54 protein-coding genes (2 of these 54 cut by a window edge) are annotated in these 55,695 nt (G+C 66.8%); 18 read left to right on the forward strand and 36 right to left on the reverse strand.

Translation table 11 applies throughout. The annotated features are described in order from the left end of the window. From E4487_RS14565 to E4487_RS14585, 5 genes are all read right to left on the reverse strand, one after another. Positions 1-458: the beginning of an FAD-binding oxidoreductase gene (locus tag E4487_RS14565; RefSeq protein ID WP_218952956.1), read on the reverse strand. Its footprint begins 856 nt before the window's first position; the window shows 458 of its 1,314 coding nt (coding positions 1-458); it begins with the start codon at positions 456-458; the stop codon falls past the left edge of the window. Positions 459-583: 125 nt separating this feature from the next. Beyond that, entirely contained in the window at positions 584-1,951 is a 1,368-nt protein-coding gene (locus tag E4487_RS14570) for a glutamine synthetase family protein (RefSeq protein WP_175253722.1), read from the reverse strand. Positions 1,952-2,364: 413 nt separating this feature from the next. After that, complete coding sequence (locus E4487_RS14575) at positions 2,365-3,936, reverse strand: methyl-accepting chemotaxis protein (protein WP_175253723.1); 1,572 nt, start codon at positions 3,934-3,936, stop codon at positions 2,365-2,367. Positions 3,937-4,167: 231 nt separating this feature from the next. Then, positions 4,168-5,244 carry an FAD-dependent oxidoreductase gene (locus tag E4487_RS14580; RefSeq protein ID WP_037051202.1) on the reverse strand — a complete coding sequence of 359 codons (1,077 nt, stop codon included), beginning with the start codon at positions 5,242-5,244 and terminating at the stop codon, positions 4,168-4,170. After that, the gene (locus E4487_RS14585; RefSeq protein ID WP_037051199.1) at positions 5,241-6,254 is read right to left on the reverse strand and encodes an AraC family transcriptional regulator; all 1,014 of its coding nucleotides are present in this window, start codon (positions 6,252-6,254) and stop codon (positions 5,241-5,243) included. The genes E4487_RS14580 and E4487_RS14585 overlap by 4 nt, the downstream gene beginning before the upstream one ends. A 103-nt stretch (positions 6,255-6,357) precedes the next feature. Between E4487_RS14585 and E4487_RS14590 the strand changes: the two genes are divergently transcribed. After that, a complete protein-coding gene (locus E4487_RS14590) occupies positions 6,358-7,416 on the forward strand; it encodes a fatty acid desaturase (protein ID WP_047587179.1) in 1,059 nt (352 codons plus the stop codon). Between the two features lie 181 nt (positions 7,417-7,597). Beyond that, entirely contained in the window at positions 7,598-10,477 is a 2,880-nt protein-coding gene (locus E4487_RS14595) for an EAL domain-containing protein (protein ID WP_175253724.1), read from the forward strand. Here E4487_RS14595 and E4487_RS14600 read toward each other — a convergent pair. The 3 genes from E4487_RS14600 to rpmB form a co-directional block, all read right to left on the reverse strand. After that, complete coding sequence (locus E4487_RS14600; RefSeq protein ID WP_175253725.1) at positions 10,465-11,679, reverse strand: HDOD domain-containing protein; 1,215 nt, start codon at positions 11,677-11,679, stop codon at positions 10,465-10,467. The two genes, E4487_RS14595 and E4487_RS14600, sit on opposite strands and share 13 nt — an antisense overlap. A gap of 216 nt (positions 11,680-11,895) precedes the next feature. Further along, positions 11,896-12,051 carry a 50S ribosomal protein L33 gene (gene rpmG / locus E4487_RS14605; RefSeq protein ID WP_003457707.1) on the reverse strand — a complete coding sequence of 52 codons (156 nt, stop codon included), beginning with the start codon at positions 12,049-12,051 and terminating at the stop codon, positions 11,896-11,898. Positions 12,052-12,061: 10 nt separating this feature from the next. Further along, complete coding sequence (gene rpmB, locus E4487_RS14610; RefSeq protein ID WP_003242523.1) at positions 12,062-12,298, reverse strand: 50S ribosomal protein L28; 237 nt, start codon at positions 12,296-12,298, stop codon at positions 12,062-12,064. A 344-nt stretch (positions 12,299-12,642) separates the two neighbouring features. On the opposite strand from rpmB, the gene E4487_RS14615 reads away from it, so the two are divergent. Beyond that, the gene (locus E4487_RS14615; RefSeq protein WP_150607056.1) at positions 12,643-14,220 is read left to right on the forward strand and encodes an ABC transporter substrate-binding protein; all 1,578 of its coding nucleotides are present in this window, start codon (positions 12,643-12,645) and stop codon (positions 14,218-14,220) included. Between the two features lie 9 nt (positions 14,221-14,229). On the opposite strand, the gene radC is transcribed toward E4487_RS14615, so the two are convergent. Beyond that, complete coding sequence (radC, locus tag E4487_RS14620; RefSeq protein WP_037051173.1) at positions 14,230-14,904, reverse strand: DNA repair protein RadC; 675 nt, start codon at positions 14,902-14,904, stop codon at positions 14,230-14,232. Positions 14,905-15,044: 140 nt separating this feature from the next. On the opposite strand from radC, the gene coaBC reads away from it, so the two are divergent. From coaBC to argB, 4 genes are read left to right on the forward strand one after another with little or no spacing between them, the layout of a single operon-like run. Beyond that, positions 15,045-16,253 (forward strand): bifunctional phosphopantothenoylcysteine decarboxylase/phosphopantothenate--cysteine ligase CoaBC, encoded by a 1,209-nt coding sequence (gene coaBC / locus E4487_RS14625; RefSeq protein ID WP_175253726.1) that lies wholly within the window; start codon positions 15,045-15,047, stop codon positions 16,251-16,253. 2 nt (positions 16,254-16,255) lie between these two features. Beyond that, positions 16,256-16,711, forward strand: a complete 456-nt coding sequence (gene dut / locus E4487_RS14630; protein ID WP_037051166.1) for a dUTP diphosphatase — start codon at positions 16,256-16,258, stop codon at positions 16,709-16,711. Between the two features lie 37 nt (positions 16,712-16,748). Then, positions 16,749-19,337, forward strand: coding sequence for a phosphomannomutase/phosphoglucomutase (locus E4487_RS24900; protein WP_175253727.1), 2,589 nt, complete (start codon positions 16,749-16,751; stop codon positions 19,335-19,337). Between the two features lie 24 nt (positions 19,338-19,361). After that, a complete protein-coding gene (gene argB / locus E4487_RS14640; protein ID WP_037051158.1) occupies positions 19,362-20,267 on the forward strand; it encodes an acetylglutamate kinase in 906 nt (301 codons plus the stop codon). A gap of 160 nt (positions 20,268-20,427) precedes the next feature. Here the strand turns inward: argB and E4487_RS14645 are convergent, their stop codons facing one another. Both E4487_RS14645 and pyrE read right to left on the reverse strand, forming a co-directional pair. After that, entirely contained in the window at positions 20,428-21,030 is a 603-nt protein-coding gene (locus E4487_RS14645; protein ID WP_037051155.1) for a DUF4124 domain-containing protein, read from the reverse strand. A 20-nt stretch (positions 21,031-21,050) separates the two neighbouring features. Continuing rightward, on the reverse strand, positions 21,051-21,692 hold the full coding sequence (gene pyrE, locus E4487_RS14650) for an orotate phosphoribosyltransferase (protein ID WP_037051153.1): 642 nt from the start codon (positions 21,690-21,692) through the stop codon (positions 21,051-21,053). 80 nt (positions 21,693-21,772) lie between these two features. Here pyrE and E4487_RS14655 point away from each other — a divergent pair, with 80 nt between their 5' ends. Further along, positions 21,773-22,552, forward strand: a complete 780-nt coding sequence (locus tag E4487_RS14655) for an exodeoxyribonuclease III (protein ID WP_037051151.1) — start codon at positions 21,773-21,775, stop codon at positions 22,550-22,552. A gap of 52 nt (positions 22,553-22,604) precedes the next feature. Here the strand turns inward: E4487_RS14655 and E4487_RS14660 are convergent, their stop codons facing one another. Together E4487_RS14660 and rph are read right to left on the reverse strand one after the other, a co-directional pair. Beyond that, positions 22,605-22,976, reverse strand: coding sequence for a DUF4870 domain-containing protein (locus E4487_RS14660; RefSeq protein ID WP_037051149.1), 372 nt, complete (start codon positions 22,974-22,976; stop codon positions 22,605-22,607). 24 nt (positions 22,977-23,000) lie between these two features. Further along, positions 23,001-23,720, reverse strand: a complete 720-nt coding sequence (gene rph, locus E4487_RS14665) for a ribonuclease PH (protein ID WP_037051147.1) — start codon at positions 23,718-23,720, stop codon at positions 23,001-23,003. Positions 23,721-23,905: 185 nt separating this feature from the next. Here rph and E4487_RS14670 point away from each other — a divergent pair, with 185 nt between their 5' ends. From E4487_RS14670 to E4487_RS14695, 6 genes are all read left to right on the forward strand, one after another. Next, positions 23,906-24,769, forward strand: a complete 864-nt coding sequence (locus E4487_RS14670; RefSeq protein WP_175253728.1) for a YicC/YloC family endoribonuclease — start codon at positions 23,906-23,908, stop codon at positions 24,767-24,769. 54 nt (positions 24,770-24,823) lie between these two features. Then, entirely contained in the window at positions 24,824-25,441 is a 618-nt protein-coding gene (gmk, locus tag E4487_RS14675; RefSeq protein ID WP_037051141.1) for a guanylate kinase, read from the forward strand. Positions 25,442-25,591: 150 nt separating this feature from the next. Further along, complete coding sequence (gene rpoZ, locus E4487_RS14680; RefSeq protein WP_037051139.1) at positions 25,592-25,855, forward strand: DNA-directed RNA polymerase subunit omega; 264 nt, start codon at positions 25,592-25,594, stop codon at positions 25,853-25,855. Between the two features lie 60 nt (positions 25,856-25,915). After that, positions 25,916-28,027, forward strand: a complete 2,112-nt coding sequence (spoT, locus tag E4487_RS14685; protein WP_037051137.1) for a bifunctional GTP diphosphokinase/guanosine-3',5'-bis pyrophosphate 3'-pyrophosphohydrolase — start codon at positions 25,916-25,918, stop codon at positions 28,025-28,027. Between the two features lie 68 nt (positions 28,028-28,095). Beyond that, complete coding sequence (locus E4487_RS14690) at positions 28,096-28,476, forward strand: RidA family protein (RefSeq protein ID WP_037051135.1); 381 nt, start codon at positions 28,096-28,098, stop codon at positions 28,474-28,476. Positions 28,477-28,530: 54 nt separating this feature from the next. Continuing rightward, positions 28,531-29,268, forward strand: coding sequence for a hypothetical protein (locus E4487_RS14695; RefSeq protein ID WP_175253729.1), 738 nt, complete (start codon positions 28,531-28,533; stop codon positions 29,266-29,268). A gap of 13 nt (positions 29,269-29,281) precedes the next feature. Here E4487_RS14695 and E4487_RS14700 read toward each other — a convergent pair whose 3' ends face one another. From E4487_RS14700 to E4487_RS14710, 3 genes are all read right to left on the reverse strand, one after another. Further along, positions 29,282-29,905: a LysE family translocator gene (locus tag E4487_RS14700; RefSeq protein WP_175253730.1), complete on the reverse strand. Its 624-nt coding sequence runs from the start codon at positions 29,903-29,905 to the stop codon at positions 29,282-29,284. A gap of 68 nt (positions 29,906-29,973) precedes the next feature. Then, complete coding sequence (locus tag E4487_RS14705; RefSeq protein ID WP_134677627.1) at positions 29,974-30,774, reverse strand: AraC family transcriptional regulator; 801 nt, start codon at positions 30,772-30,774, stop codon at positions 29,974-29,976. Between the two features lie 2 nt (positions 30,775-30,776). Further along, positions 30,777-31,634, reverse strand: a complete 858-nt coding sequence (locus tag E4487_RS14710; RefSeq protein ID WP_175253731.1) for an NAD-dependent epimerase/dehydratase family protein — start codon at positions 31,632-31,634, stop codon at positions 30,777-30,779. Between the two features lie 242 nt (positions 31,635-31,876). On the opposite strand from E4487_RS14710, the gene E4487_RS14715 reads away from it, so the two are divergent. The 3 genes from E4487_RS14715 to E4487_RS14725 all read left to right on the forward strand — a co-directional run bounded on the left by E4487_RS14715 (position 31,877) and on the right by E4487_RS14725 (position 36,388). Beyond that, positions 31,877-32,806 carry a hydrogen peroxide-inducible genes activator gene (locus E4487_RS14715; protein ID WP_037051126.1) on the forward strand — a complete coding sequence of 310 codons (930 nt, stop codon included), beginning with the start codon at positions 31,877-31,879 and terminating at the stop codon, positions 32,804-32,806. 8 nt (positions 32,807-32,814) lie between these two features. Continuing rightward, positions 32,815-34,890, forward strand: coding sequence for an ATP-dependent DNA helicase RecG (recG, locus tag E4487_RS14720; protein WP_373921532.1), 2,076 nt, complete (start codon positions 32,815-32,817; stop codon positions 34,888-34,890). 91 nt (positions 34,891-34,981) lie between these two features. Then, positions 34,982-36,388, forward strand: a complete 1,407-nt coding sequence (locus E4487_RS14725) for an aminoacyl-tRNA deacylase and HDOD domain-containing protein (protein WP_037051115.1) — start codon at positions 34,982-34,984, stop codon at positions 36,386-36,388. 10 nt (positions 36,389-36,398) lie between these two features. Here E4487_RS14725 and E4487_RS14730 read toward each other — a convergent pair whose 3' ends face one another. The 6 genes from E4487_RS14730 to E4487_RS14755 form a co-directional block, all read right to left on the reverse strand. Further along, positions 36,399-37,154 (reverse strand): hypothetical protein, encoded by a 756-nt coding sequence (locus E4487_RS14730; protein ID WP_175253732.1) that lies wholly within the window; start codon positions 37,152-37,154, stop codon positions 36,399-36,401. 83 nt (positions 37,155-37,237) lie between these two features. After that, entirely contained in the window at positions 37,238-37,633 is a 396-nt protein-coding gene (locus E4487_RS14735; protein ID WP_134677625.1) for a helicase, read from the reverse strand. A gap of 149 nt (positions 37,634-37,782) precedes the next feature. Beyond that, on the reverse strand, positions 37,783-38,055 hold the full coding sequence (locus E4487_RS14740) for an HU family DNA-binding protein (RefSeq protein ID WP_003242571.1): 273 nt from the start codon (positions 38,053-38,055) through the stop codon (positions 37,783-37,785). A gap of 188 nt (positions 38,056-38,243) precedes the next feature. Then, entirely contained in the window at positions 38,244-39,392 is a 1,149-nt protein-coding gene (locus E4487_RS14745; protein WP_175253733.1) for an FAD-dependent oxidoreductase, read from the reverse strand. A 140-nt stretch (positions 39,393-39,532) separates the two neighbouring features. After that, on the reverse strand, positions 39,533-39,700 hold the full coding sequence (locus E4487_RS14750; RefSeq protein WP_037051106.1) for a rubredoxin: 168 nt from the start codon (positions 39,698-39,700) through the stop codon (positions 39,533-39,535). A gap of 120 nt (positions 39,701-39,820) precedes the next feature. Further along, on the reverse strand, positions 39,821-41,314 hold the full coding sequence (locus tag E4487_RS14755) for an acetyl-CoA hydrolase/transferase family protein (RefSeq protein WP_047587232.1): 1,494 nt from the start codon (positions 41,312-41,314) through the stop codon (positions 39,821-39,823). 279 nt (positions 41,315-41,593) lie between these two features. Here E4487_RS14755 and E4487_RS14760 point away from each other — a divergent pair, with 279 nt between their 5' ends. Next, positions 41,594-42,748 carry a BCCT family transporter gene (locus tag E4487_RS14760; protein ID WP_175253734.1) on the forward strand — a complete coding sequence of 385 codons (1,155 nt, stop codon included), beginning with the start codon at positions 41,594-41,596 and terminating at the stop codon, positions 42,746-42,748. Here the strand turns inward: E4487_RS14760 and E4487_RS14765 are convergent. From E4487_RS14765 to E4487_RS14830, 14 genes are all read right to left on the reverse strand, one after another. Beyond that, positions 42,735-44,075, reverse strand: a complete 1,341-nt coding sequence (locus tag E4487_RS14765) for a hemolysin family protein (RefSeq protein ID WP_037051098.1) — start codon at positions 44,073-44,075, stop codon at positions 42,735-42,737. The genes E4487_RS14760 and E4487_RS14765 overlap by 14 nt on opposite strands. 62 nt (positions 44,076-44,137) lie before the next feature. Next, positions 44,138-45,457 carry a phosphate regulon sensor histidine kinase PhoR gene (gene phoR, locus E4487_RS14770; protein WP_047587239.1) on the reverse strand — a complete coding sequence of 440 codons (1,320 nt, stop codon included), beginning with the start codon at positions 45,455-45,457 and terminating at the stop codon, positions 44,138-44,140. A gap of 242 nt (positions 45,458-45,699) precedes the next feature. Continuing rightward, entirely contained in the window at positions 45,700-46,389 is a 690-nt protein-coding gene (gene phoB, locus E4487_RS14775) for a phosphate regulon transcriptional regulator PhoB (protein ID WP_175253735.1), read from the reverse strand. 178 nt (positions 46,390-46,567) lie between these two features. Further along, positions 46,568-47,458, reverse strand: coding sequence for a 4-hydroxybenzoate octaprenyltransferase (gene ubiA, locus E4487_RS14780; RefSeq protein ID WP_134677622.1), 891 nt, complete (start codon positions 47,456-47,458; stop codon positions 46,568-46,570). A gap of 149 nt (positions 47,459-47,607) precedes the next feature. Then, positions 47,608-48,159 carry a chorismate lyase gene (locus tag E4487_RS14785; protein ID WP_175253736.1) on the reverse strand — a complete coding sequence of 184 codons (552 nt, stop codon included), beginning with the start codon at positions 48,157-48,159 and terminating at the stop codon, positions 47,608-47,610. A 59-nt stretch (positions 48,160-48,218) separates the two neighbouring features. After that, a complete protein-coding gene (gene flgN, locus E4487_RS14790) occupies positions 48,219-48,665 on the reverse strand; it encodes a flagellar export chaperone FlgN (RefSeq protein ID WP_037051093.1) in 447 nt (148 codons plus the stop codon). Further along, positions 48,662-48,940: a flagellar biosynthesis anti-sigma factor FlgM gene (gene flgM, locus E4487_RS14795; protein ID WP_047587244.1), complete on the reverse strand. Its 279-nt coding sequence runs from the start codon at positions 48,938-48,940 to the stop codon at positions 48,662-48,664. The genes flgN and flgM overlap by 4 nt, the downstream gene beginning before the upstream one ends. A gap of 96 nt (positions 48,941-49,036) precedes the next feature. Then, positions 49,037-49,462 carry a flagellar FliJ family protein gene (locus E4487_RS14800; protein ID WP_175253737.1) on the reverse strand — a complete coding sequence of 142 codons (426 nt, stop codon included), beginning with the start codon at positions 49,460-49,462 and terminating at the stop codon, positions 49,037-49,039. Beyond that, positions 49,459-50,775: a flagellar protein export ATPase FliI gene (gene fliI / locus E4487_RS14805; RefSeq protein WP_037051087.1), complete on the reverse strand. Its 1,317-nt coding sequence runs from the start codon at positions 50,773-50,775 to the stop codon at positions 49,459-49,461. Before fliI ends, E4487_RS14800 begins: the two co-directional genes overlap by 4 nt. Positions 50,776-50,793: 18 nt before the next feature. Beyond that, positions 50,794-51,486: a flagellar assembly protein FliH gene (gene fliH / locus E4487_RS14810; protein ID WP_037051086.1), complete on the reverse strand. Its 693-nt coding sequence runs from the start codon at positions 51,484-51,486 to the stop codon at positions 50,794-50,796. A gap of 1 nt (position 51,487) precedes the next feature. After that, positions 51,488-52,552 carry a FliG C-terminal domain-containing protein gene (locus E4487_RS14815; protein WP_037051085.1) on the reverse strand — a complete coding sequence of 355 codons (1,065 nt, stop codon included), beginning with the start codon at positions 52,550-52,552 and terminating at the stop codon, positions 51,488-51,490. Beyond that, positions 52,527-54,206 carry a flagellar basal-body MS-ring/collar protein FliF gene (gene fliF / locus E4487_RS14820; RefSeq protein WP_175253738.1) on the reverse strand — a complete coding sequence of 560 codons (1,680 nt, stop codon included), beginning with the start codon at positions 54,204-54,206 and terminating at the stop codon, positions 52,527-52,529. Before fliF ends, E4487_RS14815 begins: the two co-directional genes overlap by 26 nt. Positions 54,207-54,226: 20 nt before the next feature. Beyond that, entirely contained in the window at positions 54,227-54,562 is a 336-nt protein-coding gene (locus E4487_RS14825) for a flagellar hook-basal body complex protein FliE (protein WP_037051080.1), read from the reverse strand. Positions 54,563-54,574: 12 nt separating this feature from the next. Further along, positions 54,575-55,695, reverse strand: the 3' portion of a protein-coding gene (locus E4487_RS14830) for a sigma-54-dependent Fis family transcriptional regulator (RefSeq protein ID WP_175253739.1). 289 nt of this gene lie beyond the right edge of the window; the window shows 1,121 of its 1,410 coding nt (coding positions 290-1,410); its start codon lies off the right edge, out of view; it ends in the stop codon at positions 54,575-54,577.

Genomic DNA, 55,695 nt, shown 5'->3' on the forward strand with positions numbered 1-55,695 from the left:
GAGGCCCTGAGCTCGTCCATGTGGCTGGGCTTCATCGCCGCGTGCAGATGGCCGTGCTTGAGGTCGCAGGCGATGCCGTACCTGGCCACACGGCTCTTGATGATCTCGTGGCCACGCCAGCGCAGGTGCCAGATGAAGTCGTCGACCTCGCTGCCGAGGCTGTTGCGCATCTGCTTGCGCATGGCTTCGTCGCCGGACAGGCTGCCGGTGACCTGGCCACCGTTGCGTCCGCTGGCCCCCCAGCCGACCTTGTTGGTTTCCACCACGGCGACCTTGAGGCCGCGCTCGGCCAGCTCCACGGCCGTGGCGATGCCGGTGAAGCCACCGCCGATGATGGCCACGTCCACGCTCACGCTGCCCTGCAGCGTCGGGTAGTCGGACTCGAAGTTGAGCGACGCCGAGTAGTAGGAAGGCGCCCGCTCGGCGGCGGGTTTGACGGCTTGGTTGATCGCGTTCATTGCATATCCTTGGGGTGCGTTGGCACCGGTGAATCTGTGATCGCGGCTGAAGCGGAATGCCGCCCGGCCGCGCCTACATGGGATGCACACTTCGTAGGAGCGGCTGCAGCCGCGATGCTGTTCAGTCAGGCGTTGCTCAGGTACCAGCGCCAGTCCTGCTCGCCGACCTCGCCCATGAACTGGCGATACTCGGCGCGCTTGACCGCCAGGAACACCTTGAGGAAGTCGCCACCGAAGGCGTCGCGGGCCCAGCTCGACTGCTCCAGCGCCTGGATCGCCGCCGACCATTGGCTCGGCAGGCGCTCCTTGGCCTGGGCATAGCCGTTGCCCTCGATCGGTGCCCCAGGGTCGAGGCGGTCGCGGATGCCGCGCTGGATACCGGCGAGAATCGCCGCTGCCGCGAGGTAGGGGTTGGCGTCGGCGCCGCAGATGCGGTGCTCGACGTGTCGGGTCCTGGCCGGGCCGCCCGGCACGCGCAGGCTCACGGTACGGTTATCCACACCCCAGGTCGGCGCCAGCGGCGCGTAGCTGTTGGCCTGGAAACGTCGGTAGGAGTTGGCGTTGGGGCAGAACAGCAGCAACGAGTCGTGCAGGCTGGCGAGCATGCCGCCGACCGCCTGACGCAACAGCGGCGTACCGGCCGGATCTTCGCTGGCGAACAGATTGTCACCCGCCGGGTCGGCCAGGCTGACGTGCATGTGCATGCCGGTGCCGGCGATCTCGGCGAACGGCTTGGCCATGAAGCAGGCCTGCATGCCGTGGGCATGCGCCACCCCCTTGACCAGGCGCTTGTAGCGCACCGCCTGGTCCATCGCCGCCAGTACCGGACCGTGCTCCAGGGTGATCTCGACCTGGCCGGGGGCGTACTCGGAAATCGCCGTGCGTGCCGGAATCCCCTGGGCCTTGCAGGCGGCGTAAAGGTCGCGGAGGAACGGCTCGATCTGCTCCAGTTCGCGCAGGCCGTAGACCTGGGTCTGTCGCGGACGGCCACCGTCGGCATCCAGCGCCGGCTGCGGGCGCCCTTGCGCGTCGCGCTTCTGGTCGAGCAGGTAGAACTCCAGCTCGCAGGCCATCACCGGGTGATAGCCGTCGGCTTCGAGCTGCTCGATCACCCGCACCAGCAACTGGCGCGGGTCGGCGGGGGTTGCCGGCAGGCCTTCGCTGGGGTGCATGGAAACCTGTACCGCAGCAGTGGGAATCTGCCGCCAGGGCAGGCGCACCAGGCTACCGGGCAACGGGTAGGCGCGGCAGTCGATATCGCCGACATCCCAGACCAGGCCGGAGTCCTCGACATCCTCGCCGAGGATGGACAGGCCCAGCATGGTGCTCGGCAACGGCCGGCCACTCTCATACAGCGCCAGCAGTTCCTCGCGATGCAGCAGCTTGCCGCGCGGCACGCCGTTGGCGTCGAGGATGAACAGCTCGATCAGTTCGATGTCGGGGTTGTCGGTCAGGAAAGCCTGGGCTTCCTGCACAGCAGCGAAAGTCGTCATATCGCACTCGCTTGCGCCAGTCAGGCGCTCGGTGTCCGCACGGCCCGTTCGATTCTCGAACAGGTTGCACAGGCAGACAATTGGGCATCAGCGGCTGCGGGCATGGCGCAGCCATCGGAATTCAGCGGGTGGGGACGGCGTCCGGTGGGCGCGCGTGGCGGCAGTGCCACAGCGCCCAGAAGGCGAGGATGATCGTCAGCAGCGGGTTGAGCCGCTCCAACAGGCGCCGCCGCGCAGGCGCGCGGTACAGCGGAACATGGACTTGGCAGGCCGGGGAGATCATGGCTTGGCAGCGTCGCACAGGGTTTGACGTGCGTTAAATCGGGTTTTTCATACGCTTGGTTGTGCGCCGGCTAAACAATCAGGCAGGCATTTTCCTGCCGGCAGTGCCGCCGACGGGGCGCGCGGCGCCCCTATGGCTCGGGTCGATAACCCAGACGCAGGCCACCCCAATGCCGGCCCTGCACCATGATCGGCACCGACAGGTCGTGCATCAGTTCGCCGGTATCGCGCATGTAGGTCTGCAACAGCAGGGTCTGCTTGTGGCTGCCGCAACGGATACCGGTGCGGTCGTTGAACAGGCGCTTGCCACGGCTGCGGGTCGCATCCACCGCCGGGTCGCCGCTGGGCGGATGGTTGAACGCGGCGTTGTGGGTGGGCACGTAGCCTTCCGGCGTGGTGGAGATGGCAAAGACCAGCCCCTCGTGGCGTTCGAGCAAGGGTTCCTGCAGGGCCGGCAGCACCTGGTCGGCGTACTGGTCGAAGCGCGTGCGGTACTTCTGCGGCTGGGTACCGGCAATCGGCTGGTAGCGGCGATCGAACAGGTCGTCGAGGCCGATACGCCCGGCCTGCAGGTCCTGCTCGAACTGCGCGGCGATGGCAGCCGCGCCTTCGCGCGCCAGGTCATAGGCCCGCTGGTGATAGTCGTCCAGGCCCACCTCGGCGAGCTGCTCGCTGACCGTCTCGGCCTGGCCGACCAACTGTTCGGCGGCATCGGCCAGTTGCCGCGTCTGTCCCTCGCTGCCCTGCACGTCATTCTGCAGCTGCAACGCGGCGGCCGACAGGCTGGCCAGGCGCTGGTGATTGTCGGCGGTGCCGGCGCTGATCCGCGCCACCTGCTGCTCGACCTCCTCGGCCTGGTCGGCGATGCCGTGCAACCGACTGCCGGCGGTCTCGATCTGCTGCGCCGCCTGCTCCAGCTCGACGCTCTGGCGCTGGATGTGCTCGACCACTGCCGTGCTCTGCTGGCGGATGTCGGCGACCATCTGGCTGACTTCCTCGGTGGCGCTGGCGGTGCGCGCCGCCAGGTTGCGCACCTCATCGGCGACCACGGCGAAACCACGGCCCATCTCACCGGCGCGGGCCGCCTCGATGGCGGCGTTGAGCGCCAGCAGGTTGGTCTGGCTGGCGATGGACTGGATCACCTGGGTGACCTGCTCGATCTGTTCGGTGCGGCTGCCGAGGCCGTCGATCAGCTCGCGGCTGGCCAGGGTCTGGGCACTGAGTTGCTGCATGCGGCCGATGGCCTGGTTGAGTTCGGCCTGGCCATCGGCACTGGCCTCACGCACATGCCGGGCCGCCGTCAGGGTCTGCTCGGCACGTGCCGCGCTGTCCTGCTCGGTAAGGGTAATGGCCTCGGCGGCCTGGCTGACCTGCTGCACCGCCGCCAGCTGCGATTGCAGGCGTTCGGCCAGGTGCTTGACCGCGTGAGCGACCCTGGCTGCGGACAGCGCGTTGTGACAGGTGTGGCGCGACAGCCCGCGGCTCAGCTCGACGAAGTCACCGGCCGGGGCCTTGCGCACCACGGCGGCGGGTTCGTCGCGGCGCTGCCAGGGCCCCAGCCAGGGCCACAGCGCCAGCAGCAGGAAGGACGGCACGCTGACATAAGCGGGCAGTTGCACCTGCTGATAGACCAGCATCAGGCCCGCAAGCCCGATGGCGTGCAGCAGACAGGCGACAGGTGTGCGGATGAAAGCAGCTTGCATGACCGACCTCAGAGTTCTTGTTCTGGTGCGCGGCGAGGCGCTGTAGGCGGACGAAGTCACGGCGGGTTCTCTCCTGGAATATCCCACGCAACCTGGGCAGCAGGCTACGAGGAAGGCAGGCCCGTCGACAAATCAGACGATGCAGACCGGGCACGATGACCGAATTCGAGCAGGTTGGCAGCGCCAGCACCATCGCACTTTGGTAGCACCATGCCATGAATTTAGCCTGCCCTACCCCACGACGCGATGGCGCTGGACGAAACGCCGGTCGAGCCAGTCCTTGCAACGTCCGTAGAGCTGCCCACCCGCACTCCAGTCGTGCCAGCCGAGCAGCGCGCCGCCATCGCCCGTGGCGAGCAGTGCCAGGCTCTGCCACTGCGCCCGGTACTGGCGCAGGGGCCGCCCCTGCAAGGCCGCCTGCAGGTTGGCAGCCAGCACGGGCGCCTGGCGCACCGCGAAACGCCCGCTGCGGCGCATGCCGTCGAGGCTGGCGCTGTCGCCGACGGCGAACACCTGCGCGTGCGACTCGCACTGCAGGGTCGGCCGGATGGCGATGAAGCCGGCGCTGTCCGTGGCCAGCTGGCTGGCCGTCAGCCAGGGCCAGGGCCGCGCGCCACTGGCCAGCAACAGGCGGCGCCCGCGCCACACGGGCTCGTCGCCACTGAGCAGCCAGTCGTCCTCGATGCGCCCGATCGGACAGTGCTCACGCACCTGCACGCCACGCTGACGCAGATGGCCCAGGGCACGCAGGCGCAGCCCCGGCGACAGCCCGTCGAGCAGCGCGCCGCCGCAGAACAGCGCCAGCGCCGGCACCTTGTCGGCCAGCGCCAGGGACAGCTCCACGCCGCCCGCGCCGCCGCCGAGGATCGCCATGCGCCTGGGCTCGGCCTGCCATTGTTGCCAGCCCACCAGCAGCCGCTCGATGGGCCGCGCGGCCAGCACCTGCATGGCGTCGCCCTGCTGCGGTGGTATGGCCATGCCGGCACCGACGTTGAGTGACAGCCATTCACCCTGCAGGTCACGGCCATCGGTGAGGCGCAGGCAGCGGCTGTCGGCGTCGAGCGAGGCGATCTCGCCCTCGATCAGCTCGACCTTGGCCGCCCGGCACAGCGGTTGCAGCTCCACCCGGCAGTCGGCGGCGCTGAAACGGCCGCTGATCAGCCCCGGCAACATGCCGGCGTACCAGGCCTCGGGGCCGGGGCTGAGCAGGCCGATCCGCCCTGGCGGGCGTTCCACCATGGCCCAACGGCGCAACACACCAAGGTGGGCGTGACCGGCTCCGGCCAATATCAGGTCGTACTGGGTCATGCTTTTTTCAATCCATCGCGGTACTGGCTCGGGGTCTGCCCGGTCCAGCGTTTGAAGGCTCGGCCGAAGCTGCTGCTGTCACTGAAGCCGAGCAGATAGGCAATCTCGCTGATCGAACAGCGCGGGTCACGCATGTGCTGCAGCGCCAGGGCCTGGCGCGTGTCACCGAGCAGCGCCTCGTAGCTGGTGCCCTCCTCGGCCAGGTGGCGCTGCAGGCTGCGCAGGCTCAGGTGCAGGGCCTGGGCGATGCGTTCGGCCGACGGCTCGCCATCTGGCAACTGCGCCTGCAGGAAGTTGCGTACCCGCTCGCTGCAACTGGCCGCCTGCAGTTGTTCCAGGCTGCGCCTGAGCACGGCTTCGTTGTGCTCGGCCAGCTCCGGGTTGCCATCGTCGAGGCGTTGCTCGAAGGCGTCCCGCGGAAAGCGCAGCAGGCTTTCCTCGGCCTCGAACTGCACGGGAGCGCGAAACACCGCCTGCCACGGCTCGGGGTCGAGCGGACGCGGGCGCTGCAGCTGCACCAGCAGCGGGGCGAAGTCGCGGCTCAGGCGATTGCGGCAACTGCGCACGTAGATCGCGGCGAAGGCGTCCAGCGCCTCCGCTGCCGGCGTCGGGCTGCCGGGCGGGACACGGAAACGAAACTCGTAGGCATCGTCCACCTGGCGCAGCTCCAGCTGCAGGGCATCGCTGACCACCCGGTGATAGCGCACGATGCGCTCGAACATCTCGCGCAGGCTGCTGCTGGCGATCAGCGCATAACCCAGGGCATGGAAGGTGGTCGGGCTGACGAACTGCGAGGTCTTCAGGCCCAGCGCCGGATCACCGCTGGCCGCCACCGCCAGTTGCCACAGACGGGTGGTCACCGACAGCGGGCAACGCGCGTTGGGGTCGTCCAGCAGCGCAGGGTCGAGCCCGGCCTCGCGGCACAGCGCGCTGCTGTCCAGGCCAAGGGCATCGAGCTGCTTGCGCAGGGCGCGGGTCCAGCTGGCCAGGGTGGAGGGTTCGGCGGTCATGCAGATTGGCGTATCCGGTAGGCAGGTTGGCGTGCTCGGTCGGGCGCTCTGACGACCGTCACGGCACAGTGAAGTCACAGCCCAATAACAAGAGGATGTCGGCATGTCCCCCTCCCCCGCAAGCCTTAATGATCAGCAACGCGCCGCGCATATCCGCGAGCAGGTGATGGCCCACGGCAACGCACTGCGCCAGCGCTACCCGATCCTGCAGCATCAGGACGCGCTCGGCGCCGCTATTCTCGCCTTCGCCCTGCTCGGCATGCTCGGCTCGGCGGCCCTGTACATCGGTGGCCAGCTGCCCTGGTGGGGGTGCCTGCTGCTCAACGCCTTCTTCGCCTCGCTGACCCACGAGCTGGAGCACGACCTGATCCACTCGATGTACTTCCGCAAGCGCCCCGTGCCGCACAACCTGATGATGGCGCTGGTCTGGCTGGCCCGGCCGAGCACCATCAACCCCTGGGTGCGCCGGCACCTGCACCTGAACCATCACAAGGTGTCCGGCAGCGAGGCGGATACCGAGGAACGCGCCATCACCAACGGCGAACCCTGGGGCATCGCCCGCCTGCTGATGGTCGGCGACAACATGATGAGCTCGCTGATCCGCTGGCTGCGGGCGAAGAATCCGGCGCACCGCCGGCTGATCCTCAGCCGCACGCTGAAGGTCTACGCGCCGCTGGGCCTGCTCAACTGGGCGACCTGGTACCTGTTCCTCGGCTTCCACCTGCTCGACTGGGCCAGCGCCGCCCTCGGCGCCCCCATTGCCTGGTCGGCCACGACCCTGGCGACCATGCAGGTGGTGAACGTCGCCGTGGTGGTACTGGTCGGCCCCAACGTGCTGCGCACCTTCTGCCTGCACTTCGTCAGCTCCAACATGCACTACTACGGCGATGTCGAACCGGGCAACGTGATCCAGCAGACGCAGGTGCTCAACCCCTGGTGGCTGTGGCCGTTGCAGGCATTCTGCTTCAACTTCGGCAGCAGCCATGCGATCCACCACTTCGTGGTCAAGGAGCCCTTCTACATCCGCCAGCTCAGCGTGCCCTTCGCCCACAGGGTGATGCGCGAGATGGGCGTGCGCTTCAACGACTTCGGCACGTTCGCCCGCGCCAATCGCTGGACCCGCCGCGACCAGGCGCAAGCGCAACGCACGCAGGCCGCCTGATTCTCATGCGCGGCGCCCTGTGCGCCGCGACGGGCGGGGGAGTTCTTCCTGGCGGATGAGACTCGCCCCGCAATCATCATCCCGACAGTCGGCTAGAATCCCTCTGCGCCTGATCGTTACCGCACGACAGAACAACGTCCACCGGACTCCGGCGCCCTCGCAGTAGCCATGAGGCGCCCGGATGCTCCGCCCACTTCGTTCATTGATGACCCTGCTCTGCCTGGTCTGCGTCCTGCCGGTCTGGGCGGGCGGTGCGTTGCCGCTGCTCAAGCTCGAGGCGGGCGACCTGGACGAGCCGGTCAGCATCGAACGCAGCCTGCTGCTCGAGGACCCCGGCGCCCAGCTGACCGCAAGCGAGGTGCTGCAACGCATCGCCAGCCAGGGCCGCGAGGTCGAGGGCACACCGCGTATCGGCTACAGCCGCAGCGCCTGGTGGCTCGCCACGCAGGTGCAGGCTCCGGCGGCGGAGCGCCTGCAACTGATAATCGGACAAACCTTCCTCGACGACCTGGAAATCTGGCTGTACGACGGAGAACGGCCACTGGGGCCGCTCTACAGTGGCTCGAGCCGGGCATTCGGCGAACGTGGCGAACCCTATCCGCATTTCCTGCTCAACCTGCCGCGCCTGGACGCCGGTGTGCACACCCTGCTGCTGCGCGTGCAGAGCCATTCGGCGATCAACCTGCCGCTGCAGCTGGTCGGTGCCGCACAGGGGCAACAGCTGATCGCCCACAGCTGGCTGCGCAGCGGCCTGCTGATCGGCGCGCTGCTGGCCCTGGCGCTGTTCTACCTGATCCGCTACAGCACGCTGCGCGAGTGGCCGCTGGCCTGTTTCGGCCTGACCGCGCTGAGTACCGCGCTGTACAACGCCAGTATCTACAACCTCGCCGGGCTGCTCTGGCCGCAGTGGCCGATGCTGCCCAAGCTGCTGGTCAACCTGCCCACCGCCGGCATGATGATCTTCAGCTCGCTGTTCATCGCCAGCGCTCTCGGCCTGCGCCTGAAGCGCCTGCGCTGGCTGCGCGACGCGCTGTTCGCCGCCAGCCTGCTGGTCAGCGTCGGCAGCCTGCTGGTGGATCATCCGCGCGCCTATGAGGTGCTGAACCTGCTGATCCTGGCCACCGGCCTGTACCAGTTGCTGCTCCTGATCATCGGCGTCCGCCAGCGCCGCCCTTACGCGCCCGGCTACCTGTTGTGCTGGAGTGCGGCCCTGATCCTGATGCTACTGGTGCCGCTGGGCCGCGCCGGGCTGGTCCCGCTGCCGGCGGGCTTCTACGCCATGTACGCCTACCTGCCGGCCCTGAGCATGCTGCTGTTCGGCGCCCTGCTGGACAAACAGCTGGAGCGCGTACGCCGCGTGCTGCTGAGCAGCCAGGCCCAGGCCATCGACAACCTGGAGCAGTACCAGGCGCTGTTCCGCCACAGCGGCGAAGGCATCTTCCGCTGCCGCCGCGACGGCAGGCTGCTGGAAGCCAATCCGAGCCTGGCCCGCCTGCTGGGCCGCGAGGCACTGCCGGCCAACCTCGACGCACTCGCCCTGCCGAGCCTGGTGGGCGAGACGCAGTGGCACGAGCTGCTCTCGCAGCTGGACGCGCGAAGCGGCACCGCCAGCTGCGAATGCCAGCTGTACGACCTCGAACAGCGCCCACGCTGGGTGTACCTGTCGCTGCACCTGCGTCCGCATCAGGACTGCATCGAGGGCATCGTGGTCGACCTCAGCGAGCGCCGTGCGCTGGAAGAGCGCCTGCAGCAACTGGCCGCACATGACGCGCTGACCGGCCTGCTCAACCGCCGCGAACTGGAGCGGCTGCTCGCGGAAACCCTCGGTGGCACCGCCAAGCGCCGCTTCAGTCACCTGCTGTTGCTGGGGCTGGACCGCTTCAAGCAGGTCAACGACCTCTGCGGCCATTCCGCCGGCGATCAGTTGCTCAGGCAGCTCGCCAGCCAACTGCTGCATCAGCTGCCACGGCATGCCGAGCTGGCCCGCGTTGGCGGCGACGAGTTCGCCGTCCTGCTGCGCGAGGTGGACGACGAAGCCGCGCTGGAGCAAGCCGAACAGTTGCGCCGCGGCGTCGAGCAGTTCGTCTTCACCTGGCAGGGACGGCCATTCCGCCTGCACGCCAGCATCGGCATGCTGGCACTCGGCTCCGGGGTGAGCGACTGGGAGACGGCGCTGAACTGGGCCACCAGCGCCAGCCAGCTGGCCAAGCACCAGGGGCGTAACCGCGTGCAGCAGTTCAACCCGGCCGATGGCGCCCTGCTCGAACACCAGCGCCAGCTGCAGTGGATAACCCGCCTGCGCGAGGCCACCGAGCGCGGTCATTTCGAGCTGTTCTTCCAGCCGGTCCAGGCGCTGCAGCAGGCCTCCAGCGGCCTGCACTACGAAGTGCTGCTGCGCTACCGCGACCCGCACAACGGCGACTGGATCAGCCCCGCGCAGTTTCTCGACGCCGCGGCGCGCTATGACTTCCTCGGCGCCATCGATCGCTGGGTGATCCAGCACCTGTGCGCCTGGCTGGCAGCCAATCCACGCCATCTGGCGCAGCTGGCCCAGGTCAACGTCAACCTCAGTGCCAGTTCACTGCTCGACAGCGGCTTCCACCGCCTGCTGCAGGACGAGCTGCAGCGCCACGGCCTGCCGCCCAGCAAGCTGTGCATCGAAGTCACGGAAATGGTCGCCCTGGGTGAACTGGGCGTTTCCGCGCAGTGGATCGAACAGCTGCGCGGCAAGGGTCTGAAGGTCGCCCTGGACGATTTCGGCAGCGGCTTCGCCTCCTACGCTTACCTGCGCCACCTGCCGCTGGACATCCTCAAGATCGACGGCAGCTTCATCAGCGGGATCGAGCGCGACCCGATCAACCAGGCCATGGTCGGCTCGATGCGCCAGATCGCCGGCCAGCTCGGCCTGCTCACCGTCGCCGAGTTCGTCGAGACCCAGGCCAGCCTGGACTGCCTGCGCCGCCTCGGCATCGACTACGCACAGGGCTATTTCGTCGGCCGCCCGCAGCCGCTGCGCCTGCTGGCCGACGATGTCCGCCACCACGACACTCAGGACGCCTGATAGAGCTCCACCGGCACCTGTTCCAGCAACGCCACATTCAGGCGCAGCATGCGCACGCAACGGGCCTCGGCCAGGCTGGCCGGCAGGGCGTTGGTCGGCAGTGCCAGCAGCAGGCCGCTGAGGTTGAGCACCAGCGCCTCGCGGGAGAACACGCCGCTGCCCAGGCCATAGAACGCCGCGATCAGCTCGCGCAGGCCGAACGGCAGGCGCCAGCGGATACGCAGGGCGGAGCCGAAACTCGCCGCACGGCGCTGCATGGCATCGTCGATCTGCGCATTGCTCAGCTCGCCACCAGCCTCCTGCCAGTCCTGCAGGCTGCGCAGCAGCGCCAGCTCACCGAGGTTGTGCAGCAGGCCCGCCGTGTAGCACAGCTCGGCGTCCAGCTTCAGCTCGGTCGCCAGCCAGCGCGCCAGCTCGGCGCTGCGCCTGGCCCGTTGCCAGGCCTGCGCGGCCAGTTCGGCCAGGCGCGCATCGCGCAGCTGGGCATTGCGCTGCAGCGCCAGTCCCAGCACGAGGTTGAGCGTGCGCGCCACGCCCAGGCGTTGCAGCGCCTGCGCCAGGGTGTGGCAGGGCATGCCCTGGTGCTGCGCCGCCGTGCTGGCGGCAGCGATCAGCAGAGCGGTGATCTGCGGATCGGCGCCGAACACCGCCGCCAGCTCGCCCAGGTCCTGCTCACCCGCCTGCAGGCCCTGGCTGACGGCATTGCGCACATCGCTGAGCAACGGCGCCCCCTGGCCCTCCTCGCGCACCGTGTCGAGAAAGTCCCGCAGCTCGCTGAGCAGCAGCGGCTGCCGCGACTGCGGCTCGCCGCTGGCGACCGGCAACAACCCGCGCAGGCGCTGGCGCAGGCTTTCGGCATTGAAGGGCTTGGCCAGGTAGGCACTGGGCGCCAGCGGGCGCGCGGCGCGCACGCTGCTGGCATCGAGACGACCGCTGATCAGGACGAAGGGCAGTGCCGGCGTACGCGGATGGCGCCGCAGCTGACGCAGCAGCTCGACACCATCGAGCCCGGGCAATTCGCCGTCGGCGATCACCAGATCGGGCAGCCGCCGCTTGCAGCGGGCCAGAGCGGTCTGGCCGTCGCTGACCTGCAGCACGCGCGCATCGCCCCGGACATCGAGCACCAGTTGCTGCAGCAGGTTGGAAGTCCAGGGGTCGGCCTCGGCGATTAGAACTTCCACGGGATGTGCTGAGGCGGTCATGCGACTCTCTGGACGGGAACGAAGGGAGGTTGCCGGGCCGGAGAAAGCTGCACGATGCGTCAGTTTCAGGCCAGAGGCCGCAGTCTAAACCGCCACCTGGGCTGTCGTCAGCCGGCACGGGCCGGCACCCGCCGGGAATGCCTGAGACGTATTGCCGCACGCAGAAACGAAAAAGCCCGCCGGAAGGGCGGGCTTTTTCGACGGAAGGCCGATCAATTACTTGATCTTGGCTTCCTTGTAGATCACGTGCTTGCGTACGACCGGATCGAATTTCTTGATTTCGATCTTGTCGGGGGTGGTGCGCTTGTTCTTGTCGGTGGTGTAGAAGTGGCCGGTACCGGCGCTGGACACCAAACGGATCAGTTCACGCATGACTCTCTCCTTAAACCTTTTCGCCGCGAGCGCGCAGCTCAGCCAGCACTACGTCGATGCCACGCTTGTCGATGACACGCATGCCCTTGGCAGATACGCGCAGACGCACGAAGCGCTTCTCGGACTCGACCCAGAAGCGATGGTGCTGCAGGTTCGGCAGGAAACGACGACGGGTTTTGTTGTTTGCGTGGGAAATGTTGTTCCCGGTTACCGGACCCTTACCGGTAACTTGACAGACTCTCGACATGCCTCAGCCCTCTAAAACCACATGCCCAACCCGGCATGGGTTGGCCGCTTAAACTCAATGTCATTGGCGCTCAGCGCCGCGTTTCTCGAGGGTCTTACCGGGCGCACTGAATAGCGCAAGAACCGGGCCCCTAGAAAAGAGCGCTGCTTTATACCAGAAAGCCCTGGGGGCAACAAGGGAAAGCGCAGGATAAAAAGTCAGGGCGCACCCTCGAACGGCCCTGGGGCCGAGCCTTCGGGGGCATTATCCACATTTGACCGCTCGTCGCCTCGCCGAGGTATTCAGCACCCGGCAAATCGACTAGGGTTGCAAGCTTGTCATCCACGCCAGGAATGGAGCCAACCATGCGCCTGCTGCTCGCCACTCTGCTGTGCACCCCGATCCTTGCCCAGGCCGCGACCCTCAGCGTGTGCACCGAAGCCAGCCCGGAAGGTTTCGACGTGGTGCAGTACAACTCGCTGACCACCACCAATGCGTCGGCCGACATGCTGATGAATCGCCTGGTGGAGTTCGACGCCGTGCAGGGCAAGCTGCTGCCGAGCCTGGCGCGCAGCTGGTCGATCTCGGCGGACGGCCTGGTCTACGACTTCCAGTTGCGCGATGACGTGCATTTTCACCACAGCGCCGCCTTCACTCCCAGCCGCAACCTCGATGCCCGGGACGTGGTGTTCAGCTTCCAGCGCATGCTCGACGACCAGCATCCCTGGCACGCGGTCGCCGTCAGCGGCTATCCGCATGCGCAATCGATGCAGTGGCCGAGCCTGATCGCCAGGGTCGAGGCGCCGGACGCACACAGCGTGCGCATCACCCTGAGCCGCCGCGACGCCACCTTCCTGGCCACCCTGAGCATGGGCTTCGCCTCCATCTACCCGGCGGAATATGCCGAGCAACTGCTGGCGGCGGGCACACCGGAGAAGCTCAACAGCGCGCCCATCGGCACCGGCCCCTTCGTCTTCGAACGCTTCCAGAAGGACGCCGCCGTGCGCTACCGCGCCAACCCGGAATATTTTGCCGGCAAGCCCGCCATGGACCGGGTGATCTTCGCCATCACCCCGGACAGCAACGTGCGCCTGCAGAAGCTGCGCCGCGGCGAATGCCAGATCGCCCTGTCGCCGAAGCCGCAGGACGTCCAGGCCATCGCCGGCGACGCCAAGCTCAAGAGTGCCCAGACCGCCGCCTTCATGACCGCCTTCGTCGGTATCAACAGCCAGCACCCGCCGCTGGACAAGCCGCAGGTCCGCCAGGCGATCAACCTGGCGTTCGACAAGGCCAGCTACGTCAAGGCCGTGTTCGAAGGCAGCGCCGAGCCGGCCAACGGCCCCTACCCGCCGAACACCTGGAGCTACGCCCGCGAGCTGCCCGGCTACGCCCATGAGCCGGAGCGCGCCCGCGCCCTGCTGGCCGAAGCCGGCCTGGCGAACGGCTTCAAGACCACCATCTGGACCCGCCCCAGCGGCAGCCTGCTCAACCCCAACCCCAGCCTCGGCGCCCAGCTATTGCAGGCGGATCTGGCCAAGGTCGGCATCGACGCCGAGATTCGCGTGATCGAATGGGGCGAGCTGATCCGCCGCGCCAAGGCCGGCGAACACGACCTGCTGTTCATGGGCTGGGCCGGCGACAACGGCGATCCGGACAACTTCCTCACCCCGCAATTCGCCTGCGCCTCGGTCGAGTCCGGCCTCAACTTCGCGCGCTACTGCGACAAGGACCTGGACCAGCTGATCGCCGACGGCAAGACCCACAGCGACCAGGCCGAACGCAGTCGCCTCTATCACCAGGCGCAGGCGATCATCCAGCAGCAGGCGCTGTGGCTGCCGCTGGCCCACCCCACGGCCTTCGCCCTGCTCGACGCCAAGGTCGAGGGCTACCGGGTCAGCCCGTTCGGTCGGCAGGACTTCGCCAGGGTCAGCCTGGCCCGCTGACCGGCCGGGCTACATCCACCCCTGCTCGGCCATCGACAGCGGCTCGCCGTCGCCGACGATGAAGTGGTCGAGCACCCGCACCTCCACCAGCGCCAGCGCGTCCTTGAGGCGCCGGGTCAGCACACGGTCGGCCTGGCTGGGATCGGAAACGCCAGACGGGTGATTGTGGGTGAGGATGACCGCCGCCGCGTTGTTGGCCAGCGCACGCCTGACCACCTGCCGGGGGTGGACGCTGGCACTGTCGATGCCACCACGGAACAGCACCTCGAACGCCAGCACGCGATGTTTGGCATCGAGGAACAGGCAGCCGAACACCTCGTGCAACTCGTGGCGCAATTGCGCCTTGAGGTAGTCGCGCACCACCTGCGGACTCTCCAGCGCCGAATCACGGCGCAGACGCTCGGCCAGATGCCGCCTGGCCATCTCCAGCACCGCCTGCAGCTGCGCGTACTTGGCCGGCCCCAGGCCGAGGTGCTGACTGAAGTCAGGCAACTCCGCCTCCAGCAAGGCCCGCAGGCTGCCGAACTCGGCAAGCAGGCGCCGCGCCAGGTCCACCGCACTGCAGCCGGCAACCCCCGTGCGCAGGAAGATCGCCAGCAGTTCGGCATCGGTCAGCGCAGCAGCGCCCTGCTCCAGCAATTTCTCCCGCGGACGCTCCGCCGCGGGCCAGTCGCGAATGCTCATCGAACACCTCCATGTCGAGCCAGGCGCCCGCTGTTCCGCTGCGGGCGCTGTGCTATCGTAGCCCATCTTTTTACACGGGACCGGCCTGGGGAGGCGTTGGTCACGTGGCGCACATCCACCGGTATATAAAAGGCAAGCCTATGCAGCGGCTGTATCGCAAACGCATCATCGTCGGCGTGGGGGGCGGTATTGCCGCCTACAAGAGCGCCGAGCTGGTTCGCCGACTCAAGGATCAGGGCGCCGAAGTCCGCGTGGTGATGACCCAGGGCGGCCGCGAGTTCATCACGCCGCTGACCCTGCAGGCGCTCTCCGGGCACCCCGTCCATCTCGACCTGCTCGACCCAGCCGCCGAAGCGGCGATGGGCCATATCGAACTGGCACGCTGGGCCGACCTGATCCTCATCGCCCCGGCCACCGCCGACCTCATGGCCCGCCTGGCCCAGGGCATCGCCAACGACCTGCTGACCACCCTGGTGCTGGCCACCGACGCCCCGATCGCCCTGGCGCCGGCGATGAATCAGGCGATGTGGCGCGACGCCGCCACCCAGGCCAATCTCGACCTGCTGAAACAGCGCGGCATGCGCCTGTTCGGCCCCGCATCCGGCAGCCAGGCCTGCGGTGACGTCGGCCTGGGCCGCATGCTCGAACCTAACGACCTCGCCAACCTGGCCGCCGACTGCTTCGAGCGTCAGGCGCTGGACGGCCTGCACATCCTGATCACCGCCGGCCCGACCCAGGAAAACATCGACCCGGTGCGTTACATCACCAACCACAGCTCCGGCAAGATGGGCTTCGCCCTGGCCGAGGCCGCCGCCGAAGCCGGCGCCAGGGTCACCCTGGTCAGCGGCCCGGTGCACCTGCCGACGCCGGACCGGGTCAGCCGGATCGATGTGGTCAGTGCCCGCGACATGCTCGCCGCCTGCGAAGCTGCGATGCCCTGCGACGTGCTGATCGCCGCCGCCGCCGTGGCCGATTACCGCCCGGAAGTGGTCGCGCAGCACAAATTGAAGAAAGACCCCAGCAGTGGCGAGGGGATGCTCCTGCAAATGGTGCGCAACCCGGATATCCTCGCCACCATCGCAGGTCGCGACGACCGCCCGTTCAGCGTGGGCTTCGCCGCGGAAACCGAGAACCTGCTCGAATACGCCTCGCGCAAGCTGCGCGACAAGAATCTCGACCTGATCGTCGCCAACGATGTGGCCAACCCCAGCATCGGCTTCAATAGTGAAGAGAACGCCATCACCGTGATCGACCGCGAGCTGCAGCAAACCAGCTTTGCCCAGACCAGCAAGGGCAAGATCGCCCGCCAGTTGATCACACTCATCGCCGACCGTTTGAACAAGAACTGACCATGCACGCTCTGCAAGCCAAGATCCTCGATCCTCGCCTCGGCCAGGAATTCCCCCTGCCACAATACGCCACCCCGGGCTCCGCCGGCCTCGACCTGCGCGCCATGCTCAAGGAGGACATCGTCCTCGAGCCGGGCCAGACCGTCCTGATCCCGACCGGCCTGTCGATCTACATCGGCGACCCGGGCCTGGCCGCGATGATCCTGCCGCGCTCGGGCCTGGGCCACAAGCACGGCATCGTGCTGGGCAACCTGGTCGGCCTGATCGACTCGGACTACCAGGGCGAGCTGATGGTGTCGTGCTGGAACCGCGGCCAGACGCCGTTCACCATCGCCATCGGCGAGCGTATCGCGCAACTGGTGCTGGTGCCTGTGGTGCAGGCGCACTTCGAGCTGGTCGAGCAGTTCGACGAAACCCAACGCGGCTCGGGCGGCTTCGGCCACTCCGGCAGCCACTGACCCTTTCCCACAGGACGATCCGCCGAGGAGCACCCACGTGAAACTCTTCAAGCGCAACGCCAAGGAAGCCGACACCTCCGCCGCCATCGTGCCGGAGAAGACCAGGAGCAAGGCGCCTGCGCCGGCCCTGGGCCCATTGCTGCCCGGCTTGCTGGCCACGCTGATCGGCGTGGGCGCCGGCGGCGCGCTGCTCTGGTTCGTCCAGAGCAGCGGTGACCAGGCCCGCCAGGCCGAGCTGACCCAGGCCATCGGCAGCAGCCAGGCCGCGGCGGTGCAGCAGGCGCTCAAGCAGATGCAGGCCGACAGCCTGTCCGCTGCGCGCAACCCCGAACTGCTGCAAGCCCTGCAGAGTGGCGACAGCCTGCAGGTCAGCGAGGCCGAACGGCGCCTGGGCTACTGGGATGGCGTCATCGATGCCCATCTGAATCGTCGTGGCGAAGCCGTGCAGAACACCAGCCGCGCAGCCCCCATGAACTTCGCCGGGCTGGACATGCTGCGCCGCGCCGAGAGCGGCCAGCAACCCGCCATCGAAGCCTACCGGGTCGGCCAGCGCTGGCTGGCCTACAGCGCGGCAACCTTGCGCATGAGCGAAACCCAGCCAGCCCAGGGCACCCTGCTGCTGGCGTTCGATCTGCAACGTCTGCTCGCGGCACTGCCGCCGCTGCCGGCCGAGTATGGCCAGCTGCAGCTGGTGCAGCAGTTCGCCAACACCCCGGCCCAGGTGCTGCTGCAGCGTGGCCAGCCGGGCACCGGCAACGCCCAGACCTTCGCCACCGGCAATCCCTACTGGAAAGTCACCTTCACCCCCGGCCCCGGCCTGGTGCAGGGCAGCATTCCTCCGCTGATGCTGGCCCTGGCCGCCCTGCTCGCCCTCGGCGGCGCGGTCATCGGCCTGATCCTGGTGCGCGGCGGCCTGCAACGCCAGGTCAACGGCGACGCCAGACAACTCGGGCAAATGCTCAAAGAACTCTCCGCCGGCAAAAACGTCAAAGCCTTCAGCCTCAGCGTGCCAGCACTCGATGCCCTGGCTCAGAGCCTGGCCCGGCTGCCGCGTCGCAGCAGCCCTGAAGGCAGTACCACACCCGCTAAAGGAACAGCTGCGGCTCCCGCCGCTCCGCCCGCTGCCAAGCCCGCCGAGTTGGTCGACCCGCTGTTCCAGGACACCGATATCCTCGATATCGACATTCTCGACGAAGACCAGGATCTCCTGGGACTGGAGCAGAACCCCGCAATGACGACTAGCCAAAGCGCCCCGAAACTCCCCGCCGACATCTTCCGCGCCTACGACATCCGTGGCGTGGTGGGTGACACCCTGACCGCCGAGTACGCCTACTGGATCGGTCGTGCCATCGGTTCGCAGAGCCTGGCCCAGGGCGAACCCAAGGTCATCGTCGGCCGTGACGGCCGCCTCTCCGGCCCGGAACTGCTGCAACAGCTGGTACAGGGCCTGCTCGACTGCGGTTGCGAAGTGACCGATATCGGCATGGTGCCGACCCCGGTGGTGTATTTCGCCGCCAACGTGCTGGAAGGGCGTTCCGCCGTGATGCTCACCGGCAGCCACAACCCGCCGGACTACAACGGCTTCAAGATCATCATCGCTGGCGACACCCTGGCCAACGAGCAGATCCAGGCGCTGAAGACCCGCCTGGACGACAACGACCTGGCCAGCGGCGTGGGCACCGTGCAGCAGGTCGACGTGCTGCAGCGCTACTTCAAGACCATCCGTGACGACATCGCCCTGGCCAAGCCGCTGCGCGTGGTGGTCGACTGCGGCAACGGCGCGGCCGGTGTGATCGCCCCGCAACTGATCGAAGCCCTCGGCTGCAGCGTGATCCCGCTGTACTGCGAAGTGGACGGCACCTTCCCCAACCACCACCCGGACCCGGGCAAGCCGGAGAACCTCAAGGACCTGATCGCCCGCGTGAAAGCGGAAAACGCCGATCTCGGCCTGGCCTTCGATGGCGATGGCGACCGCGTTGGCGTGGTCACCAATACCGGCAACATCGTCTATCCCGACCGCCTGCTGATGCTGTTCGCCAAGGACGTGGTATCGCGCAACCCGGGCGCCGACATCATCTTCGACGTCAAGTGCACCCGTCGCCTGACCCCGCTGATCAGCGGCTATGGCGGTCGTCCGGTGATGTGGAAAACCGGCCACTCGCTGATCAAGAAGAAGATGAAGGAAACCGGCGCCCTGCTGGCCGGCGAGATGAGCGGCCACATCTTCTTCAAGGAGCGCTGGTTCGGTTTCGACGACGGCATCTACAGCGCCGCGCGCCTGCTGGAAATCCTCAGTCTCGACAAGCGCGAAGCCGAGCTGGTGTTCAGCGCCTTCCCGAGCGACATCTCCACGCCGGAAATCAACATCCAGGTGACCGAGCAGAGCAAGTTCCTGCTGATCGAGCGCCTGCAGCGTGAAGGCCAGTGGGGCGAGGCCAATCTCACCAGCATCGATGGTGTGCGCGTCGACTATCCCAAGGGCTGGGGCCTGATCCGCGCCTCCAACACCACGCCGGTGCTGGTGCTGCGCTTCGAGGCCGACACCCAGGAAGAGCTGGAGCGGATTCAGGATGTGTTCCGCAACCAGCTGCACAAGGTCGCCCCCGACCTGCAACTGCCCTTTTGATCGATTAGTTCCAGGAGCCCCCGCATGACCCTCGAGCGTGACGCCGCCGCCCAGGTTGCCAAGGTACTGTCCGAAGCCCTGCCCTATATCCGCCGCTTCGTCGGCAAGACCCTGGTGATCAAGTACGGCGGCAACGCCATGGAAAGCGAGGAGCTCAAGCAGGGGTTCGCCCGGGACATCGTGCTGATGAAGGCCGTCGGCATCAACCCGGTGGTCGTGCACGGCGGCGGCCCGCAGATCGGCGACCTGCTCAAGCGCCTGTCCATCGAGAGCCACTTCATCGACGGCATGCGCGTCACCGACACCGCGACCATGGACGTGGTGGAAATGGTCCTGGGCGGCCAGGTCAACAAGAGCATCGTCAACCTGATCAACCAGCATGGCGGCAGCGCCATCGGCCTGACCGGCAAGGACGCCTGCCTGATCCGCGCGCGCAAGCTCAAGGTCAGCCGCCAGACCCCGGAGATGACCCAGCCGGAGATCATCGATATCGGCCATGTCGGCGAGGTCACCGGGGTCAACACCGACCTGCTGAACATGCTGGTCAAGGGTGACTTCATCCCGGTCATCGCGCCCATCGGCGTCGGCCCGGACGGCGAGTCCTACAACATCAATGCCGATCTGGTGGCCGGCAAGGTGGCCGAGGCGCTGAAAGCCGAGAAACTGATGCTGCTGACCAACATCGCCGGCCTGATGAACAAGCAGGGCGACGTGCTCACCGGCCTGACCACCGAGCAGGTCAACGAACTGATTGCCGACGGCACCATCTACGGCGGCATGCTGCCGAAGATCAAGTGCGCCCTGGAGGCGGTGCAGGGTGGCGTGACCAGCTCGCACATCATCGATGGCCGCGTACCGAATGCCGTGTTGCTGGAGATCTTCACCGATATCGGCAACGGCACCATGATCAGCAACCGCAAGCGCCCCTGAAAGCCAGCCGCGCTCGCGGCTGGCTGATGCCCCTCTCCTGCCTGCGGGAGAGGGTGTCCATAGGTCGGGGAGGGTCAGGCAGGCAGCACGCCCTGGCAGCCCTGAAGCGGCATCGCCACAGGTTCCGATACCCCCACGGGGGCACGGGAAAGCTCAGCGCCTACGGCTTGCTCTGCGGCTCGCCGAACAGCTCGGCCAGGCGTGCACGATCCGCGGCGAAACCGGCTTCGGCGCGGCCACGCGCCTCCTTGTAGCGGGCAATGTCGCGCTGCAGCCGCTGCTGCTCTTCCTTGAGGTTATTGATCTGCGCCAGCAGGTTTTCCGGCACCTGCCGGCCTGCACGCTCATGCTCGGCGGCCTGGCTCTGCAGGTTGGCCTGCTGCGTGCGCACCGACTGCAGATTGCCGCGCGCCACGTTGGTGACACTGTCGAGCTCCGCCAGCTTGCGCTCGCGGGCACGGTCGACGTCGTTGAGGTTGGTATAGAGGCGCAGCAGCTTCGCGTCATTGCTGGCGCGCACCTTCTCGGCCTGCATGCGGGCGAACTCTTCGGCCGTCGGCGCCGGCGGAATCACCCGCACCACACGTCCCTGGTCGTTCAGCACCTCGTAGCCCTTGCCGATGAACTCGGGCGGCACGCCCTGACGGCTGAGCACCGTGACACCCTTGTCGTCGACGTAGCGGTAAAGCTCGGCAGCCACTCCGGACAGCGGCAGTAGCAAGCTCAACAGCAGCGTACAGCGGGTCAGGAGCGGTGCAGACATAGAACGACCTTGTGCTAGGGCTAGATTCCGTACTCGGCGCGATAGGCTTCGACAGCCGGGAGATATTGCTTCAGTTCAGCATCCCCTGCCAGATATTCCAGTACCTGTTGTAGTGACACGATGCTCACTACCGGCATGGCGAAGTCGCGTTCGACCTCCTGGATCGCAGAAAGCTCGCCCTGGCCACGCTCCTGGCGGTTCAGCGCGATCAGCGTACCGGCCGCCTGGGCGCCCTGGCCCTGGATGATCTGCATCACTTCACGGATGGCGGTGCCGGCGGTGATCACGTCGTCGACGATCAGCACCCGCCCTTCCAGCGGCGCACCGACCAGCGTGCCACCCTCGCCATGATCCTTGGCTTCCTTGCGGTTGAAGCACCAGGGCAGATCACGGCCATGATGCTCGGCCAGCGCGACCGCCGTGGTCGCTGCCAGCGGAATACCCTTGTAGGCCGGGCCGAACAGCACGTCGAAATCGATGCCGCTGTCGACGATGGCCGCCGCATAGAAGCGCCCGAGCTGGGCCAGGGCCAGGCCGCTGTCGAACAGGCCGGCATTGAAGAAATAAGGACTGGTGCGCCCGGATTTGAGAGTGAACTGGCCGAAACGCAGAACACCGCGTTCGATGGCAAAGCGAATGAAATCACGCTGGTACGTTTGCATGAAAAGTCCCGGACGGCACGGATTTAGCTAAATGAGGTGAGCTCGGGTATCATACACGCACGTGTTTTTGGGGGCCATTTATGCGGATCATCAGTGTGAACGTGAATGGTATTCAGGCTGCGGCCGAGCGTGGATTGCTCAGCTGGCTGCAAGCCCAGAATGCCGACGTGATCTGCCTGCAAGACACCCGTGCCTCCGCCTTTGAACTGGACGACCAAGCCTTCCAACTGGATGGTTATTTCCTCTATGCATGCGACGGTGAAGTGCCCAGCCAAGGTGGCGTGGCGCTTTATTCGCGGTTGCAACCCAAGGCGGTGATCAGCGGCCTCGGCTTTGAAATGGCCGATCGCTACGGGCGCTACCTGCAGGCCGATTTCGACAAGGTAAGTATTGCCACCCTGCTCCTGCCTTCGGGTCGGGACGGGGACGAGAGCTTGAATCAGAAATTCAAGTTCATGGACGACTTCACCCATTATCTGGACAAGCAACGCCGCAAGCGCCGCGAGTACATCTACTGCGGTTCGCTGCATGTCGCTCACCAGAAGCTGGACGTGAAGAACTGGCGCGACTGCCAGCAGACTCCCGGTTTCCTTGCGCCCGAGCGCGCCTGGATGGACGAGGTGATCGGCACCATGGGCTACGTCGATGCCCTGCGTGAAGTCAGCCGCGAAGGCGACCAGTTCAGCTGGTGGCCGGACAACGAACAGGCGGAGATGCTCAACTTGGGCTATCGCTTCGACTACCAGCTGCTGACCCCGGGCATGCGTCGCAGCGTGCGCAGCGCGCGCCTGCCGCGCCAGCCGCGCTTCTCCCAGCATGCGCCGCTGATCGTCGACTACGACTGGATTCTCAGCGTCTGAGCGCAAGGCATGAAAAAGCCGGCATTTCGCCGGCTTTTTATTGCGTGCTCGCCTACTTCACCAGGCGCCAGCTGAAGGGATAGCGGTAGGACTGCCCCTCGTTGGCCTTGATCCCGGCGATGATGGTCAGCACCAGGGCCGCCAGCCCCAGCAGCATGAGCAGCGGGAAGCCGATCACCACCACCATCAGGATGAAGCACACCACGGCGGCCAGGGCGACGCTGATCTGGAAGTTCAGCGCCTCCTTGCCCTGCTCATCGACGAACGGGTCCAGGTCCTTCTTCACCTGCCAGAGGATCAGCGGGCCGAGCAGATTGCCGAAGGGGAACACCAGCCCGAGAAATGCGGCGAAGTGACAGAACATCGCCCACTGACGGGCCTCCTGACTGGGGGTCGGAAGCGGATTCTGCAGTTCATCGTTCATCTGGGTGCTCCTTGCTCGGGAAGATCAGTCGGCCAGCGCGGCTTTCTGCAGCTCGAAGATTTCGTTCATGCCCTTCTGCGCCAGGGCCAGCATGGCATTGAACTCGTCCGGCTGGAAAGGCGCGCCTTCGGCGGTGCCCTGCACTTCGATGAAGCCGCCCGCGTCGGTCATCACCACGTTGAGGTCGGTCTCGGCGGCCGAGTCTTCCAGGTAGTCCAGGTCCAGCACCGGCTCGCCCTGGTAGATGCCGACCGACACCGCGGCGATCATCTGCTTGAGCGGCTCGCCCTTCAGCGAGCCACGCTTCTTCAGCACCTTCAGCGCATCGATCAGCGCCACCATGGAACCAGTGATCGAGGCGGTACGGGTACCACCGTCGGCCTGGATCACGTCGCAATCGACGTACAGGGTGTTCTCACCCAGCTTGCTCATGTCCAGCGCGGCGCGCAGCGAGCGGCCGATCAGGCGCTGGATCTCCAGGGTACGGCCGCCCTGCTTGCCACGGCTGGCCTCGCGCTGGTTACGGTCGCCGGTGGCGCGCGGCAGCATGCCGTACTCGGCGGTCAGCCAGCCCTGGCCCTGACCTTTCAGGAAACGCGGCACGCCCGACTCGACGCTGACGGTGCAGATCACCTTGGTATCGCCGAACTCGACCAGCACCGAGCCTTCGGCGTGCTTGGTGTAGTTGCGGGTGATGCGAATCGAGCGCAACTGATCGGCGGCGCGGCCACTGGGACGTTTCATCGAGCGATACCTACTTCATTAAGTGAAAACAGCACGCATTATAGGGGGCCGCAGAGCAGGACGACATGCCGAATTGGCAGCGGCAGACGGCAGGCGCGCCCCGGCGGATCAGCCGGGCATGAAATGGGCACGCCCCCTGGGCTACAATCCTGCGTTTTTCGAGCCGAATCCCGCGAGGTACTCCCATGGTTCACAGCATGACGGCCTTTGCCCGCAACGAGCAGGCGACTGCCCACGGCACCCTGAGCTGGGAACTGCGCTCGGTCAATCATCGCTACCTGGAGCCGCACCTGCGCCTGCCGGAAGCCTTCCGCGACCTCGAAAGCGCCGTGCGCGAGGCGCTGCGCCAGGGGCTGTCGCGCGGCAAGGTGGAATGCACCCTGCGCTTCGCCGAAGAGGCGACCGACAAGCAGCTGCAGGTCGACAGCGAGCGCGCACGCCAGCTGATCGCCGCCGCGGAGCAGGTCGCAGCGCTGATCCAGCAGCCCGCCCCGCTCAACCCGCTGGAAGTGCTGGCCTGGCCCGGCGTGCTGGTCGCCGACTCGGCCGACCCGCAGGCCCTCAACGCCGCCGCCCTCAGCCTGTTCGCCGAAGCCCTCGGCGAACTCAAGGCCGGCCGTGCCCGCGAGGGCGCCGAACTGGCCAAGCTGCTGGCTGATCGCCTCGACGCCATTCTCGACGAGGTCGCCGCCCTGCGCGAACTGGTCCCGCAGATGCTCGCCGGCCAGCGCACCAAGATCGAGACGCGCTTCGCCGAGATGCAGGCCGAGCTCGACCCGCAGCGTCTGGAGCAGGAGCTGGTGCTGCTGGCGCAGAAGAGCGACGTCGCCGAAGAACTCGACCGCCTCAGCACCCACGTCAGCGAAGTGCGCCGCGTACTCAAGGCCGGCGGCGCTGCCGGGCGCCGCCTGGACTTCCTCATGCAGGAACTCAACCGCGAAGCCAACACTCTCGGCTCCAAGGCCTTCGACCCGCGTAGCACGCAGGCTGCAGTGAACCTGAAGGTGCTCATCGAGCAGATGCGCGAGCAGGTGCAGAATATCGAGTAACGTCAGCCACACGGCTGCTATCTTTCGTTCAACGCTTTTCCCAGGATCGCTTTCATGGCCACCACCGGCACCCTCTACATCGTTTCCGCACCCTCCGGCGCCGGCAAGACCAGCCTGGTCAAGGCCCTGATCGACAGCGAGGTGCAGATTCGCGTCTCGGTTTCGCACACCACCCGCGCCATGCGCCCAGGCGAGCAGGACGGGGTGAACTATCACTTCGTCGAGCATGCCCAGTTCACTGCCATGATCGAGCGCAGCGAGTTTCTCGAACACGCCCAGGTCTTCGACAACTTCTACGGCACCTCGCAGAAGTGGGTCGAGCAGACCCTGGCCGAGGGCTTCGACCTGATTCTGGAAATCGACTGGCAGGGCGCCCAGCAGGTGCGCAAGCTGATGCCGCAGGCCAAGTCCATCTTCATCCTGCCGCCGACCCAGGAAGCCTTGCGCCATCGCCTGACCAACCGCGGCCAGGACAGCGGCGAGACCATCGAGCGGCGCATGCGCGAGGCCGTCAGCGAGATGAGCCACTACGTCGAGTACGACTATCTGGTGATCAACGACGATTTCAACCATGCCCTGAGCGACCTCAAGGCGATCTTCCGTTGCAACCAGCTGGCGCAATCGCAGCAGCAACAACGCCATGCCGGCCTGCTCAGCGAACTGCTGGCATAACGGCAGCCACCGGCGTCAAGCCACAAGCCGCAAGTAAAAGCAAGACCGGATTGACGCCTTCTTCTAGCTTGAAGCTTGAAGCTGCTTTACAATATTCAGTCCGCTCGCCCGCTCGGGCCAAGCTTATCCGCACACGTTACGAGGAACACCATGGCTCGCGTTACCGTCGAAGATTGCCTGGACAACGTTGATAACCGCTTCGAACTGGTCATGCTCGCGACCAAGCGTTCGCGCCAACTGGCCACCGGCGGCAAGGAGCCGAAGGTCGCTTGGGAAAACGACAAGCCGACCGTCGTCGCCCTGCGCGAAATCGCTGCCGGCCTGGTCGATGCCGAGATCGTCGCCCAGGAAGACATCGTTGAAGAAGAGCCGCTGTTCGCTGCCTTCGAGGAAGAGGCCAACGAGCCTCTGTAAGTCGATGATGCCGGGTCGAAGTCGCTCGCAGCACGAGGCCAGTCATCCGGGGAGCGTCCCATGGCTGGCATAGACGCTCTCGCCGATCGGCTTTCGACCTACCTCGGCCATGACCAGGTCAACCTGGTCCGCCGAGCCTATTTCTACGCCGAACAGGCGCACGATGGCCAACGCCGCCGCAGTGGCGAAGCCTACGTGACCCATCCGCTGGCCGTGGCCAGCATCCTCGCCGACATGCACATGGACCATCAGAGCCTGATGGCCGCCATGCTACACGACGTCATCGAAGACACCGGCATCGCCAAGGAAGCGCTCAACGCGCAGTTCGGCGAAACCGTGGCCGAACTGGTCGACGGGGTCAGCAAGCTGACCCAGATGAACTTCGAGACCAAGGCCGAGGCCCAGGCCGAGAACTTCCAGAAGATGGCCATGGCCATGGCCCGCGACATTCGCGTGATCCTGGTCAAGCTCGCCGACCGCCTGCACAACATGCGCACCCTCGATGCCATGCCGCACGAGAAGAGCCGGCGCATCGCCAAGGAAACCCTGGAAATCTACGCGCCCATCGCCAACCGCCTGGGCATGCACGCCATGCGCGTGGAGTTCGAGGACCTCGGTTTCAAGGCCATGCACCCGATGCGCTCCGAGCGCATCCGCGCCGCCGTGCGCCGCGCCCGGGGCAACCGCAAGGAAATCGTCGCCAAGATCGAGGAGTCGATCCAGCTCTGCCTGCAGCACGAGGGCATGGAAGGCGAAGTCATCGGCCGCGAGAAGCACCTCTACAGCATCTACCAGAAGATGCGCGGCAAGCGTAAGGCGTTCAACGAGATCATGGACGTCTATGCCTTCCGCATCATCGTCGACAAGGTCGACACCTGCTACCGCGTGCTCGGCGCCGTGCACAACCTGTACAAGCCGCTGCCCGGCCGCTTCAAGGACTACATCGCGATTCCCAAGGCCAACGGCTACCAGTCGCTGCACACCACGCTGTTCGGTATGCACGGCGTGCCCATCGAGATCCAGATCCGCACCCGCGAGATGGAAGAGATGGCCAACAACGGCATCGCCGCACACTGGCTGTACAAGTCCAGCGAGGACGAAGCGCCCAAGGGCAACCACGCCCGTGCGCGGCAGTGGGTCAAGGGCGTGCTGGAATTGCAGCAACGCGCCGGCAACTCGCTGGAGTTCATCGAGAGCGTGAAGATCGACCTGTTCCCGGACGAGGTCTACGTGTTCACGCCCAAGGGCCGCATCATGGAGCTGCCGAAAGGCTCCACGGCGGTCGACTTCGCCTACGCGGTGCACACCGACGTCGGCAATACCTGCATCGCCTGCCGCATCAACCGCCGCCTGGCGCCGCTGTCGCAAGCCCTGGAAAGCGGCTCGACGGTGGAAATCGTCACCGCCCCGGGCGCCCGGCCGAACCCGGCCTGGCTCAATTTCGTGGTCACCGGCAAGGCGCGCACGCACATCCGCCATGCGCTCAAGCAGCAGCGCCGCTCCGAGTCCATCAGCCTCGGCGAACGCCTGCTGAACAAGGTGCTGGCCAGCTTCGACACGCACCTGGAGAAGATCAGCGCCGAGCGCATCCAGACCGTGCTGGGCGAATACCGCCAGGAGGTCATCGAGGACCTGCTCGAAGACATCGGCCTGGGCAACCGCATGGCCTACGTGGTCGCCCGCCGCCTGCTCGCCGAGAGCAGCGACGACGCCCTGCCCAGCAGCGAAGGGCCGCTGGCGATTCGCGGCACCGAAGGCCTGGTGATGAGCTACGCCAAGTGCTGCACGCCGATTCCGGGCGACCCCATCGTCGGCTACCTGTCCGCCGGCAAGGGCATGGTGGTGCACATGGAAAGCTGCCGGAACATCGCCGACATCCGCCACAACCCGGAAAAATGCATCCAGCTCAACTGGGCCAAGGATGTCACCGGCGAATTCAATGTCGAACTGCGCGTCGAACTGGAGCACCAGCGTGGCCTGATCGCCCTGCTGGCCAGCAGCGTCAATGCCGCCGATGGCAACATCGAGAAGATCGGCATGGACGAGCGCGACGGGCGCATCAGCGTCGTGCAACTGGTGATCAGCGTGCATGACCGCGTGCACCTGGCCCGGGTGATCAAGAAGTTGCGTGCGCTCAAGGGCGTGATGCGTATCACTCGGGTGCGCGCCTGACACAATCCACCCATTTCCAGCCTGTAGGCTGGGTGCTCGACCCAGCCAGTTCTCACAAGGAGCGATTCATGAGCAAGACCGTCATCAGCAGCGACAAGGCCCCCGCCGCCATCGGCACCTACTCCCAGGCCATCAAGGCCGGCAACACCGTCTACATGTCCGGGCAGATCCCGCTGGACCCGGTGAGCATGGAACTGGTCGAAGGCTTCGAGGCCCAGACCGTGCAGGTGTTCGAGAACCTCAAGGCCGTGGCTGAAGCCGCCGGTGGTTCGTTCAAGGACATCGTCAAGCTGAACATCTTCCTCACCGACCTCTCGCACTTCGCCAAGGTCAACGAGATCATGGGTCGCTACTTCGAGCAGCCCTACCCGGCACGCGCCGCCATCGGCGTTGCCGCCCTGCCGCGTGGCTCGCAGGTGGAAATGGACGCTATTCTGGTTCTGGAATAAGTCCCGAGGCGGGGCGCACGGCCCCGCCCTTCTCCCCCCTGCATGGAGATCACCATGCGTCTGACAGCTCTGTTGTTAGCCAGCGCCCTGCTGGCCGGCTGCGCCAGCACACCGAACAACGACCCCAGCGGCACCTGGATCAACCAGGCAGCCATCGATGCCGCCAGCGCCAGCGGGCGCCTGCGCGAAGCCCTGCTCGCCTATGGCCCGAACCTGGAATGGCAGATCGACCCGGCGCAGCGACAAGCCAGCTACAGCAACGGTTTCGAGCTGGCAGAAGGCAGGCTGCAGGCCGCCGGCGAAGGCCACTGGCAGGTCACCTTCTACGGCGACTACCAGGAGCGGCTCAGCGTCGAGGATGGCCAACTGGTGCAGGTGGCCAGCGAGTACTGGCCTGAACAGCAGTTCACCCGCGTCGACAGCAAGGAAGGCCCGGCACCACTGGGCAGCCGCTTCGAGCAGGCCCTGTACCGTGACTACTTGGGTGGCGACTGGCTGATCGAGGAAGGCATCGGCCAGGGTGGCCTGGTGCGCTTCCAGGTCGACGGCCAGGTCGAAGGACTGCCAGGCGCCGAGCGTTTCGCCCTGTGCCTGGCCGGTGATTGCGCGGCCATGAGCGGTGAGAACGACAGCCTCTGGCTCCAGTCGGGCGACCAGGGCAGCCCCTGGCTGTTCGTCCATGAAGGCAACCAGTTGCGTATCTTCGAAGCACAGAACCGTGCCCAGTTCGACGAAATGCCCGAGTACCAGCCAGGCCCGCAGCGCTGGCTGCTCAAGCGCCGGCAACCATGAACCGGGCGGCGGGTTAGTCGAGCAGCCCGCCCAGCACCAGCGACACCCCCAGCAGCGACAGCAGCGCCCCGCACCCGCGGTCCAGCCAGCGCACCCGCTGTTGCAGCCAGCTGCGCCAGCGCGGATAGGCCAACAGGCGTACCAGGGCCAGGTCCCAGCCCCAGACCACCAGGGTCATCCACAACATGGCCAGGAGCAGGCCCCAGCTCGGCATGGCGGCTTCGCGCAGGACACCGAACAGCCCCGCGTAGAACAGCGGCAGCTTGGGATTCAGGCTGCTGGCCAGCAGCCCCTGGCGCAGCCCCCGCGTCCAACTGCCCAGCGCCACCTGCGCAGCGTCCGGCAGGTGCAGGTCGCGTCGTGACAGCAGTGCCTGCACGCCGATCCAGGCGAAGTAGGCCCCACCGACCAGCTGCAGCACCCTCCAGAACGGCCCACCCTGCCCGGGCAGTGCCTGCAGGGCCAGCAGCACCAGCAACATGCTCAGCAGGTTGGCCAGGGCGATGCCGGCGGCGCACCCGTCCGCCTGGCGGCGCCCCTGGCTCAGCGCGGTGCGAATCAGCAGGAAGAAGTCCGGCCCCGGCGACAGCAAGGCGGCAAAGTGGGTACTGGCGACCAGGGCGAACAGCGCGAGCATGAGAGACGACCTCCTTGGCAATGGAGGTCAGTTTCCGGGGAGCCCGGCGCTGCGGTCTTGAAGAAAACTCAGGTCGCGGCAAGACGCCGGAACTGGCCCGGCGTGACGCCGGTAAAGCGCTTGAAGGTCGCGGAGAAATGCGCCTGATCGCAGAAGCCGAGGCCCAGCGCCACCTCCACGGGCGTCTGCTCGCTCAACAGCAGGCGCTTGGCTTCACGCACCCGGCGCTGCAGCAGGTAGGTGTGCGGCGGTACGCCGTAGGCACGACGAAAGGCCTCGATCAGGTGCCGGGGATGGCGCTGCACCAGACGGGCCAGTTCATCCAGGCTGACCGCCTGTGCGTGATGCGCCTCCAGATAGTCTCGCACCCAGGCCGTCATGCCACCGTCGCGTGGCGCGGCACGCACCGCGCGCAGGCCGCCATGGCGGACGAACACCTGCTCGAGCAGCGCCAGCAACTCGCTTTCCAGGGTCAGCGCGTCGCTGTGCTCGAAGGCACTCGCCAGCCGCGCGAGCCCGGCCGCCACCTGGCCATCATCGGCCGGGTTGAGCTCGCGAAACCCCTCGGGCAGGCGCTTGCGCCCGAGCAGCGCGGGCAGGCGCGCCTCTTCGACATAGAGCATGCGATAGACCACCCGCGCCGACTCGGCATGCCCGGTGTGCGGCTCCTCGGGGTTCATCAGCGACAGGGTGCCGGCCGGCAGGGCATAGCGCTGCCCCCGGCACTGATACCCGCCGACGCCCTGCACGATGGCGCCGACGGCGAAGGCGTCGTGGCTGTGGCGACCGAACGCCTGCCCGGAAAAGTCGGCGTGGAACAGCTCCACACCCGGCAACCAGGGCCTGGCCAGCAAGCGGTTACCGGCCAACCTCAGGCGTCCTGCAACATCGCCGCGTAGCCCTCGCGGTAACTGGGGTATTGCGGCGCCCAGCCCAGGGCCCGGGCGCGGGCGTTGCTGCAACGCTTGCTGCCGGCACGCCGGACACGCTGCTCGTCGCTCCAGTGGCTGACACCCAGGCGCTCACGCAGCCAGGCCACCACCTCGTGCAGCGCGGCGGGCTCATCGTCGACACCCAGATAGAGATCGGCCAGCGGCGTGCCGGCGGCGTCCGCCTGCAACAAGGTCGCGAGCAGCCCGGCGGCATCGTCGACATGGATACGGTTGCCATACAGCGGCGGCGTCTCGCTGACGCGATAGCCATCACGCACCTGGCTCAGCAGCCACTGCCGCCCCGGCCCGTAGAGACCGGTCAGGCGCACGGCGGTCGCCGGCAGGCCGCTGTCGAGGGCGACGCGCTCAGCTTCGCGCATGATCAGCGCCGAATAGCTCTGCGCCTCGGCCGGGGAGTCCTCGTCGATCCACTCGCCGTCCTGCTGGCCATAGACGCCACTGCTGGAGGCGAACAGGATGCGCCGTGGGCGCTGCCCATGCAGCGCCAGCCAGCCCAGGGTGCGACGCAGCCCGTCGACGTAGGCAGCGCGATAGCCGGCCTCGTCATGCTGGGTGGCAGCGGCGCAGTAGACCAGGTAGTCCAGGGGCTGCCGTGGCCAGTCCGCCGGGCACGGGTCCGCGTGCAGATCACCGGCCACCGGCTCGATGCCGGCCGGCAGGGCCGCGACGTTGCGGCGCAGCCCCAGTACGCGCCAGCCAGCGTCGGCCATGCGCTGCCCAAGGCGGCTACCGACATCGCCACAACCGACGATCAGCAGACTGTTAGGTGCGGACATGCTCTTCTCCATGACGTTTAGGCGAACACGCAGTGTAACAGGCCGCTCAGACACCTCGGCGAGGACGTCAGCGCCCGGCCGCAACAGCTGGAAGGCAGGCTCGCGCCGGCAGCCGGCCTGTTGATCGGACTCGCGCACGCGCCTGCCACGGCAACACATATTGTTCTCAAACAGTCGGTCAGCCCGGTTGGTTCATCGCAATGCAAAGGCTATGCTTAGCGGCAACTTAATGGATAAACACTATGACCCTCACCGAACTGCGTTACATCGTCACCCTCGCTCAGGAACAGCACTTCGGGCGTGCCGCCGAGCGCTGCCATGTCAGCCAGCCGACCCTGTCGGTGGGCGTGAAGAAGCTGGAGGACGAGCTCGGCGTGCTGATCTTCGAGCGCAGCAAGAGCGCCGTGCGCCTGACGCCGGTCGGTGAGGGCATCGTGACCCAGGCGCAGAAGGTACTGGAGCAGGCGCAAGGCATCCGCGAGCTGGCCCAGGCCGGCAAGAACCAGCTGGCGGCGCCGTTGAAGATCGGCGCCATCTACACCGTCGGCCCCTACCTGTTCCCGCACCTGATCCCGCAGCTGCACCGGGTCGCCCCGGACATGCCGCTGTACATCGAGGAAAACTTCACCCATATCCTGCGCGACAAGCTGCGCACCGGGGAGCTGGACGCGATCATCATCGCCCTGCCCTTCCAGGAGGCCGATGTACTGACCAAGCCGCTGTACGACGAGCCGTTCTACGCGCTGCTCCCGGCCGGCCACCCCTGGGCTGAGATGGAAACCATCGACACCAAGCTGCTCAATGACAAGAGCCTGCTGCTGCTCGGCGAGGGCCACTGCTTTCGCGACCAGGTACTGGAAGCCTGCCCGACGCTGCGCAAGGGTGGCGACGATCACGGCAAGCACACCACGGTGGAATCCAGCTCGCTGGAGACCATCCGCCACATGGTCGCCTCCGGCCTGGGTGTGTCGATCCTGCCGTTCTCGGCGGTCGACAGCCACCACTACGCCCCCGGCGTGATCGAGGTGCGCCCGCTCAGCGCGCCGGTGCCCTTCCGCACCGTGGCCATCGCCTGGCGCGCCAGCTTCCCGCGGCCCAACGCCATCGAAGTCCTGGCCGACTCCATTCGCCTGTGCTCGGTCGCTCGCAGCCCGCAGACCAAGAGCGCCTGAGGTCCAGAGTGACGGAGCTGTCAGCGGTTTCCGTGACCGCGCTGAAAGGCGTGGGTGCCGCGCTGGCGGAAAAACTCGCCAAGGTCGGCCTGGAAAACCTGCAGGACGTGCTGTTCCACCTGCCTCTGCGCTACCAGGACCGCACACGCATCACCCCCATCGGCGCGCTGCGCCCCGGCCAGGACGCGGTGGTCGAGGGCATCGTCGCCGGTGCCGACGTGGTCATGGGGCGGCGCCGCAGCCTGCTGGTGCGCCTGCAGGACGGCAGCGGCACCCTGAGCCTGCGCTTCTTCCATTTCAGCCAGGCGCAGAAGGAAGGCCTCAAGCGTGGTACCGCGCTGCGCTGCTACGGTGAGGTGCGTCCAGGGGCCACCGGCCTGGAGATCTACCACCCGGAGTACCGCGTGCAGAGCGGCGACGAACCGGCGCCGGTGGAACAGAGCCTGACCCCTATCTACCCGACCACCGAGGGCCTGACCCAGCAGCGCCTGCGCCAGCTCAGCCAGCAGGCGCTGGCACGCCTCGGGCCACGCAGCCTGCCGGACTGGCTGCCCGATGAGCTGGCCCGCGACTACCGCCTGGCGCCACTGGACGAAGCCATCCGCTATTTGCACCGCCCGCCGCCCGACGCCGATGTCGAAGAGCTCGCCGAAGGCCGCCACTGGGCCCAGCACCGCCTGGCCTTCGAGGAACTGCTGACCCACCAGCTGTCGCTGCAACGCCTGCGTGAACAGGTGCGCGCCCAGCAGGCGCCAGCCCTGCCGCCGGCACAGAAACTGCCGGCGCAGTACCTGCAGAACCTGGGCTTCGCCCCGACCGGCGCACAGCAACGGGTCGGCGCCGAGATCGCCTACGACCTGGCACAAGGCGAACCCATGCTGCGCCTGGTGCAGGGCGACGTTGGTGCCGGCAAGACGGTGGTCGCCGCCCTGGCTGCGCTGCAGGCGCTGGAGGCCGGCTACCAGGTGGCACTGATGGCCCCCACGGAGATTCTCGCCGAGCAGCACTTCCTCAACTTCAGCAAGTGGCTGGCGCCACTCGGGCTGGAGGTCGCCTGGCTGGCCGGCAAGCTCAAGGGCAAGGCGCGCGCCAGCGCGCTGGAGCAGATCGCCGCCGGCTGCCCCATGGTGGTGGGCACCCATGCGCTGTTCCAGGACGAGGTGAAGTTCAAGCGCCTGGCCCTGGTGATCATCGATGAACAGCACCGTTTCGGCGTCCAGCAGCGCCTGGCCCTGCGCCAGAAGGGCATCGACGGGCGCCTGAGCCCGCACCAGCTGATCATGACGGCCACCCCCATCCCACGGACCCTGGCGATGAGCGCCTACGCCGACCTGGACACCTCGATCCTCGACGAGCTGCCGCCCGGACGCACGCCGGTGAACACCCTGGTGATCGCCGACAGCCGCCGCATCGAGGTGATCGAGCGGGTGCGCAATGCCTGCCAGCAGGGGCGCCAGGCCTACTGGGTGTGCACCCTGATCGAGGAATCCGAAGAACTCACCTGCCAGGCAGCCGAGACCAGTTTCGAAGAGCTTTCCGCCGCCCTCGGCGAACTGCGCGTGGGCCTGATTCACGGGCGCATGAAGCCGGCCGAGAAAGCCGCCGTGATGGACGAGTTCAAGCAGGGCAAGCTGCAGCTGCTGGTCGCCACCACGGTGATCGAGGTAGGCGTCGACGTGCCCAACGCCAGCCTGATGATCATCGAAAATCCGGAACGCCTCGGCCTGGCGCAACTGCACCAGCTGCGCGGCCGGGTCGGCCGGGGCAGTGCAGCCAGCCATTGCGTGCTGCTCTATCATGCACCCTTGTCACAGCTGGGTCGTGAACGCCTGGCCATCATGCGCGAAACCACCGACGGTTTCGTCATCGCCGAGAAGGACCTGGAGCTGCGCGGCCCCGGCGAAATGCTCGGTACGCGGCAGACCGGCCTGCTGCAGTTCAAGGTCGCCGATCTGATGCGCGACGCCGACCTGTTGCCCGCCGTTCGCGACGCCGCACACGCTCTTTTGGAACATTGGCCGCAACATGTGGCTCCATTGTTGGAACGCTGGTTGCGTCACGGCCAGCAATACGGTCAAGTGTGAGCCCGTTCACAGGACAACCGTCGCCACGAACCTTTGCGCAAGTCCCCGCTGGTTATACTCCGGGGTAGACGCGTCACTGCCGGATACCGATATGACTGAAGCCGCCCTCGCCCCCAACGCCACGCCGCAGCCGCCCAGCGTCATCCTGCAGCTGCTGGAAAAACTCGCCGTGCCCTACCAGGTACGCGCCGAGAGGCCCGGCCTGCCCGCCGCCGCACGCCTGCAGGCGGTGCTGCTGGACGACGCCGTGGGCGCCCTGCTGGTGCTCTATCCGCGCAGCCAGCTGCTCGACCTCGGTCGCCTGGCCGAACTCACCGGGCGCCAGCTGACCGCGGTCAAGCCGGAACGCCTGGAGCGCATGCTCGGCAAGCACAACCTCGCGGCGCTGCCGGGCCTGCCGCCGCTGACCAGCTCGCCCTGCCTGTACGAGGAGCGCCTGCTGCAGGCGCCCAGCCTGCTGATCGAGTCCGGCCAGCCCGGCGTGCTGCTGGAGATCCCCACCGAGGCCTACAAGAGCCTGCTGAGCAAGGCCAGCGCGGCACGCTTTGGCGAGCCGGTGAGCGCGATCAAACCCAACCTCGACCGTCCGCACGACGACCGCGCGGAAATCACCCAGGCCGTGCAGGCCTTCACCGCACGGCGCATCCAGCAGCGCCTGGAAGAGACCATCGAGATTCCGCCACTGCCGGAAACCGCGCAGAAGATCATCAAGCTGCGTGTCGACCCCAACGCCACGGTGGACGACATCACCGGCGTGGTCGAGACCGACCCGGCACTGGCCGCCCAGGTGGTCAGCTGGGCGGCCTCGCCCTACTACGCCGCGCCCGGCAAGATCCGCTCGGTGGAGGACGCCATCGTCCGCGTGCTGGGCTTCGATCTGGTGATCAACCTGGCGCTGGGCCTGGCCCTGGGCAAGACCCTCAGCCTGCCCAAGGACCAGCCGCAACACGCCACGCCCTACTGGCAACAGGCGATCTACACCGCAGCGGTGATCGAGGGCCTGACCCGCGCCATGCCGCGCGCGCAACGCCCCGAGGCGGGCCTGACCTACCTGGCCGGGCTGCTGCACAACTTCGGCTACCTGGTGCTGGCGCACGTCTTCCCGCCGCACTTCTCGCTGATCTGCCGCCACCTGGAGGTCAACCCGCACCTGCCGCACAGCTATATCGAGCAGCACCTGCTGGGGATCACCCGCGAACAGATCGGCGCCTGGCTGATGCGCCACTGGGACATGCCGGAAGAGCTGGCGAACGCCCTGCGCTTCCAGCACGACCCCGACTATGCCGGCGACGGCGCCGCCTTCGCCAACCTGGTGTGCCTGGCGGTCAGCCTGCTGCGCAACCGCGGCATCGGTGCCGGGCCACAGAGCGAAATTCCCGATGAACTGTTCGAGGCACTCGGCCTGACCCGCGACAAGGCCGAAGACGCGGTGAGCAAGGTACTCAGCGCCGAAGTCGCCCTGCGCGAGCTGGCAGCGCAGTTCAACCCCAGCCACTGAGGGCGCGGGGTCACTGCGCGGGCGCAGCCCCCTTGCGCAGCTGTTCGCGGCGCTCGGCGAACAGCTGCGGCACCACCTCCAGACTGACGGCCAGCAACTGGCTGACGCTGGCCTGCTCGTACAGGCTGGCGTATTCGGCCAGCTGGTCACTGGGCATCTGCCGGTAGGCATAGAGCATGAAGGATTCCACGGCCTGCTGGCTGGACTGGCGAATCGCATCCGCCTGGGTCTGCGTCTGGCGCTGCAGCTCGGCCTCGTCGAGATTCTCGCCACGCGCCCTGAGCGCCAGCAACGCCTGGGTCTTGCCGACTTCGTAGCGCAGCAGGCTGGCCAGCTCGGTGGTGCGCGCCGCCGCATCCAGACGCCTGATCAGCTCCACCCGCGCGCCACGCGGCGGCCGCTGCTGCAGGCGCTGGCGATATTCGCCGAGCACTTCCGGCTGTTCGCCGACCGCCCGCTCGGCGGCGGTGAAACGCTGCGCGAGGGGGCCGTCGAGACGCGCACGGGCCTGTTCGGCCTGGTCTTCGTCGAGTCGCTGCCCGACCCGCTCGGCCAGGTCCAGGCAGAACGCCTCACCCGCGAACAGCTGGGCAAGGCGCTTCTGTTCGCTCTCACCCTGGCCGCGCTGCAGCAATGGCAGGCTCTGCTCGCACAGCAGGTGGATGCCGGCCAACTCGAACAGCGGCAGCAGGGTCTTGCTTGAGCTTGGCTCGGCCCGCACGGCGGTCGCGGCCAGCAACAGCAGGGGCAACAGGAAAAGGCGCATGGTCGGGCGTTCCACGATGACTTGCCTGGCAAGCCTAACCAAAGCGCGGCGTGGCGGCCAGCCGCGAGCCGCCCGGTTGCCGATCAGGCCGCCTTTTTCGGCGCCTCGGCCTTTTTCTTCGGCGTCAGGTACTTGGTCAGGCCCTGGAACCACATCACCAGCGCCGGGTTGCCCTGGATCTGGATGTCCTTGTTCTGGATACCCTGCATGAAGGCCAGCTGCTTGTTCTTCGCGGTCATGGTTTCGAAACCGTAGACGGCGTCCTTGAAGCCGATGGCGAACGCCGGCTCGGCAGTGCTGCCACGCTTGCTGCTGACGCGCTGGCCGGAGACGATGAAGTGACGGGCGACCTTGCCGTCCAGCGTGTGCAGCTGGAAGACCATGTCGCGGCCTTCGAGTTGCTGGCGGAACGCCGGGTTGTCACGACTGGCCTTGGCCATCAGGCGGCCCAGCATCCACAGAAGAAAACGGAATTTCATGCACAGGCCCTCGTGATCGAAGATGATGGGCGCGCATTGTAGTGGTTTTCTCGCAAGACTACAGCCTGTCGAAAGCATGGCTGCAATGGCGAGGACGCAGCCGGGCTGCGGAGGGGGAGCCCGGAGCCGAGCGGCTCCGGGCGATGGGCTCAGTTGACCGCGTCTTTCAGGGACTTGCCCGGTTTGAAGGCGACGGTATTGCTGGCCTTGATCTTCACCGGCTGGCCGGTTTGCGGGTTCTTGCCCGTACGTGCGCCACGATGACGCTGGACGAAAGTACCGAAGCCAACCAGGGTCACACTGTCCTTGCGGTTCAGTGCGCCGGTGATTTCTTCCAGTACGGCGTTGAGTACACGATTGGCCTGATCCTTGGTCAGATCAGCCTTTTCGGCGATGGCGGCGGCGAGTTCCGGTTTACGCATAGATGCCTCTTTGACGGTTTTTTGTTGTTGTGTCCGTGCTGTCCTTCCAGAACAGCGCCCAAGGCGCCGCAACAGCTCTGCGCTGCGGCAGACCCTTGGGAGAATGGCATGCCGCATCGCACTGCGCCAGTCTCATAGGACAGTTTAGTCAGGCAATTTCGTGGCGTATCCGACAGAACGGCAGGCAATCATGCCAGCAGCGCGGGCAGTTCCTTGTTCAGGGCCAGTTTCTCCTGCACCGCCGCACCGGTCAGCGCGTAGCCCAGCAGCGCCCCGGAAGCATCGCGGCAGAGCGCCTTGATGTCGCTCCCCGAACCCTCGACCGTCCACTCGCCCTGGCTGTCGCGCGGCGGCGGCGAGACGACCAGCGGGCACACCGGCGTCTTCACCGTCACCGGCATCGGCCCATAGCTGACGGCGGTCGGCTCGCCGGCCAGGGTCTTGGCCAGGGCACGGGCACAGGCCATCAGCGGCATGACGTAGAGCAGGTTGAGGCCATCGACCTCGGCGCAGTCACCCAGCGCGTGGATGTTGGCGTGCGAGGTCCGCAGCTGACGGTCGACCATCACCCCGCGATTGACGTCGAGACCGGCAGCAGCGGCCAACGCGATACGCGGACGCAGGCCGACGGCGGAGACCACCGCATCGCACTCGATCTGCGTGCCATCGGCCAGCACGGCCTGCAACGCATCGTCCTGGTGGTGCAGGCTGGCCAGCACCGGGCCCAGGTGGAAGCGCACCCCCAACCTCTCCAGGCCGGCTTGTACCGCAGCGGCCGCCGCCGGGTGCAACAGGCCGGGCATCACCTGCTCGCAGGGTGCGAGCAGTTCCACCTGGTAGCCGCCCGCGCTGAGGTCATTGGCGAATTCGCAGCCGATCAGGCCGGCCCCGAGAATCAGCACCCGGCGCTTGCCGGCTACGGCATCACGGAAACGGGCGTAGTCCTCGAGGTCATTGATCGGGAAGATCGCGTCCTGGGCATCGCCCTCCACCGGTACGCGAATCGGCTCGGCGCCCCAGGCCAGCACCAGGTCACGGTAGGGCACCGCCTCCTCGCCGATCCACAGGCGCTTGTGGCCCGGGTCGATACCGGTGATGCGGGTGTGGGTGCGGATTTCCGCCTTGAGCTGCTCGGCCATGGCGCCGACCTCGGCCATGGCCAGGCCATCGGCGTCCTTGTTCTTGCCGAAGCCGGTGGACAGCATCGGCTTGGAGTAGGAACGCCCGTCGTCAGCGGTGATCAGCAACAGGGGCGTCTCGCTGTCGAGCTTGCGCCACTCCTTGGCCAGGTTGTAGCCGGCCAGGCCGGTACCGACGATCACTAGGGGTGCGCTCATGCATGAATCCTCGCTGCGAAAACGACACGACGGCCAGGCGGCCGTCGTCGTGAATCAATGAGAAGCCGCTGGAAACGGCGGCCAGACTCGGAGGGTGCTGACAAAGGTCAGGCAAGACGCAGCAATTTGTCAGCGCCCCCTCAGACGATCTCGATCATCTCGAAGTCGACCTTGCCCACGCCACAGTCCGGGCAGACCCAGTCGGCCGGCACGTCTTCCCAGGGCGTACCGGGTGCAATGCCCTCCTCGGGCAGCCCCAGAGCCTCGTCGTAGATGAAACCGCAGACGATGCATTGCCACTTGCGCATGGTACAGGCCTCCTCGAGAGATGGCGGACACACCCTACTGGATCGTACCGCGACTGGCTAGCCAGTCGGAGGTTGGGCACGCCAGAGCATAGGCCATCGACGCGGCGCGCGCGCCCCGTCTCAGCCGGCCAGCATGCGCCCGGTTTCCTCCAGGTTGATGTGCCACTGCAGCGCTTCGCGGAGGATGTGCGGGGTGTGCCCGCCACGGGCACAGGCGCGCTCGAAGTAGTCGCCGAGCGGCCCCCGGAAGTCCGGATGCACGCAGTTGTCGATCACCGCCCGGGCGCGTTCGCGCGGCGCCAGGCCACGCAGGTCGGCCAGGCCCTGCTCGGTGACCAGGATGTCGACATCGTGCTCGCTGTGATCGACGTGGCTGACCATCGGCACCACGCTGGACACCGCCCCACCCTTGGCGATCGACTTGGTGACGAAGATCGCCAGGTGGGCGTTGCGGGCGAAATCGCCGCTGCCACCGATGCCGTTCATCATTCTGGTGCCGCCGACGTGGGTGGAGTTGACGTTGCCGTACAGGTCGAACTCCAGCGCCGTGTTGATGCCGATGATGCCCAGACGGCGCACCACCTCGGGGTGGTTGGAGATTTCCTGCGGGCGCAGCACCAGGCGCTCCTTGTAGCGCTCGAGATTGCCGAACACATCGGCATTGCGGCGCGCCGAGAGGGTGATTGAGCTGCCTGAGGCGAAGGCCAGCTTGCCGGCATCGAACAGGTCGAAGGTGGAGTCCTGCAGCACCTCCGAGTACATGCTCAGGTTCTCGAATGGCGAATGGATCAGCCCGCACATCACCGCATTGGCGATCGAGCCGATACCGGCCTGCAGCGGGCCGAGGCTGTTGCTCATGCGCCCGGCATCGACCTCGCGCTGGAAGAAGGCGATCAGGTGGTCGGCGATGGCCTGCGTCTCGACGTCCGGTGGCAGCACGGTGGACGGCGAGTCGGGCTGGTCGTTGACCACGATGGCGACGATCTTCTCCGCCGGGATCGGGATCGCCGTGCTGCCGATACGGTCGTCGACGCGGGTCAGCGGGATCGGCGTGCGCGTCGGCCGGTAGGTGGGGATGTAGATGTCGTGCAGGCCCTGCAGGTTCGGGTTGTGCGCCAGATTGATCTCGACGATCACCCGCTCGGCGAAGATGGCGAAGCTGGCCGAGTTGCCCACCGAGGTGGTCGGCACGATGTGCCCCTGCTCGGTGATGGCCACCGCTTCGATCACCGCGATGTCGGGCTTCTTCAGCTGGTGGTTGCGCAGCTGTTCGACGGTCTCGGAGAGGTGCTGATCGATGAACATCACGCGGCCGTCGTTGATCGCCTTGCGCAGCGTGGCATCGACCTGGAACGGCATGCGCCGGGCCAGCACGCCGGCTTCGGTCAGCTGCTTGTCGAGGTCGTTGCCGAGGCTGGCGCCGGTCATCAGGCTGATGCTCAGCGGGGCCTGGCGCGCACGCTCGGCCAGCGCCAGCGGCACCGCCTTGGCCTCGCCGGCACGGGTGAAACCGCTCATGCCGACGGTCATGCCGTCCTCGATCAGGGCGGCCGCCTCGGCCGCAGTCATCACCTTGTCCAGCAGCGAAGGCTGGCGCACACGATCTGCATACATCGGGAACCTCGACAGGCGGGGATAGCACGGAGGGCGAGCAGTCTAGTGGCCGCACTGCCTCGCGCCTCTACCACGAAAGTAGGATTGAACCCTCTAGAACGGGCCTTTCGTCGGATTTCGAGGCAGCTGGACAGAAGCAAAGTGCCATCTCCGGCCTGACGCAATCGGAGCACTGGCCGACGCCCACACGTATGTCCACGCGGTCCGACTTCGGCAGTATCGCCAGGCCTCGGCAGCGGATAAGCCGTGCCCACCCATAACAACAAGAGGCTTGCACCGATGAACCTCGTCCTTTGTGCAGCGTCCCTGGCGCTGCTCGGCCTGACCCTCTGGGTGCTGTTGCGCTGGGGTCGCCTGCGCTGCACCGGCAGCGAGCCGGTCGGCCTGTTCACCTTCCTGGCGATCCTCTTCACCTCCGGGCTCGACATGGGGCTGATCATCTTCCCGATGACCGAATTTCCGATCTACGCCAGCGAGCAGCCCTACCAGTTCTCCAACCCGCTGGCGGTCGCCTTCGGCTTCTGGGGCTTCCTGATCTGGGCCATGTACTTCATCACCACCTTCTACTTCTGCGTGATCGAGCCCAGGGTGCGCCTGTTCGAACTGCGCCCGGTGAAGCTGGTAAACAACCTGGTGATCGTCTCCACCTGCGCCTTCACCGCGTACCTGTTCCTGGTCAACATCGCCTGGTACGCGCCGGAGATCAGCGAAACCTGGCAGTACCTGACGGTGGTCGCCATCCTGCTCGCCGCGATCTATTCCAGCACCGACATCCGCTACCTGAAGGTACTCAGCGTGGCCTCCACCTGGCTGTTCTTCGGCCTGATCCTGGCGATGACCATCGTCGGCGGGGTCGGCCCGGACAGCTTCGCCCGGGCGGCCGGCGACATCGGCAGCGGCTACTTCGCCAAGCTGCCGCACTTCGTCGTGCCGCTCAGCGACTATCACGCCTTCTACCTGTTCTGGTGGTTCGCCTGGAGCATCATGATCGGCCAGTTCGTCTCGCGCTTCGTCGGCGGGCTGAAGACCTACCAGCTGCTGCTGGCGCTGCTGATCATCCCGTCGATTCCCCTGGCGATCTGGTTTGCCGTGCTCTACCACTACTTCACCGATGGCATCGCCATCGCGCCACTGTGGAAGCTGGCGATGCTCGCGGTCGGGGTGATCTTCGTGATCAACTCGGTGGACTCCCTGGTGCGCCTGTACAGCGACAACCTGGGGCTCAGCGTGCAGCGGCTGGGGCGTGCGCGCTTCATCGCCTGCCACTTCGTCCTGCTCGGCGCGCTGGTGCTGACGTTCCGCTTCACGCCGTTCGAGATTCAATGGGTCGGGCTGACGGTCATCGGCCTGTATGCCGCCACCCTGGGGCTGCTCGCGCTACGCTGCCGCCCTGCCCTGCAGAGCATCGGCGGCCGCTCGGTCAGTCGAGCTTGAGGACCTTGGCCAGCACCACCTTGGGGCCTTTCATCTTCTTGACGATGATGCGCAGGCCGTCGGTCTCCAGCACTTCCTCTTCCTCGGGCATGCGCTTGAGGGTTTCGTAGATCAGGCCGGCCAGGGTTTCGGCCTCGATGTGGTCGAGGTCGACACCGAGCAGGCGCTCGACCTTGGCCAGCGGCGTGTCACCACGTACCAGCAGCTTGCCCGGCTGGTACGCCAGGATGCCGCGCTCGGCCTTGCGGTGCTCGTCCTGAATGTCGCCGACCAATGCCTCCAGCACGTCCTCCATGGTCAAGTAGCCGATGACCTTGCCGTCGGCTTCCTCGACCAGCGCGAAGTGCGCACCGCCCTGGCGGAACTGCTCGAGCAGCTGCGACAGCGGCATGTGCCGGCTGACCCGCTCCAGGGGATGCATCATGTCGCCGAGCTTGAGCGCCGAGGGCAGCATTTCCAGCAGCGACAGTTGCAGCAGCAGGTCCTTGATGTGCAGCACGCCGACGAACTCTTCCTTGCTCTCGTCGTAGATCGGATAGCGGCTGTACTTGTGCCGACGGAAGGTGGTGAACACCTGGTCCAGGCTGGCGTTGAGTTCCAGGTAGACCAGATCCTCGCGCGAGTTGGCCCAGTCCACCACTTCCAGCTCACCCAGTTCAACGGCCGAGGCCAGCACGCGCAGGTCCTGGTCGCTGTCGGCACTGGCGCGGCTGGAGTGCAGGATCAGCTTCAGCTCTTCACGGCTGTAGTGGTGTTCATGATGCGGGCCGGGCTCGCCCTGCCCGGCGATGCGCAGGATGGCGTTGGCGCTGGCGTTGAGGACGAAGATCGCCGGGTACATCAGCCAGTAGAAGGCGTACAGCGGCGCCGCCGTCCACAGCGACAGCAGCTCCGGCTTGCGAATCGCCCAGGACTTGGGCGCCAGCTCGCCGATGACGATGTGCAGGTAGGAGATGATGGCGAACGCGGTGAAGAAGGCGATGCCGTGGATCAGCGCCGGCGAATCGATACCCAGTGCCGCCAGCAGCGGCGTCAGCAGCTCGGCGAAGGCCGGCTCACCGACCCAGCCCAGGCCCAGCGAAGCCAGGGTGATGCCCAGCTGGCAGGCCGAGAGGTAGGCGTCCATCTGGTTGTGCACGGTGCGCAGGATGTGCCCGCGCCAGCCATGCGCCTCGGCCAGCGCGTCGACCTTGGTGGCACGCAGGCGCACGATGGCGAACTCGGCGGCAACGAAGAAGCCGTTGAGCAGGACCAGAAACAGGGCGAACAGCATGAGGCCGAAGTCGGCGAGATAGGTGGAAACGGAGAGGCTCGTGGAGGGGTCCATGAAGGTTCGGGTTGGCCAATGATCGCTAGAGGGTGGAGCCTCGCCGCGCCGAATGCAAGCATTCAGCGGGCGCGCTGCACCACCTGGGCCGGGGCGAAGTGACAGGTGAAGGTGCTGCCGCGGCCCAGCTCGCTGCCGATCTCCAGGTTGCCGCGATGGCGCAGCAGCACATGCTTGACGATCGCCAGGCCCAGCCCGGTGCCGCCCGTGTTGCTGGCACGGCTGGAGTCGACGCGGTAGAAACGCTCGGTCAGGCGCGGCAGGTGCTTGGCGTCGATGCCCATGCCCGTGTCGCTGACGGCCAGGTGTGCGCCCTTCTCGTCACCCCACCAGCGGATGCGGATCTCGCCGCCGGCCGGCGTGTACTTGACCGCGTTGAACACCAGGTTGGAAAACGCGCTGCGCAGTTCGGCCTCGCTGCCCTTGAGCTTGAGGTGCGGATCGGCCTCCAGGCTGATGCGATGCAACTGATCGGCTGACAGCGCCTGGGCATCGTTGCGGATCGACAGCAGCATCAGGTCGACCGCGACCGGCTGATTGTCCGAGGGATAGTCCGTGGCCTCCAGCTTGGCCAGCAGCAGCAGGTCGTTGAGCAGCGTCTGCATGCGCGCGCCTTGCTGCTGCATCTGCTGCAGGGCACGCAGCCAGCGCGGATTGACCGCTTCGACGTTGTCCAGCAGGGTCTCCAGATAGCCGGCGATCACCGTCAGCGGCGTGCGCAGTTCGTGGGAGACGTTGGCGACGAAGTCCTTGCGCATCTGTTCCAGCTGATGGAGACGGGTGACATCACGCACCAGCAGCAGATGCTCGCGGTTACCGTAGCGGGTGATATGGAACTGCAGGCGCCGACGGTCATTGACCGGCGAGGGAATCTCCAGGGCATCGGCATAGTTGCCGCGCTCGAAGTACTCCTTGAAGCGCGGGTCGCGCACCAGGTTGGCCAGCTGCTGGCCACTGTCCTGGGGGGTTTTCAGGCCCAGCAGGGTCTCGGCGGCACGGTTCCACCATTCCAGGTTGCCCTGGCTGTCGAGCATCACCACTGCATCCTTGAGCGCAGCGGTGGACTCCTGCACGCGGTCGATCACCGCCTGCAGGCGGCCACGCGCCTTCTGGTTGCGCCGTTGCAGGTGGTAGATGCTGTCGAACACCTCGCCCCACAGGCCGTAGCCGTCCGGCGGCGGTTCGTCGGGTTTGTGCTCGCGCAGCCATTTGTGCAGGCGCAACAGCTGGCTGAGGGTCCAGCCCAGGTGAATGGCCAGACCACACGCCAGCACCCAGGCATATTCCCCGGTTATGAAACCCAGCAGCAGGCAGGCGCCGATCAGCAGCAACAGCCGGCGCACCACGGCACCACGCCAGTCTTGATTCACGATGGAACGCATCCTTGTCTGAAGAGCGAGCTCGCAGCAGCAGCTTCACGAGCTTGCGAGCTGGAGCCATGCAATACCGATGACGCCCCCGCGCAGGCAACTGCGGAACGCTCGGCGTCGCGGGCGATTGTACGTCTGTACATGCGCATTACTCACCACGTTCGCCCTTAGGGGCCTCACCAAACTGCGTTGGCCGCTCGCGGCCTGCCGGACCTGTTCTCGACGCGGCAGGGCCGACGCGCAGCACCAGCGGCTCAGCCTTTGGTGGAGAAACGATAGCCAGTCCCGCGCACGGTTTGTACCAGGTTTTCGTAGGCATCGCCGAGCGCCTTGCGCAGGCGACGGATATGCACGTCGACGGTACGTTCCTCGACGTAGACGTTGCCACCCCAGACCTGATCGAGCAGCTGGCCACGGGTATAGGCGCGCTCCTGATGGGTCATGAAGAATTGCAGCAGGCGGTATTCGGTCGGCCCCATTTCGGCCGGTTTGCCGTCGATGGTGACGCGATGGCTGATCGGGTCGAGCAGCAGGCCACCGACCTCGATCGGCGCCTCGCTGTCGCTCGGACCGGCCCGGCGCAGCACGGCCTTGAGGCGCGCCACCAGCTCGCGCGGCGAGAAGGGCTTGGTGATGTAGTCGTCGGCGCCGACTTCCAGGCCCTGGATCTTGTTGTCCTCTTCACCCTTGGCGGTGAGCATGATGATCGGGATATCGCTGGTCAGCTCGTCGCGCTTCAGGCGGCGTGCCAGCTCGATGCCACTGGTACCCGGCAGCATCCAGTCGAGCAGGATCAGATCGGGTTTGCGGTCGACGATGACGGCATGGGCCTGCTGGGTACTCTCCGCTTCCAGGCACTCGTAACCGGCCATCTCCAGGGCCACCGCGATCATTTCGCGGATCGGTGCTTCGTCATCGACGATCAGGATGTTCTTGCCAACCATGGGGCCTTAGCCTCTGTTCGTTCATCTGTCTGCGCCGCATTAGATAACGGAATTATTGCAGCGATATGACAAGCGCGCGGCAGTGCCGGGAGCAGGGTCGCGATTTCGCCAGCTGACGCACGCTGCCAACGGGAGCGACCGTCGGGCTGAGCGCCAGCGCAGCATGCTTATCGCTCACTCAGCGCAGGGCATAGTCCAGCACGATGCCGATGAAGATCGCCAACCCCGCCCAGTGGTTGTGCAGGAAGGCGTTGAAGCACACCAGCGGCTCGCGGCGGCGGGTCACGTGGAACTCCCAGGCGAAGCAGGCAGCGGCCACCAGCAGGCCAAGATGGAAGTACAGGCCCAGTTCGAAGCGCGCACCGGCCAGCAGCAGGCAGAGCAGCGCCAGGCCCTGCAGGGTCGCGATGATCAGACGGTCGGCGTCGCCGAAGAGGATGGCGGTGGACTTCACCCCGATCTTCAGGTCGTCCTCGCGGTCGGCCATCGCGTAGTAGGTGTCGTAGGCCACCGTCCACAGCAGGTTGGCGATGTACAGCAGCCAGGCCTCGGGCGGCAGGCTGCCGGTCTCGGCAGTGAAGGCCATCGGCATGCCCCAGGAGAACGCTGCGCCGAGCACTACCTGGGGGTAGAAGGTGTAGCGCTTCATGAAGGGGTAGCAGGCGGCCAGGGCCAGGCCGCCGAAGGACAGCCAGATGGTGGTGGCATTGGTGAACAGCACCAGCACGAAACTCAGCGCCACCAGCACGGCGAACAGCACCAGCGCTTCGCGTGGCGTGACCTTGCCGCTGGCCAGTGGGCGTGCCTTGGTGCGGCTGACATGGCCGTCGAAGTTGCGGTCGGCGTAGTCGTTGATCACGCAGCCTGCGGCGCGCATCAGAATCACGCCGACGACGAAGATGAACAGGTTCTTCACGCTCGGCACGCCCTCGCCCGCCACCCACAGCGCCCACAGCGTCGGCCACAGCAGGAGGTAGATGCCGATGGGCTTTTCCAGGCGCATCAGCTGGATGAAGTCCCAGGCACGCGGGTGCAGGCGGGTGGTCGATTGCAGCAGGCGGGTGTACATCGCGGCGTCTCCGTGCAGGTTGCGCGGATTATAAAGGGGTTGGCGGCGCAGGGTGGATGACGCTGTCCTCATCCACCGTTACAGGCGCCAGGTACGCCCATGCCTTCGGGCACAGGCGCTTGCTGGCAGACGCGGCACGGGCTTGCGGCCTACGCTTCGAGACCCGCCGCCTGCCAGAACGCCGGCAGGAAGACTTCGGCCACCAGCACGCCGAGCGCTGCGCGGCTGAAGCAGGAGCGCCGCGCCCACAGGCGCTCTTCACGCACCGCCGGCGGCAACCAGGCGGCCGGATAGCGACAGGCCTGCAGCTCGCCGCGGTCGAAGGCACGGTCGCTGAACAGCAGTTCGCCCAGCGAGCGGCTGCCCAGTTCAGCCAGGTTCAGTCCGGAGCCTTCGAGCACGCTGCGCGCCGCCACGCTGCGGGCGAAGACCCAGGGCTGCCCGTGGCCACGCAGGTAGACCTCGCGCACCCAGCCCTGGCTGCCATCGGCCACGCCGAGCAGGGCGCATTCGTCGTTGCGCAGGCGCTGCCAGCCTTCCTGCAACGGGGTCACGGAGAAGCCGTCGTGCGACAGGGCGGTCAGGCGCCGTGTCAGCGAGTCACCGTTGAACAGCCAGTCGCGGACAGCGGCAGTCGGTTGCGGATGCAACTGGGCATGGGTCAACCAGCGCGGAGGATGAGCGAGGGCGGCGTGAGACACGGAGAACAATCACCACGGATCGGAAGCGCGCGAGTCTACCACGCTGCGTCCGGGCTGCCTCAGTAGGGTGGCGGCGCGTACAGCTGAGCCGCTCCTGGCTCGCCGAGCAACTGCTCGAGAATTTCGTGGTGCATGGCCAGCAGCTTGCCGTTGCGCTCGTTGAGGCGCTTGCACTGCCCGGCCAGCAGGCCAAGCTGCTCCCAGGTGTGGGAAAGGTGATTGCGCTGGGCCTGCGGATAGCGCGCCAGCAGCTTGTGCATGGCGCTGTGGCCGGTACCCAGCTGGAAGGCGGCCAGGACCTTGCTGCGACGCTCGGCCCGCGCCCTGGCCTGGTCCACCAGTGGCAGGATCTGCTCGTTGAGCAGGTCGATCTGCCGGCTGTCGCGCTTGAGCAACTGCTGATACAGCTCCTGCATCAGCCCGCGCAGGGCGAGGTAGTCGGCGCAGTCCTGATGCAGGTCCTGCTCGACGACCTGGAGCAGTTGTTGCTCACGCGCTGTGGTCACGCATCGCTACCGCTGTGATAGGTCAGCATGCTGCTGGCCAGCGCCGCCGGGTCGCTGCTCAGCTCGCCATTGGCCAGCGCCGCCTTGAGCTGGGCGACCTTGTCCAGATCGACGTCCGGCAGGCTCTGCAGCGCCGCCTGCAGCTGTTCGAGACGCGGCTCGGCGCCTGCACTGGCGCGCGCGGGGGTCTCCTGCTGCGGCCGCGCGCCCTGCACCTTGGCGGGGACGTCGCTGGGCAGGTTGAGACCGGGCTTGAGGTGCCTGCTGATTTCCATGATTCGAATCCAACTCGTGGTGTTATGGCCTAAGAGCGACCCGATACGGCCAGCACTTAAACCCCAGGCGCAAAAATAATCTCGCGGCACCGCCCGTCAGCTGACCTGTGCGCGCCACCAGGCCTGCGCCGCCAGGCCATCCTGGATCGTCTGTTCCTGGCGGGCAAGCAGCTCATGCCACTGGCCCAGCTTGCTCTCTAGAAACTGGTTGATCACCTTCTCGCTGCGCATGGCCGTCAGCAACTCGCGCTGGATACGCGCCAGGTTCTCCTCGGCCAGCGCCAGCTCGCGGCGCTGCAGCTCCACCATCTTGTACAGCGTGGCCTTGTAGCGCTGCTGGTTGTCGCGCTGCAGCGGCGTGGTCATCGGCACGCTGAAACCGCACAAGCGGCTGAGCCCGGTGATGTTGTTGCGATAGCGCTGGCACAGGTTCTGTTGATAACTGACCCGACCGAGCATCTGCTGCACCCGGTTGCCACGCAGGCTGGCCAGCCGCCCCAGCACTTCTAGCTGCTCTTTCATTTGATGATGCTCTGCAAGGTGGCGATGCTGGCGCCGAGCTCGGCGGCGACGCCGACCTCCTGGCGCAGGAAGCGTTCGAGGCTCGGCGCCAGCTGCACGGCGCGGTCGGTCCGGGCATCCATGCCCGGCGTGTAGCCGCCGAGCGGGATCAGCTCCTTGATCTTCTCGAAGGTGCTGTAGAACTCCTTGAACTGGCGGCCTGCGGCCAGGTGCGCGGCCTCGCCGACCTGGCTCATGCAGCGGCTGACCGAGGCGGAGATGTCGATGGCCGGGTAATGCCCGACATCGGCCAGGCGCCGCGATAGCACGATATGGCCGTCGAGGATCGCCCGTGCGCAGTCGACGATCGGGTCCTGGTGGTCATCGCCCTCGGCCAGCACGGTGTAGATGGCGCTGAGGCTGCCGCTGCCGCTCTCGCCGTTGCCGGCACTCTCCACCAGCTCCGGCAGCATGCCGAACACCGACGGTGGATAACCCTTGGTCGCCGGCGGCTCGCCCAGCGCCAGGGCGATCTCGCGCTGGGCCATGGCATAGCGGGTCAGCGAGTCGACCAGCAGCAGCACGTCCTGGCCCTGGTCGCGGAAGTAGGCGGCGATGCTGTGGCACAGCTCGGTGGCCTTCAGCCGCATCAAGGGTGATTCGTTGGCCGGCGCCACCACCACCACCGCCTTGCGCAGGCCCTCTTCGCCAAGCGAGTGGAGAATGAACTCCTGCACCTCGCGGCCACGCTCGCCGATCAGCCCGACCACCACCACGTCCGCCTTGGTCTGCCGGGTGATCATGCCCAGCAGCACGCTCTTGCCCACCCCGGAGCCGGCGAACAGGCCGACGCGTTGCCCCTTGCCCAGGGTCAGCAGGCCATTGATGGCGCGCACGCCGACATCCAGCGCCGCCTCCACCGGGCGGCGCTTGAGCGGGTTGACGCTGGGCAGCTCGACCGGCAACGGATCGCGACCACTGAGCTTGCCGCGCTCGTCGAGTGGCTCGCCGAGGCCATTGACCACCCGCCCCAGCCAGGACTCGTCGATGTGCAGCACCGCCTCGTCCTTGGCCGGGAAGACCCGCGAGCCAGCCGCCAGGCCCACCGGTTTCTTGAACGGCATCAGGTAGGTGATATCGCGGTTGAAGCCGACCACCTGGGCGTCCAGCAGGCTGCCGTCGGCCTGCTCCACACGGCAGCGCTGGCCGGTGCTGCGCTGGCAGCCGAGGCTTTCCAGCAACATCCCGGAGACCCGCACCAGGCGCCCGGCCACCTTGGCCAGTTGCACGCCATCGAGCGAGCGCAGCGCTTCGTCGAGTTTGTAGTCGAGCATGCTGGCGACGGCTCCCGGTCAGGCTTCGGTCAGGTGCAGGTGTTCGGCCAGGGTGTCGATGCAGGCATCCAGGCGTTGCTGGCAGCCGACGTCGGCCTCGGCCTGTGGCGTGACCACCCGGCATTCGCCGAGCGCCAGGCGCTCGTCGGCCACCAGTTTCCAGCCCGCGGCACGTTCCGGCGCCACCGACCTGATCCGCGCGTACTCCTCGGGGCTCAGCAGCACCTGAACGTCCTCCGGCTCGCCCGGCATGCCGCTCAGGGCCTCCTCGACCAGCGCCAGCAGCTGCGTCGGATGCAGGGTCAGCTCGCAGCGAATGACCTGCTGCGAGACCTTCCTGACCAGCTCCAGCAGTTCCTGGCGCCGCTTGTGCTCCAGTTCGCCGAGGTAGTGCTCGACCTGCTCGCTGATGGCCTGCAGCGGCTGCGCCGCCAGCTCGAAGGCGCGGCGCCCCTCGCTGCGCCCCTCGTCACGGCCGAGCTTCATGCCGTCCTCGCGGCCCTGCTCGAAACCGGCCTGGCGCCCGGCCTCCTCGCCCTGCTGCAGACCGTCCTGGTAGCCCTTCTCGATGCCCTGCTGGAAGCCATCGGCCATGGCCCGCTGCAGCCCGGCCGGATCGCCGCTCCAGTCCTCGCTCGGTTGGCTGCTGCGCGGCGGGAAGCGGTAGGCGCGCCACTGCCGGGCGTCGCCGTTGATCACCTTGAGCGTCATCTCATTCCACCGTCTGTTCGCGGAACAGCTGCACCTGCAGCTCACCATTGGCCGACATCTCGCGCACCACCGCCATGATGTCCTTGCGCACCTGCTCGACCCGGCTCAGCGGCACCGGGCCCTGGCGGCGGTTGATCGACTCCATCTGCTGCGCCTGGCGCTTGGGCATGGCGCCAGCGATGGCGCGCACCAGCTCCGGCTCGGCGCCCTTGAGCGCGACCACCCACTCCTCCAGCGGCACGGCTTCGAGCAGCGCCTGCAATACGTCCTGGTTCTGCCGTGAAAGGATGAAGAAGTCGTACATTTCATCCTCGATGCGCTCGACCAGCTGATCGTCATGCGCGCGCAACAGCTCGAACATCTGCCCGCGGTCACCCTTGAAGCGGTTCATGATGTCCGCTGCCTGCTTGATGCCGCGCACCTGCGAACCCTGGGTGCTGAGCACGGCCAGGCTGCGCTCGATCAGAAGCTCCAGCTCGGCGATCACGTCGCTGTTGACCTCGCTGAGGTTGGCGATGCGGTACAGCAGCTCGTCCTGCCGCTCGCGCGGCATGCACTCGAGCACGTCGCTGGCCATGCCGGGTGGCAGGAAGGCGAGGAACACCGCCTGCATCTGCGCGTGTTCCTTGGCGATCAGCGCGGCGAACTGCTTCGGGTCGAGCCACTCCATCTTGGCCATCTTGGCGCGGATCTCCTCGCCATAGATGCTGTCCAGCAGCGAACGGGTGATCTCGCTGCCCAGCGCCTTGCTGAGCATGCCGTCGAGGTAGCCACGCGAGGCGCCCTTGATGCTGCTCTGCTCCTTGTAGTCCTCGAAGAAACGGCCGATGACGTCGGAGACCATCGGCTGCTTGACGTTGGACAGGCGCGCCATGGCCTGGCTGATGGCGACGATCTCCTCGCGGGAGAAGTGCCTGAGCACCCCGGCGGAAATCTCGTCGCCCATGCTCAGCATGAGAATGGCGGCCTGCTCGGAGGAGCTCAACGAACGCTTCTGCACGCGCAGGCGCATTTCCTTGGCGGTGGAACCGCCGCGGCCGTCAGGCTGGGTTGAGGTCTCGTTCATTGCGCCCTATCCACTGTTTGATGACTTCCGAGACGCGCTCGGGATCGTTCTTGGCCAGCATCTGCAGGTGTTCGATCTGTAGCTCCAGGCCCGAACCGGGCGCCGGCAGACGGATTTCCGACAACGGGCTGAGTTCACCGAGCACGGTGGCCCCAGGCGCGTCGTCACCGACACGCGCCAGCAGGCGCTCAGCGGCGCGTTCGGCATGCAGGGCGAGCTGCTCGTCGCCCTCGCTCGCCGCAGGCAGCCCAGGCTGGCTGCGCTGGCTCAGGCTGCGCACGGCCGGACGCACCACCAGCAGCAGGAGCAACAGGCTGATCAGGGCGAACACGCCGAGCCTGGCCAGGTCATGCACCTTGGCGTCCTGCCACCAGGGCAGAGCCTCGCCCGCCGCAGTCGCCAGGCCGGCGTCGGTGAAGGGGAACACGCTCAGGGTCAGCAGGTCGCCACGCGCCTGATTGAAGCCCACCGCACTCTTGACCATCGCCGCGAGTTCCTCGCGCGCCTCGGGCGTCCAGCCACCTTCCGGGGCCACGGCGGCATTGAGCACCACGGCGATGCTCTGCTGGCGCAGGCTGAACGGCGCATGCTTGACGTGCGTGACGCTCTGGTCGTAATCCAGCTGGCGGTTGGACTCCTTGCGCAGCGAGGTGGCCGCCTTGTTCGCGCTGTCCTGCTCATTTGCGGCCTGCCCCGGGGCCGGCTCGGGCGCCGGTTGCGGCGGGCGGTTGGCCAGCGACCCCGGCACCCCCAGCGCCAGCTGGTCGAGCACGCTCTCGTCGCGCAGCACTTCGTTGCGCAGGCGCGGCGTCTCGCCGTAGGACTGGAAGGTCTCTTCCTTCTGGCTGAAGTCGATGTCGGCGGCCACGCTGATGCGGTAGTTGCCGCCACCCAGCACCGGCGCCAGCACCGCCTCGGCATTGGCCACCGCCTTGCTCTGGTAGTCGTCGACCACCTGCCAGTTCTGCACCGGGCCGCCGTGGCTATCGATCCCGCGGGACAGCAGCGCACCGTACTGGTCGACCACCTGCACGTTGCCCGCCTCCAGCTGCGGCACGCTGCCGGCGACCAGATTGACGATGGCGCTGATCTGCTCCGGCGTCAGCTTGTAGCCCGGTGCCAGCTGCAGCATCACCGAGGCCTTGCCCGGCTCGCGCTTGCCGACCACGAAGGAGCTGCTTTCCTGCAGCGCCAGGTGCACGCGCGCGCCCTCGACGCCCTTCAGCGCCATCACCGTGCGCGCCAGCTCGCCCTCCAAGCTGCGCTTGAGGCGCACGTCCTGGACGAACTGACTGGTGCCCAGCGGTTCGTCCTTGTCGAACAGCTCGTAGCCGGCCGGCACCTTGACCTGTACGCCCTTGGCCGCCAGCAGCATGCGCGCCTGGCTCAGCTGGTCCTCGCGCACCAGCACCTGGCCGCTCTGCGGGTGCAGGCGGTAGCTGATCGCATCGCCATCGAGCACCTGCATCACCTCGGCCGCCGGGTAGGCCTCGCCGCTGCCGTACAGCGGCCGGAACGAACCCTGGTCGCGCCAGAGATAGAACACCACGCCGACCGCCAGCAGCGCGGCCAGCAACGCCAGCCCAGCCAGGGTCATGCGCGGGTCGAGTTTCAGCCCACCTTCGGGCAGTTTGCTTCTCAGGGTCTGCAGCACGCGTCAGGTCTCCGCTCCGCTTACAGCGGCATCTTCATGATGTCGTCGAAGGCGCTGGCCAGCTTGTTGCGCACCTGCATCAGCGCACTGAACGAGACGCTGGCCTTCTGGCTCTCGATCATCGCCCCCACCAGGTCATCGCTCTGCCCGCTGTCCACGGCCGCCATCAGTTCGCCGGAGCGATGCTGCTGAGCGTCCACGGCGCGCACCGCATCGTCGAAGGCGGCGGCGAAACCCGCCTCGCCGGGCTGCACGGCAAAGGCTTGCGCCGGCTGGACCGGGGTCGCCTCGCTGAGGCTTCTGAGCTGCTCCATACGGCCCAGCAGATCCTGCTGCACCTGACTGATCGAGTTCATCCTTTGCTTCTCCTAAACGGGAATCTGCACGCCCTGCTCACGCATGGCATTGAGGCGATAGCGCAGTGCGCGTGGGGTCATGCCAAGGCTTTCGGCGGCCTTGGTCTTGTGCCCGCCGAAACGGCGGATGGTGTCGATCACATGCTGGTACTCGGCCCACTTGCCGCTTGCGCGCAGCGCCGCCTTGCCGCCTTCGAGCGCTTGTGGCTGCAGGCGTGGCGCCAGCTCCGGGGCGCTGCTGGGCGACAGGCTCAGGCCCAGGTCCTGCGCCTGGATGTACAGCCCGTTGCGCAGGATCAGCGCGCGCTGCAGGCAGTTCTCCAGCTCGCGCACGTTGCCCGGCCAGTCGTGGGCCAGCAGGGCGCGGCAGGCGTCCTCGGTCAGCAGTTCGTGGCGCGCATCCTGCGGCGCGTACTGGCGGATGAAACGCCGCGCCAGCGCCAGCACATCCTCCTTGCGCTCACGCAGCGGGCTGATGTGCAGTGGCAGCACATCGAGGCGGAACATCAGGTCGGCACGGAAACGCCCTTGCGCCACTTCCTGCTGCAGGTCGCGGTTGGTGGCGGCGATGATGCGCACGTCCAGGGCGATCTCGCGACGTCCACCGAGGCGTTCGACGCGCTGCTCCTGCAGCACGCGCAGCAGCTTGGCCTGCAGGCCCAGCGGCAACTCGCCGATCTCGTCGAGCAGCAGCGTGCCGCCGTTGGCCAGTTCGAACTTGCCGGGCTGGGCGTTCACCGCGCCGGTGAAGGCGCCTTTCTCGTGGCCGAAGAGGATGGACTCGAGCATCTGCTCGGGAATCGCCGCACAGTTGACCGCGATGAAGGGCGCGTCGTCCTGGGCTGAGAAGCGATGAATGTAGCGCGCCATCAGCTCCTTGCCGGTGCCGGTCTCCCCGCTGATGAGAATCGGCGCACGGGTCATCGCCACGCGTTGCGCCATGGCCAGCAGACGACGCCCGGCCTGCGAGCAGGACACGAAACCTTCCTCGCCGGCGCTGGCCGATTCCTGGCGGCGCAACAGTGCGCTGAGCTGAGCCTCGCTGAACGGCGCCAGGAGGTAGTCGACGCAGCCCAGTTCGAGCAGCGTCGCGGCCTTCTCCTGATCGGCATACTCCACCACCGGCACCACGC

The organism is Pseudomonas sp. BMW13 (genome assembly GCF_013357275.1).
Classification (GTDB): domain Bacteria; phylum Pseudomonadota; class Gammaproteobacteria; order Pseudomonadales; family Pseudomonadaceae; genus Aquipseudomonas; species Aquipseudomonas khazarica.

Coding starts and splice junctions, on each gene's coding strand:
- E4487_RS14570 (WP_175253722.1), bottom strand. CDS start 1,951: ATGACGACTTTCGCTGCTGTGCAGGAAGCCCAGGCTTTCCTGACCGAC.
- E4487_RS14575 (WP_175253723.1), bottom strand. CDS start 3,936: ATGCAAGCTGCTTTCATCCGCACACCTGTCGCCTGTCTGCTGCACGCC.
- E4487_RS14580 (WP_037051202.1), bottom strand. CDS start 5,244: ATGACCCAGTACGACCTGATATTGGCCGGAGCCGGTCACGCCCACCTT.
- E4487_RS14585 (WP_037051199.1), bottom strand. CDS start 6,254: ATGACCGCCGAACCCTCCACCCTGGCCAGCTGGACCCGCGCCCTGCGC.
- E4487_RS14590 (WP_047587179.1), top strand. CDS start 6,358: ATGTCCCCCTCCCCCGCAAGCCTTAATGATCAGCAACGCGCCGCGCAT.
- E4487_RS14595 (WP_175253724.1), top strand. CDS start 7,598: ATGCTCCGCCCACTTCGTTCATTGATGACCCTGCTCTGCCTGGTCTGC.
- E4487_RS14600 (WP_175253725.1), bottom strand. CDS start 11,679: ATGACCGCCTCAGCACATCCCGTGGAAGTTCTAATCGCCGAGGCCGAC.
- rpmG (WP_003457707.1), bottom strand. CDS start 12,051: ATGCGTGAACTGATCCGTTTGGTGTCCAGCGCCGGTACCGGCCACTTC.
- rpmB (WP_003242523.1), bottom strand. CDS start 12,298: ATGTCGAGAGTCTGTCAAGTTACCGGTAAGGGTCCGGTAACCGGGAAC.
- E4487_RS14615 (WP_150607056.1), top strand. CDS start 12,643: ATGCGCCTGCTGCTCGCCACTCTGCTGTGCACCCCGATCCTTGCCCAG.
- radC (WP_037051173.1), bottom strand. CDS start 14,904: ATGAGCATTCGCGACTGGCCCGCGGCGGAGCGTCCGCGGGAGAAATTG.
- coaBC (WP_175253726.1), top strand. CDS start 15,045: ATGCAGCGGCTGTATCGCAAACGCATCATCGTCGGCGTGGGGGGCGGT.
- dut (WP_037051166.1), top strand. CDS start 16,256: ATGCACGCTCTGCAAGCCAAGATCCTCGATCCTCGCCTCGGCCAGGAA.
- argB (WP_037051158.1), top strand. CDS start 19,362: ATGACCCTCGAGCGTGACGCCGCCGCCCAGGTTGCCAAGGTACTGTCC.
- E4487_RS14645 (WP_037051155.1), bottom strand. CDS start 21,030: ATGTCTGCACCGCTCCTGACCCGCTGTACGCTGCTGTTGAGCTTGCTA.
- pyrE (WP_037051153.1), bottom strand. CDS start 21,692: ATGCAAACGTACCAGCGTGATTTCATTCGCTTTGCCATCGAACGCGGT.
- E4487_RS14655 (WP_037051151.1), top strand. CDS start 21,773: ATGCGGATCATCAGTGTGAACGTGAATGGTATTCAGGCTGCGGCCGAG.
- E4487_RS14660 (WP_037051149.1), bottom strand. CDS start 22,976: ATGAACGATGAACTGCAGAATCCGCTTCCGACCCCCAGTCAGGAGGCC.
- rph (WP_037051147.1), bottom strand. CDS start 23,720: ATGAAACGTCCCAGTGGCCGCGCCGCCGATCAGTTGCGCTCGATTCGC.
- E4487_RS14670 (WP_175253728.1), top strand. CDS start 23,906: ATGGTTCACAGCATGACGGCCTTTGCCCGCAACGAGCAGGCGACTGCC.
- gmk (WP_037051141.1), top strand. CDS start 24,824: ATGGCCACCACCGGCACCCTCTACATCGTTTCCGCACCCTCCGGCGCC.
- rpoZ (WP_037051139.1), top strand. CDS start 25,592: ATGGCTCGCGTTACCGTCGAAGATTGCCTGGACAACGTTGATAACCGC.
- spoT (WP_037051137.1), top strand. CDS start 25,916: ATGGCTGGCATAGACGCTCTCGCCGATCGGCTTTCGACCTACCTCGGC.
- E4487_RS14690 (WP_037051135.1), top strand. CDS start 28,096: ATGAGCAAGACCGTCATCAGCAGCGACAAGGCCCCCGCCGCCATCGGC.
- E4487_RS14695 (WP_175253729.1), top strand. CDS start 28,531: ATGCGTCTGACAGCTCTGTTGTTAGCCAGCGCCCTGCTGGCCGGCTGC.
- E4487_RS14700 (WP_175253730.1), bottom strand. CDS start 29,905: ATGCTCGCGCTGTTCGCCCTGGTCGCCAGTACCCACTTTGCCGCCTTG.
- E4487_RS14710 (WP_175253731.1), bottom strand. CDS start 31,634: ATGTCCGCACCTAACAGTCTGCTGATCGTCGGTTGTGGCGATGTCGGT.
- E4487_RS14715 (WP_037051126.1), top strand. CDS start 31,877: ATGACCCTCACCGAACTGCGTTACATCGTCACCCTCGCTCAGGAACAG.
- E4487_RS14725 (WP_037051115.1), top strand. CDS start 34,982: ATGACTGAAGCCGCCCTCGCCCCCAACGCCACGCCGCAGCCGCCCAGC.
- E4487_RS14730 (WP_175253732.1), bottom strand. CDS start 37,154: ATGCGCCTTTTCCTGTTGCCCCTGCTGTTGCTGGCCGCGACCGCCGTG.
- E4487_RS14735 (WP_134677625.1), bottom strand. CDS start 37,633: ATGAAATTCCGTTTTCTTCTGTGGATGCTGGGCCGCCTGATGGCCAAG.
- E4487_RS14740 (WP_003242571.1), bottom strand. CDS start 38,055: ATGCGTAAACCGGAACTCGCCGCCGCCATCGCCGAAAAGGCTGATCTG.
- E4487_RS14745 (WP_175253733.1), bottom strand. CDS start 39,392: ATGAGCGCACCCCTAGTGATCGTCGGTACCGGCCTGGCCGGCTACAAC.
- E4487_RS14750 (WP_037051106.1), bottom strand. CDS start 39,700: ATGCGCAAGTGGCAATGCATCGTCTGCGGTTTCATCTACGACGAGGCT.
- E4487_RS14755 (WP_047587232.1), bottom strand. CDS start 41,314: ATGTATGCAGATCGTGTGCGCCAGCCTTCGCTGCTGGACAAGGTGATG.
- E4487_RS14760 (WP_175253734.1), top strand. CDS start 41,594: ATGAACCTCGTCCTTTGTGCAGCGTCCCTGGCGCTGCTCGGCCTGACC.
- E4487_RS14765 (WP_037051098.1), bottom strand. CDS start 44,075: ATGGACCCCTCCACGAGCCTCTCCGTTTCCACCTATCTCGCCGACTTC.
- phoR (WP_047587239.1), bottom strand. CDS start 45,457: ATGCGTTCCATCGTGAATCAAGACTGGCGTGGTGCCGTGGTGCGCCGG.
- phoB (WP_175253735.1), bottom strand. CDS start 46,389: ATGGTTGGCAAGAACATCCTGATCGTCGATGACGAAGCACCGATCCGC.
- ubiA (WP_134677622.1), bottom strand. CDS start 47,458: ATGTACACCCGCCTGCTGCAATCGACCACCCGCCTGCACCCGCGTGCC.
- flgM (WP_047587244.1), bottom strand. CDS start 48,940: ATGGAAATCAGCAGGCACCTCAAGCCCGGTCTCAACCTGCCCAGCGAC.
- E4487_RS14800 (WP_175253737.1), bottom strand. CDS start 49,462: ATGAAAGAGCAGCTAGAAGTGCTGGGGCGGCTGGCCAGCCTGCGTGGC.
- fliI (WP_037051087.1), bottom strand. CDS start 50,775: ATGCTCGACTACAAACTCGACGAAGCGCTGCGCTCGCTCGATGGCGTG.
- fliH (WP_037051086.1), bottom strand. CDS start 51,486: ATGACGCTCAAGGTGATCAACGGCGACGCCCGGCAGTGGCGCGCCTAC.
- E4487_RS14815 (WP_037051085.1), bottom strand. CDS start 52,552: ATGAACGAGACCTCAACCCAGCCTGACGGCCGCGGCGGTTCCACCGCC.
- E4487_RS14825 (WP_037051080.1), bottom strand. CDS start 54,562: ATGAACTCGATCAGTCAGGTGCAGCAGGATCTGCTGGGCCGTATGGAG.